Raw genomic sequence first — 57,671 nt, forward strand, 5'->3', positions numbered from 1 at the left:
CCGTGAAAATTTCTGCTCCGCATCGATACCGACCAGACCAGAAGCACCAATTCCGAAAAAGGCAATACGGTTGCTTTCACGCAGAACTTTTACAGCACGGGCTATTTCATTTTTGTCGATGACACTGAGGGTGTCTTCAATAGATTTACTATTATTGCGGGAAATATTAGAGATAATGACGGATAGATCGTCCCCTGGTTGTATATCGGTGTACTGGTCTTTCTCATCCTCATCCATAGATCCAATTGAAGCTGAGATACTTACAATAAAATTCCGGTAACCTTTATACCCCATCGTTTTACAGAAACGAAGAACGGATGCATCACTGGTTTTCGTCAGCCCAGCAAGGCTCTTAATAGAAAGATGCGGGATTTCCTCTAAATTCTCCAAAACGTACTCGGCTACCAACTTCTCTACAGGAGTTAGGCTGTCTTTCATATCACGAATCTTTATCAAAATATTATCATTAATTGACATATATTTTCTCTGTTCACCCTATTTTCTTTGAGCTAAAATTTTAATTTCATCATACGAATAAATGCTCAAAAAAACAAGATTAATATGAGAAATTGTAAACAATTTTGAATATTAAGTTAAGAAATTTATTTTCAAAACAAAACTATCAATATAAAATAAAATTCCAATTTATATTGCAGCGTTTCTGGATGCGATGCTATAATAGCAGCGAGATTGAGCTGAATAGGAAGGGTGAATACAGGGATGAATAAAAAATTGAAAATAGCGATTATTGGATCAGGAAGCACCTACACCCCAGAACTCATTGAAGGAATGATTAAGCGTAAAGACGTATTACCAATAGATGAACTAGTGCTTATGGATATTGATGCAAGAAAGCTGGATATTGTGGGCAAACTCTGTGAACGCATGATACAGGCAGCGAATGTTCCTTGTCGAGTGATCTTAACCGAAAACTTGGATGAAGCGCTGCAAAATGCGGATTTTGTCTTGTCACAAATTCGTGTGGGCAAGCTGCCTGCCCGCGTACTCGACGAGACCATTCCTCTCAAATACGATTTAATCGGGCAAGAAACTTGCGGAATCGGTGGATTTTTCAAAGCCATGCGCACGATTCCCGTTATGCTTCATATTGCCGGCCGTATGAAAGAACTGTGTCCGGATGCTTGGCTCATCAATTTCTCTAATCCAGCCGGCATCATTACAGAAGCATTGCTTAACCATTCCAACGTGAAAATGCTTGGTCTTTGCAATGTTCCATTCAACATGTTCAAGAGCATTCGTGAAACCTTGCAGTTAGACTATGCTAGCTTTACCTATGTTGGACTTAACCATTTAAGCTGGATTACGACAATTGAACAGGATGGTAAAGATTATGTGAAAACGGCACTTGATATGGGGCTTAACAGTGAAGCGATGAAAAATATTCCTTCAAGTGGATTCAGTAAAGAGGTCATTCAGATGGCGGGAGCTATTCCTTCTTCTTATATGGAGTATTATTACTTCAAAGAGAAGAAGTTGAAATTGCTGAAAGAAAGTGAAATGACACGCGGCGAGAAATGTATGCAGATCGAAGAGGAGCTGCTCAACATCTACTTGGATTCCGAGCTGCATTCAAAACCAGAACTGCTTTCTACTCGCGGCGGTGCCAACTATTCGGAAGTAGCCATTAGTTTAGTCGATGCCATCTATAACGATAAACAAGAGGTTCATGTGGTCAATCTGCTTAATAACGGAGCATTAGATTTCATGGAGGACTCCGATGCCGTTGAAGTTTGTGCCGTAATTGGTAAAGATGGCGCCATACCGATCCATGTAAAAGACTTCAACAATCAACATATCATCGATTATATGCGTATGGTTAAAGCCTATGAGCGTGAAACGGTAGCTGCTGCTGTGAACGGTAGTGAAGATGCCGCCATGCGCGCCCTATTAATGAATCCATTGGTTGGTGACTATGATGCCGCGCATAACTGCTTCAATGAGTTGAAGGAAGCACACAAGGCCTATCTCCCGCAGTTTTTCGCTAATGAGAAGTAGTCATGATTGATAAAAACTACATTATCGGCGTCGACGGCGGAAATAGTAAAACGGACTACTTTCTATTTGATATCCAGGGGAACTTTGTAGACCATATATACACAGGCACATGCAGTCACGAGCAGTTCCCTGACTCGTATATGAGCAGTTTTCGAATCATGAATGAAAATATTCAGCATCTGCTGACGCGCAATCAGTTAACCATGGATCATATTGCAGCAGGTGCTTTCGGATTAGCTGGTGCGGACATTCCATCCCAGAAGGAAAATTTATGTACAGTCATTGAGCGTATCGGTTTTACTCACTATGCCATGGACAACGACTCCTTCCTGGGTGTTAAAGCTGGCAGTGAAAAGGGCTTCGGCATTTGCTCCATTAATGGATCAGGCTCTTCAACGGGGGGCATTTCTCCAAGTGGAAAGCACCTTCAAGTAGGCGGGGTTGGCAGTGAGCTATCTGGTGATGAGGCTGGGGGGTTCTTTCTAGCCAGAAAAGTACTTCGGTCTGTCTATGACTTCTTCTACCGTATGGGGCCGGAAACCGAGATGACGGACCCCGTCATGAAGTTGCTGCAAATACCCAGTAAAGAATTGTTCATTGAATACACCTTGAACGCCATACAAAAGCGAACAAGTCCCACCACCAAGCTGGTGCAAATCTTGTTCTTCGCGGCAGATAACGGGGATTCCATAGCTCTGAATATTCTAGATAACACAGCCAAACAACTGGCCTTCTCCACGGTTGGCTGTATGCACAATCTGGATTTTGATCAGGAAGTCGATATCATTCTGGCAGGCTCTGTTTGGGTCAAAGCAGAAAGTCCTCTGCTGCTCCAAAACTTCAAAAATCATATGGCAAACTTGACCAATCACAGCTGCAATTACATCCTTCTGCAAGTCCCACCCGCAACTGGCGCAGTCCTATGGGCACTGGAGCTTGCGTATGGTCATCCGGTGAATTTAGATACTCGGCTGAAAGTGATTGAGGCCGTGGAACAACACGTTATTTCATCGTGTAAAAGAGTCTCTCAATAGAATCTAGAATAGGCTGAGGGAACGACGTAGCGCTATTTGGATGAAAACACCCGAAATCACGAGGAGGAGGAACGAGGAGGCGTTATATCGTGTTTTTTTGCCTCCTGCACGTTCCAATTGCTCAAATAGAGTCTTCTCGTTCCTCTAATTTGATTTTATACACAGAATTCCCGAAATAAAGGCTCTACGTTCCGCCCTTCATCCCTCATAAAGCCTCCAACAAACGTTGTCGCTCATTCGAACCCATCGCTAAGTGAATAAGGTGAGCCACCAATTTTTTCTGTTCTGGATTTAATCGGGCAAACACTCTTGGCTCTAGTTGACACATTTCCCTGATGACAGATTCCAGCTCTTCTTTTCTGGTAGTGTCCTCAGGTTCGTCATTAAAAGTTGGAAATGCCTTGGATTCCGCAAAGTCTTCAATCACATGATCTGCCAATAATCCTAAATAGGGCTTCCTTTTTTGCTTAATAAACGCGTTGATTTCTTCAAGTAAAAATTGAAATACCTCGCTTCTTCGGCTTGCCCCGAAAGATAATTCCAATTGTCCACCGTTGTCTTCACTATCAAAATCGAAATGATCAAATCCCTTACTTTGAATATAAACACTATGATAGAATGAATCACCTTTATTATTAAAAGTTGTCGGCTGCTTATGCTTCTCCGCTAACGTCGAATCGATAAAGTAAATTTTGGAATATTCATGATTGATTCTATCTTTCCAACGAACATATTTGATTTGAAACGCCGTTTGTGTATGCTCATGAACGATTGTAAAACATTCTCTTTCGGCTATCACACATGAGTAGTCTAAGGATTCGCCATCTATTCGGACATCGAAATGTTTCTCAGAATGAAGCTCCAAGAACCACCCAAATTCCTTACATAAAAAAGTCAACAAATCCTCATAGACAAAGTCTTTTATAATATTATGAAAAGTTACCATCGTCCCTGCATCTTCGTCTGTTAGGATGTTATTCGTAACCTCATAAGTATCCAAATTTTTAGAATGAATACGAATGGTATACGTATTTTTAAGAAGGCCGTCTACATAGGTCGTTTTCCATGTTGCATCGGAAGCAAAATGGTGGAAGGTTAATCGACCGATCCCATTCTTTCCATGCATGGCAGAAGTCGTTCTGCCTCGCTTTTCGGGATCAACTTGCTTCTCTGATTCAAAAAATGGCGTAAACTTCCGTTCCAATTCTTTCCTATTTATGCCATACCCGTTATCCGCAATGACAATTTGATCTATGCCGCCCAAAACATTCTTAGAAAGCTTAATATCTACAACAGTAGCCTGTGCATCGAATCCATTCCAAATATATTCAGAAATGGCTTGCAAATAATCAAACTTACGAAGAGTTTTTTCGATACCTTTTGAGGATATTTCTATTTTGCTTTTGCCCAAAACGATCAACCCCTTCAATGAGTAATCACGCCAATAACCACAAATCTATCATATTCCAAATCTATCATTCCGTATGTCGATTCATGCTTGCTTGATGCATATCTTTTCCGACAAAAAATCCTTCGATACTTTGTATCGGGGCGGCTTTTTGCTTTTGCCTATGAATAAAGGAGAGGGAAGACGTGTCAAGATTTGACCTAAAATATGAAGAATGGTTACAATCGAATATTGTGCATGAGACAAATCACAGAAGACTTGAGTTGCTTGAAAAGGGCTTAGGTCATGGCACCATGGAATTTTTGCGATCCATTTGGTTCCCAATGTTCAACAATTTCGATCACCTTTATCCCGAATGGGAGGTGCGTGATTTTAACAATGGATACCGTTATGTGGATCTTGCATATTTACCTGGAGGCGTGAAGGGTGGCATTGAAATTCAGGGCTACGGTTCTCACGCCAGGGATCTTGATGTAAAACGATTTAAAGATTTATGTTGGCGGCATTGTTTATTGGCGCTTGATGGCAGCGATGCCAGCAGCTGGCACTTTCCTTCATCGGAAAATTCATCTCAACAAATGTGCAGCCCGAATTAAATTTTCTCGAAGCGGAAACAGTACGATTTGCTCGGCGCTTGTTTCGTCCATTCACACCCATAGTGTTGGCTGACCATCTGCGAATTACCGACCGTCATGCCCGGCGGATTCTGCACAATTTGGTTGAAATGGAAATCTTATTTGTAACGAGCGGAAAAATGAGGTACCGCATGTATTGCTTACGGACTCAGTAGACGTTAATTGGATAAAATGGAGCACGTAAAAATTCTAACGGACTCTGTTGCTGCTATTCATTGAAACAGACAGAAAATTGATGTTTATTTGTCTAATAACGATTATGGAGTCCGTTAGATTAGAGGAAAGCTCAAATAACCGATAATAACGGCGATGAGGTCCGTTAAGGGGCAACCAGCAGGGAACTTTCCTTCAACCTGCAGCTATCACTTTTCTGACAATAGTGTTAGCTATTAATCCCAAAACATATAAATTCCTATCTGTAAAAAAAACGACACCCCTAAGGTGTCGTTAGTAATTACTTCTTAATTTCCTCTAGCGGAGAATGATGTCCATAAAACGTTTTTTCTCTTATAACCGGGGCTGTCCATTTTACAGCATTAGCGATCACGCGCTGAACATCTTTGTTGTGATAGGTAGGATAAGTCTCATGTCCTGGACGGAAATAGAAAATTCGGCCTTGACCCCGACGGTACGTGCAGCCGCTGCGGAACACCTCGCCCCCCTCAAACCAACTGACGAAGATTAATTCATCGGGTACGGGAATATCAAAATGCTCTCCGTACATCTCCTCCTCCGCCAAATCGATAAAGGGCCCAATTCCTTCTACAATTGGATGCGATGGATCAACAACCCATAGCCGCTCTTTCTCATCCGCTTCTCTCCAAAGCAGATTGCAGGATGTCCCCATTAGCTTGCGGAACATCTTGGAATGATGCCCTGAATGCAGGACGACCAACCCCATCCCTTTATGTACACGGTCACAAATGCGATCGACGACATCATCCTGAAAGCCCTTGTGATCGACGTGACCCCAATAAATTAGAACATCGGTAGCATCCAGCTTTTCTTGGGTTAGTCCGTGCTCAGGCTCATTAAAGGTTGCAAAGCTAATATCAACGCCATCCTGCCTAATACCATCAGCAATGGCTCCATGCATCCCTTTGGGATAGATACGGGCCACCTCTTGTTTTCTTTGCTCTTGCAGAAATTCATTCCATATCGTTACTTTAATCATACAACTCGCTCCTTTTTTTACAATGAATGCAGTTATATGAATCTCGTTACTCCGTCTTTACCTGAATCTATGATCGCTTGCAGCACTTGTTGATTACGGTATCCGTCTATGATTGTAGGGAGTAATGGAGAGTTAGCCTGTTCCAAATAATCCACAAAATCCTGCAGCATGGGCTTCATCGTTTTCTCGTCCAAATGTATTACTTTTTCAGTAAGCTCCAGCTTTTCGCCTTCTCTAACCGTCAAATGAACTTCATTCGGTTGTTCGACTGAAATCCTGACAGTGCCTAGATCGCCAAATAACGTAACATGAAATTGATTTTTTGTTCCAATTGCATTTTTATGGGTATAAAACGTACCCATTACCCCGCCTTCAAGTACACATTGGAATCCGGTAAAGTCATCCACGTCTACTTCAACCAGTTGATTCGTCCGCGGATCTCTTCGGTGATCGATAAACGTGCTCATCATACCCGCCACTTGCGTAAATTCTCCTACAAAAAAGCGTGCCGCATCCACCATATGAGAGCCTATGTCTGCTAATATACCTGACCCTGCCATCTCTTTGTTAAATCGCCAGGTGTATTCCTTGTTAAACATCGGCGCGTTTTCCTCTTGCAAGTAGTGAGCGGCAATATGCCGAATACGCCCTAAAACCCCTTGTTCTACAAGCTGTTTCACGTATTGAAAGCAAGGTCTGTAGCGGTAGGAAAATCCAATCATGCAGGGTATAGGATTTTTTTCATACAAGCCAAATAATTCATCCGCCTCTTCCATCGTTCGCGTGAAAGGCTTTTCTGAAAATATCGGTTTGCCGCATGCTATCGCATATTTTAAGATGTCATAATGGAATTTATTCGAGACACCGGAGATGATAAAGTCAACATCGGTATCCGCAATAATCGCTTTAAAGTCGCTATATCTCTTCTCCGCCGATAAGTTCAATCGATCACCGACTTCTTCAACGGCCTTCGCATTCACATCACAAATGGCCGTAACTCTAGTATTCGCAATTTTCGAAAGATGGATCATATGATAATCACCAATACCTCCAAGGCCAATAATGCCTACGTTCCATTCTTTATTGATCATCCTGCTACCCTCCCGAAATGGTCTCTTCAACGACTTACCCAATCGTCAAACAAGAATTTCTTTCCACAATCTTGCTTTCTATAATCAAATTTTCCGAGAAATTCCCTTGCAGAACATCTAATTGATGCATTAACAATCGGACAGATTGAGCCCCTAATTCCGAAGGCTGCAAATCCATGCTCGTCAATGACGGGTTCGATTGAACCATCATCGAGAGATCTCCACATATGACAAATAAAGATACATCTTCAGGTACCTTGAGATTCAGATCCTTGAGTGCATTAAGGACACTGAATGCCGTGCGGTCGTCATCTGCAATAATCGCGGTTACCTTTTTCTTTTGTTTACCAAGAATATCAATCGTCTCAGCATAGCCATAGTCCATGTATTCACTAGTATTTAGGGCAGGCTTATGATGAATCATGTGCTCTTCTACATCAAGCCGATGATCATTCATCGCCTTGATAAAGCCAGCTTTTCTATCGATGGACACGGTCATAAGCTCATTTGCATTTAAAAACATAATGTCTTTATGACCCTTATCGATCAAATACTTACATATGCTGTCAATTATCTTGAAATTGTCGTTATCCACGCTGAATGGTTTATGAATATTGGTATTCATGACTCTACCGACAGTAACAAAAGGGATTTGTTCACCATGCATGAGGGTGATACGATCATCATCGGTCGTTGGGCTCATCACAACAGCACCATCAATCGGATAACTCGACAGAAATGGTGTTTTCACCTTTTGCAAAGGAATCATATCCAGCAGAACCCTGTATCCATATAAGGAAGCTTCCAAAATAACACCATTGATAAACTGCGTATGAAATGCGCTAAAAAAGAAGTTACCATGCGGGATTGTCAACCCGATCGCCATGGTTTTCTTCGTTGCCAAGCTTCGCGCAATATGATTAGGCACATAATTTAATTGTCTAGATACCGACATGACTCTCTCTCTCACTTCGTCGCTTGTAGGTCTTTTTTGGCTAAAAACATTCGACACAGTCCCTTTTGAGACTTTCGCTAATTTTGCTACTTCATCAATTTTAGCCATAAATGATTAAACATCCCTTCAGAAACCATCCAGTTATCCTAATTCTTCATTTAGTTTTTCCACTAAGTCGATTAATTCCAGCGGATGGTTGATCGTATAGTCGGGTATTTCACTTTCGTCTGCGTGCAATTTTGGGTATCTGGGCGTCCAACTCAAGAAGATACTCGTAATCCCCATAGCATTGGCTCCTTTAACATCGCGGCTCAGGTTGTTGCCAACCATGACAATACGGGAGCAATCCTGCTCGCTGAGATCCAATGCACCAATCGCGGCTTTAAACATACGGGGACTTGGCTTAGAAGCTTTAATGGTCTCTGAATAAATCATCGTTGTAAAATAATCATACAACCCATTTTGCGTTAAAATATTTTTGAACGATTGCGCCCTACCGTCGGCTACGATGGCTAGTATATACCCACGTTCGGCTAGCGTCTTAACCATTATATCAGCACCTGGAATCACATTGGCCCTAATAACAATATCATGCTCATCTCTAATTTCGGTTCCCTCATCAATGATGGTATCTCCGCAATCCAGAAAAACAATAAGCTTCTTAGCATTAGGATCAATTGTTGTCGTATCACTCATGAGTTACACCTCTTAAGTTTAATTGACTCGCATAGTGGCATGCAGCAAAATGATTTTCGCCAACGGCCTGCAGCTCCGGTTCTTGCTGTATGCATTTATCGGTCTTATACGTACACCTTGGATGGAAATGACATCCGCTTGGAGGATTAGCTGGATTAGGAACTTCTCCTTCGAGAATAATTCGATCCTTCTTATAATTCGGATCTGGCTCAGGTACAGCCGATAATAGCGCCTCCGTGTAGGGATGCTTCGGATAATCAAATAACGAATCCACCGGCGCCAGTTCTACAATTTTCCCCAGGTGCATTACCGCTACTCTGTCGGAGATGTTTTGAACGATGGATAAATCATGAGAGATGAAAATATAAGTGATCTGCAGCTGCTCTTGCAGGTCCTTCAGCAGATTAATAATTTGGGCTTTAATTGACACGTCCAGCGCCGACACTGCTTCATCACAAACGATTAATCTCGGTTGAGAAATAAGTGATCTCGCAATAGCGATACGTTGTCTTTGCCCACCTGAAAAGGCATGAGGATACCGTTTGAGATAACTGACATTTAATCCGGTCTTCTCTGCGATTTGGGTAATTTTATCATTCAATTGTGACTTCGTCAGCTTAAAGTTAGCGAGCAGCGGCTCAGCTATAATATCGTATACGCTCATTCTCGGACTCAGTGATGAATAGGGATCCTGAAAAATCATCTGAATATCTTTTCTATATTTCTTGAATTCTTTGCCTCGCAGCCCTAAAAAATCAACTTGCTCTTCACCTTCAGGTCGATACATCACTTGCCCTGAAGTGGCATCCATCCCTCTGACAATACATCGTCCTAACGTCGTTTTTCCACAGCCGGATTCGCCGACAATGCTTAGGGTCTCCCCTTCCAACAGCTCAAAAGAGACGTTGTTCAATACACGAATGGATGAAGGCTTGCTAAACAGCTTATTCTTCGATTTTACTAGAAAATCCTTATTTAGATTATTTACTTTCAGTATAGGTTTAGACATCCTTATTCTCCTTCGCCCTCATCCTTATAAAGAAAACATCTAACCATATGGCTATCGGATATGCGAGTTTTCGGCACGACCTGTTTATTGCAGACACCATCAATCCTATCCTTACACCGTTCGTAAAATCCGCACATTGGAGGCATATTGAATGCCATCGGAACAGTTCCTTCAATCGATTCCAAACGTGTATGTCTATTTCCGCCTAATCTTGGCATTGATTTGAGCAAACCCTTGGTATATGGGTGTTTAGGATTATTGAAAATTTCTTCTACTGTCGATTGCTCAACAATTTTCCCCAAATACATGACGGCCACTTCGTCGCACATTTCTGCTATGATCCCAAGATCATGCGTTACCAGCAGAATGGCCATTCCAAATTCCTGTTGGAGTCCCTTCATAAGCTCTAACACTTGTGCTTGAATGGTTACATCCAGCGCAGTCGTCGGCTCATCGGCAATTAACAATTCTGGATTGCAGGACAAGGCCATGGAGATCATCGCGCGCTGGCGCATGCCGCCGGAAAACTCATGCGGAAATTGGTCAAACCGCTTCTCTTGATCGGAAATCCCAACTTTACTAAGCATTTCTAGCGCTATCTTCTTGGCCTCTTTTTTATTTTTGGTGCGGTGGATCAATATGGATTCCATGATCTGATTCCCGATCGTATACATCGGTGAAAATGCCGTCATGGGTTCTTGAAATATCATGGCAATTTTGCGACCGCGAATCGATCGAATCTGTTTACCTCGCGAATCTAGAGATAACAAGTCCAAATCGTTTAGCGCTTTCTCAGAGGTGGAGTGATAAACAATCTTACCTGAGGTTTCACATTCTTTGGGATTAATACTGATAATAGCTCGACTGGTCAGGCTTTTTCCGCAGCCAGATTCACCTACAAGGCCCAATGTTTTTCCTTTTTTTATTTCAAAATCAACGCCATCTACCGCTTTCATTTCCCCATTATCCATTTGAATTCGAATTTTGAGGTCTTGCACGGAAAGCAGGGGTTGTTCGGAATGTGAAACAGAAGCTTGAGATGTCATAATATCTCCTCGCCTTACACTAATATGGATTATTTCTTGTAGGGATCAGCAGCATCGCGCAATCCGTCGCCTAGAAAGTTAAAGGTTAATACGGTAACGATGACAAATCCTAAGGGGATTAGCTTCCATGGATACAACGCGACATTCTCGATCTGTTGAGCTTCCTGAAGCAGCACTCCCCAGCTGGTTGCAGGAGAGCGAATACCGAGTCCAAGAAAACTCATGGCCGTCTCACCGAGAATCATACCGGGAATAGCTAACGTTGTTGCCACAACCAAGTAGCTGATAAAGCCTGGCAACAGATGTTTAATAATGATTTTAGCATCGCTAACGCCGGCTATTTTGGCTGCTAACACATATTCTTCATTTTTCAATGAAATAAATTTGCCTCTTGCTACCCTAGCCAGCTCCGTCCAACCGATAAAGGCGAAGATAATAACGATATAGATGTACATCGTTACTACGGGGACACGCGGTGGTATAGCTGCCGAAAGTGCCATCCAAAGTGGAAGCGTCGGGAAGGAACGAATAATTTCAATGAAGCGCTGAATGACCGAATCGATCCATCCTCCGAAATACCCCGATACACCCCCAATAAACAAACCTAGGACAAAGCTGATCGTTACACCAATGAGCGGAATACTTAATGAAATCTGACTTCCCATCACAATACGTGATAATAAGTCTCTGCCCATCCCGTCCGTACCGAAAATAAATACACGACCAGGCTGATCCACACCAAATAGATGTCTATTCGTTGGAATCAAGCCAAGAAACTTATAGCTTTCACCCTTGACGAAAAAGTGGATCGAATGGCGAACCTTCTCATCCGGAACAAACACTTTACGAAGTGTAACCGGGTCTCTGGCCGACTTTAGGTCATAAACAAACGGTCTAAATTGAAATTTACCATCAGCATCAATGAAGCTCACTTTTGCTGGAGGCGCATTCACATATTTACTGTCGTAGCTCTCCAATCCGTAAGGCGCTATAAACTGAGCAAAGAGGGCGGCTATGTAAAAACAGGCTAGAATCACTAAGCTGATACGGGCTAATTTATGCTTCTTTAACCTGTGATACATAAGACGCCATTGTGAGCTGTAAAAGACATCGCTGTTTTTCTTCGGCTTGATCGCGTTTATTTTCTGTTTCCCTGCTATCGGAATTGTTTTCATAGGTTACGTACCTCTGAACTCTGTGCGAATTTTTGGATCGAGCCATGCCAATAAAATATCCGAAATCAATGTCCCTATAACCGTTAACACAGCCATAAACAATAACCAGGTACCTGCCAAATACATATCCTGGGCTAATAAAGCGTTATACATAACGGGGCCTTGAATGGGTAAATTCAATACGATCGCCGTAATTGTCGAACCTGTGAAAATGGAGGTTAGTGACCATCCAATGGTACTAACAATCGGATTCATAGCAGCACGCGTCGGATATTTAAGCAATATTTTCGTTTCCGATAAGCCCTTTGATCTTGCGGTCACCACATTCGGCTTATTCAATTCGTCCAGCATTTGGCCTCTCATAACTCGAATCAGCTCTGCCGTGTTTGCTAAACCAATCACAATAACAGGGATAATCATATGCTTCAGCAAATCAAGAACCTTGTCCATCGACCATCCTGCATTGACGAATTCACCAGAAAATAACCCTAGTAGGGGATCGCCAAAATATACATAAGAGAGGTACATTAAAATAATAGCCATCAAGAAATGAGGGGTAGCCATGCCAAGAAAGCCTATTGCTGAAAAAATATAATCACCTATCGAATATTGTCTTACCGCACAGTAAATACCGATTGGGATCGCTACCGCATAGGTAAAGGCCATCGTTACCAGAGAAACGATGATCGTTAACCCCATATATTGCGATATGACGGTCATAACTGGTTTGTTATAACTGAAGGAATACCCGAAGTCGAAATTAAAAACAATATTTTTCATCCACGCTAGGTATTGCATAAACCATGGTTGATCCAATCGTAAGCTTGCTCTCATTTCATCCATATCTTGTTGCGTCATGACATCGCCTGCCACAGACATCTTAGCCGCATAAGTCGATACATAGTCACCTGGCGGCAGTTGAATGATGTAAAAGACGATCATTGATATAAAAATAACGACGGGGATTACCAAAATGATTCTTCTTATCATATATTGGAGCATCTCATCCAATCCTCTCCGCTCAATTCGAAGATGCTAAAGGCAAAGGCAATAAGGGGGAAGTTAAGTTCCCCCTTATTGGTTACAGGTTTTACTTAGGGTTTGATATAAAATTGCGAAGGATGACCATGCCCTAAGCTGCGGAATTCATCCGAGAAAACCAAATCTTTCGGTATGTTACCCATTTTATTTGAAGCGACAACCAGCGTTGGAGTTGGACCGGCATAACCAATAATCCACTGATTCTTTTGATGAAGCTTAATAATCTCATTTCCCCATTTATTGATTTCCTCTTTACTTGTAGATGATTTCACTTTATTCCAGTAGTCCAGAATTAAGGCTACATCACCTTCTGGTTTGACGCCTTCTTTGCCATTGGATGAAGTAAACAATCCGTAATGTCCGAACCAAGGGGTCAGCACTCTCAGAGGAACAAGCGTATCAGGCCGGAAAGCTACATTGACTAATGAAATATTTTCAGTGCTCGCTGGGATCTTATTCGAGTACTTGAGTTCTTGCTGAGTTCCTGCATCTACAACCTTAACGTCCATCTTAATGCCGACTGCTTGATAATACTTTTTAACTAACTCTAGAAAAGTTGCCGAGTTCGTGCTGCCTTCAATAACCGTTATCGTTAAATCCGAGCCGTCTGTATTCAAACGGAAATTATTTTTATCCCGTTTAGTCAAACCTAACTCATCCAATAATTGATTGGCACGATTCACATCGAATTTGCTCCACTGGTCCGACCAGCCTTTTTGGAAACCGACTAAGCCCTCCGGAACCGATGCTTGCACAGGAGCACCTAAACCATTCGTAACGATCTCGGAAATTTCTTTACGATCAACGGCAACAGACAGTGCTTCTCTAAATTTAATATCCTGAAACAACTTGCGCAGGTTAGGGTCTGTCGTGGTCTGATTGAGTTGAATGCCAGCACTTGACCAAGTTGGCGATGTCCAAGGCATCACCCGGAACCCTGCTTTCTTCTCATTTTCTTTCAATACGGTGAAATCTTTAAAATCAAAGGTAAGAAGATTATAATCTCCCGCTAGTGAACCAAGAACTCTTTGAGCAGGGTCTTGAACTTTAGTAGCGACAATGCGGTCCATATAGGGTAGTTGGTTGCCTGCGCTATCCACTTTCCAATAGTATGGATTGCGTTCCATAATAAATTGATCACTATTCGGATCGTTCTTAGCGACCCAAGCTCTTAAAGTCGGGATTTGTGGGTTAACCCAATAATAATAGCCCGTTGCTACCAAGAAAGATTTTACATCTTCAAAGCCCCATTTTTTAGCAATCTCAAGTGCTTTATCTTGGCCTACAAATTCTGGCAGTATCGTTTTTTGGAAATGTGCCGGTGCAAAGAACCATTTGTTGTCTATCGCAACGCGCTCCAGGAACAGTACGCTTGGATACTTATGTACAACCTTAAAGCTATAATCATCTATTTTCGTAACTTTAGCTAAAGCTTTTTCCCCTGTCACGGGATCGACGGAGTAATAAGCATCATATATTTTTTTGCCAAAGGTTTCTTTGGTGAGCATGTGTTCCCAATAGAACAGGACATCATCGGCTGTGAATGGCATGCCGTCCGACCACTTCATGCCCTTCCTTAAATAAATGGTGAATTCGGTTGAATCTTTATTCACGTCAAAACCTTTGGCCACGTTAGGTTCAACAGCGCTTCCATCCTTGTTAAAACGGAAAAGCGCTTCCTCCGTAGGTTGACCGACCGTCCAACGATCATTAGGTCCGGTCCAAGGCAGCTTCCAATCGCCGCCGTATTTACCAATCTCATCGGTTACTTTTTCAACCATGATATCTTCCTTAACCGGCATACGCTCAGCCACAGGCTTCAGTGAACCTGCACCGACTAGCTTCGTTAGCATTGGGGCTTCTTTGTAGCCGTCTGCCTTCACTGGAGCTGATGCAACAGGCGCCTTAGTTGCCTGAACGGCTGAACTTGGCTTTGGATCACCGTTACTTTCACATGCTGCAATAACAACAGCAAAGATCAGAATCATGCCTACAAAAAACAAACTGTTCTTTTTCAAACCTATCCCCTCCATGATTAATCTGGTACTTCAATCTTCTTCATCAAGCTCTGAAAATTGTTTCCCTTCACCTCCTAGGTCGATCATGCATTAAACCGGTTTAATACAGATAATGAGCAGTACGTAGGTCGTAAACATATTAAGTATATATGGAGTTAAACCGGTTTAATGGAATTTACAAAAAAATAATTGTAAGCGGCTTAATACTTATAAATAAAGAGGGCATAGTCCACCTCATTAAACCGGTTTAATACAGGAGCGGCAATCGTGTAAGCGCTTTATCTTTTGTAATATCGTACATCGAATTTAAGTCTATTGCAACACTTTTTTTGGAAGAAATTAGGGTGTAATAAAAGGCAGGCTGTGATGTAACCGGAGTCAATAAAAAGAGCCCTGAGGGTACTAATCCCACAGAGATTCGGCCGACGCTCAAATTAAAGCTATGCAACCTTTGCTGGATTTTCAAGATCATTTCCTGTTCAATTGTATCTAGGCTGGTGAATGTCCATGCGTATCCGGTAAAATAACGGTGAACTCATCTCCACCCATACGGGTAATAATAACAGAATCGTAGAAAACTTCTTTCAATATATTCGCCGTATCCATTAAGGCCAAGTCCCCCATATGATGACCATAGGGTCTTTACCTCATCCCCTATCCCAGCAAAAAAACGCCAAGCCCTTCAACTTCGAAGGCTTAGCGCTTTAAGTAGTCTTTTTCATTCCCGTTTTGGTTCTCTTCATTTCGAGGAGTATCATTTCTTCAGCAATGGTTTATTAGGCAAATAGTGCAAAGTACGGATGTTGCGTATTGTTTTGGTTTTTGCTCGCATGACAATGGAATGTGTTTCAGCCCGCTGATCTGATAAATATCGGACACCTTCTAAGAACTCGCCAGGTGTTACTCCTGTTGCAGCGAAAATAACATCTTCGGTCCCAACCATATCATCCATCGTCAAGATTTTATTAGGATCCTCAATACCCATTTCAATGCAACGGTCGTATTCGCTGCTGTCCGCAGGCATCAAGCGACCTTGCAGCTCTCCACCTAGACATTTTAACGCTGCTGCAGCGAGCACGCCTTCTGGGGCCCCACCCGAACCAACATAAAGATCGATCCCCGCTTCAGGAAAAGCCGGAGCCATCGCGCCAGCAACGTCACCATCCGAAAGAAATTTAATCCTCACTCCAACTTTTCGCAAAGTTTGAATAAGCGATTCGTGACGCTCTCGGTCTAGAATCATAACCGTAAGATCAGAAACTTGCTTATTCAGCACCTCCGCAGCTTTCGCGAGTGTTATTTCCATAGGATCATCTAGGCTTAGTATACCAACTAATGCCGGGCCAACAGCTAACTTTTCCATATACATATCAGGCGCATGAAGCAAATTCCCTTTTCCTGCTACAGCAATAACCGAAAGCGCGTTATTCAAGCCTTTGGCCACAATATCGGTTCCTTCGAGGGGATCAACTGCTATGTCTACCTCCGGCCCGTTCATACTTCCAACTTGTTCACCTATATAGAGCATGGGGGCCTCATCCATTTCACCTTCTCCGATAACGACAGTCCCCCGAATCGATACAGAATCGAACATAGCGCGCATGGCTGAAGTTGCAGCACCATCCGCACTATTTTTATCTCCTCTACCCATCCAAGGTGCTGAAGCTAACGCAGCTAACTCTGTTACTCGAACAATTTCCAACGCAAGTTCCCGTTCCATGGTTTCTTCCCCTACCCTTACTAGTTTTTCCCGTATGACAGAAGGACATTCTAACCTTTAAATTTATTTATGCTACTATTTCTCTGCCTATGGTAAACCTTATCGCGAGTTCCTTTCTACTATTATTTCTATGCTTTCAAAATAAACAAATTCCGGGCGCTGGCGGTGAAATTATCTATTTTCGCAGCTTATTCCATCGTTAGAAAGAGAAGCAGGCTTTCGTTCAAATGGTGACATCGTCCATTATTCGACTACATAGGTACTATAAAGTACCTATGTACCTTGAAAGTCCCTATAGTACTTAAAAGTACGTACTTATCAAAAACGTCTTAATGGTTTTATAATAGCAATTGTGACGCGAAAGTAAAACTTACTGCCGCTCAAAATACATGTAATTAGGAGGCAAAACATGCACCAGTCCCTATCACAATCTGCATCACAACATAAAGTGAAGCAAAATACAGGCACATGGGCGCTTCTTGCCCTTGCCATTAGCGCCTTTGGAATCGGAACAACGGAGTTTGTTCCAGTAGGCCTGCTCGCGTCCATCGCGAATGACTTAAACATTGGCATTACGCTAGCTGGCCTTCTTATTTCTGGTTATGCGATTGGCGTCGCGGTTGGAGCCCCGATCCTCACCGCGCTTACTAATCGGATGAGCCGGAAATCCTTGCTCATGTCGTTGATGGTTGTTTTCATCATCGGTAACGCTGTTGCTGCACTTTCACCATCATTTGAAATTTTGCTTATTGCACGTTTCATCACCGCATTTTCTCATGGTGTCTTTTTCTCCATTGGAGCGACCATTGCTGTTCAGTTAGTATCGCCAGAGAAAAAAGGTAGTGCTATTGCTCTCATGTTCACTGGTCTTACCATCGCCATTGTTACCGGTGTTCCATTGGGGACATTTATCGGGCAAGCCTTCGGCTGGAGAGCAACTTTCTGGGGCGTTGCCTTACTAGGTGTAATTGCGTTCATTTCCAGTACCGCACTCATCCCTAAAAATCTCAAGCAATCTCCACCTGCTAAATTTTCAGATATGATCCGTCTGCTCACCAATGGCCGTTTGGTCCTGGGCTTTCTTATTACGGCCTTCGGTTATGGAGGAACATTTGTTGCTTTCACTTATTTAACTCCGCTCCTACACGATGTGACTGGCATAAGTTCAGGCCTGATTAACATTATCTTGATCGTTTATGGAGTAGCTGTTGCATTCGGTAACTCTGTTGGCGGCAAATTAGCCAATAAGAACCCTTTACGCGCATTATTTTGGATGTTTATTGTTCAAGCAGCCGTTCTCATTCTTTTAACATTCCTTGCTCCTTTTAAAGTGGCTGGCGTGATTGGTGTTATCTTAATGGGCATGCTTGCTTTCATGAATGTACCTGGTCTTCAATTATATGTCGTGGGGCTTGCTGAAAAGTATGTACCTTCAGCGGTCGATGTTGCATCAGCGATCAATATTGCGGCGTTCAACGTCGGTATTGCTATCGGCTCGATCGTCGGCGGGGTTGTTATCGACTCCATGGGACTTGTCCATACCCCCTGGGTAGGTGCTTTAATGGTTCTTGTTGCCATCTTACTCACAGGCCTTTCTGCAAAGCTAGAACAGAAAGGAATAAATTAATCATTTGGAGGATAATCAAATGAAACACTTACAAGATACAATTCAATTAAACCATGGTAAAGCTTTTCCTTGGCTAGGTCTAGGCGTCTTCCAGGTAGAGGATGGCGATACCGTCATTTCAGCGGTTGAAGAAGCCATTGTCGTTGGCTACCGTCATATTGATACGGCAGCTATTTATCAAAACGAAGAGGGCGTTGGAGAAGGTATTCGACGTGGCTTGAAACGCACTGGCCTTCAACGTGAAGACTTGTTTATCACCTCGAAATTATGGAATGCAGACCAAGGCTACGATAGCGCTATAGCAGCTTATGAGAAAAGCTTAAAGAATCTAGGTATAGAATCCCTTGATTTATACCTGATACACTGGCCTGTTCAAAATAAATATCTAGAAAGCTGGAGAGCGCTCGAGTTTCTGTATCAGGAAAGGTGTGTCGGGGCTATTGGCGTTAGCAACTTTAACATCCACCACCTTGAAAATCTGCTTAAACAAGCAACTGTGAAGCCAGCTATTAATCAAGTAGAGCGTCATCCGCGACTCGTTCAGAAGGAACTTAAAGCTTTTTTAGATAAAAATGGGATTCAAGCTGTCGCTTGGGCACCTCTGATGCAGGGAGAGATCTTGCATGAACCGGTCATCCAAGCCATCGCAGACCGCGTGGGGAAATCAGTTGCCCAAATCGTACTGCGTTGGCAGCTGCAAAGCGGCTGGGCAACGATTCCGAAGTCCATTCAAGCTAAACGCATTCAGTCCAATTCAGAAATCTTTGATTTCTCATTAAATGATACGGATATGGCAGCTATTACTGCCATTGATCAGCATCGCCGAGTGGGTCCTGACCCAGATAATTTTGATTTTTAAGTTTAAAATTAGGTTTAATAAACGAGGCTGTCCCTAAAGTTATTTGGGGACAGCCTCGTTCATAATAATATTTATTACCAAAAAGCATAAAAAAAACCCTCCGGTATCAATCTCTGCTATTTTCGGCGAACCAAGAAAGCCTTTCTCTTAAATGAACGACGTCTCCAACCAGTATGATAGCCGGGTTGGGCATATTTTGTTCCTGTAGTGTTTTCTCCAATTTATTTAACGAGCTAATTAGCGTCCTTTGATCCTCGGTTGTCCCCCAAGAAACAACTGCTACCGGCGTCTCAGGGTTCCTTCCATAATGAATAAGCTGGTTACACAAATAAGAGATATTTCCCATTCCCATGTAAAATGCAATAGTATCAATGCCGGTAGCAAGCGCCTTCCACTTGTCAGGTGACATCGTGTCGTCTTGACACAAATGCCCGGTTACCATGGCAAACGTTGAAGCCACTTTGCGATGTGTAACAGGTATGCCTGCATAAGCGGGCGCAGCGATTCCAGCAGTAATCCCGGGTACGATTTCAAATGCTACTCCGTGCTCAACTAATTTCTCCGCTTCTTCTCCGACACGTCCGAAAACACATGGATCTCCACCTTTTAGACGTGTAACTATCTTACCTTCTAAAGCTTTTAAGGCAATGATTTCATTGATTTGCTCTTGCTGAATCGAGTGATGGTTCGGCTGCTTCCCACAATAAATGAACTCAGCATCCTTACGGGCCATATTTAATAATTCAGGATTGGCAAGGCGGTCATACACGATCACATCAGAAGATTGAATACATTTTAAACCTTTGACAGTAATTAATTCGGGATCTCCCGGCCCAGCTCCAACAAAAAATACTTTGCCTTTATTATTTTCCATCTATTTGTCACCTCAATAACAAAAGTTATTATTCCATATCCTTCTGGAAGCCTCTTTGATCGTATCTAAACCAATGCGTTCCACCCACTGCGTAGTCCGTTCGTTGTATTTCCCTGTTTCGCGATAGTATTGCAATGTAATATTAGCAATTGCTCAATGCAGTTGACTCCAGGCATTTCATTTCCTACTAAAACAATTTTTTTCTTCATCGTGATTCACACTCCCAGTCCAGAAATAACGTGACATCAAATGTTACTTAATTGCTAAAATAAACAATTTTTCGATCAATCCAAATGATTTAAGTCATATTATCTGACATACGAATATTTATTACTAATGTACATCAAGACTTCGTATTTATCAACAATAATTTGTAATTCCCTCCGTGCAAATTACAAGAATGCGTATATTAATCGAACTATTTATTAATGTTTCCATTCGATCGTTCGGTTTATATTCCATTTTCATAGACGTTTCAAGTAATTATCCGAATGATCACGTTATATTTAATCACATGCATTTAATGATATATTTCCCAAATAAAAGAGGTTGTCCCCTCAGTCTTTGAAGACTAATGGGAACAACCTCTTTATTGCATACCCAGGCATGGATCAAATACATCCTTATGAGGCGAAACCCACGCGAGGCGCGCCAGGTGTTGACTCATAGCAGGTTGTGTCATAATCCGCCTTTTGACTGCTTCCGATACAGAACTATGTTTACCTCGTGAGTTGCGAAACGCAACCAAACCTAATCAGTTTAGCCTTTGCTGAACTGATTTACGAGCGAATATTGCCCAGGTGCCTTAGCAATCCATCATGATCCCGCACCTTTAACGCTATACAGCTGTTTGAAATCAGAAGGTGTCATGCCTGTATGCTTTTTAAACAGTTCACTGAAATGGGGCCTATCTTCGTATCCGAGTGATTGGGCAATTTCTTGAACTTGTTTTCCTTGGGCCAGCATAATCTTGGCCTGCTCCATCCGCTCTGTTGTCACAAACTGCACAACGGTCATACCCGTTACCTTCTTGAACAAATTGGCAAAATAACTGCCGCTCAAATAAACCAACTTGGCATAATCATTAACAGTCATATTAGAGGCCACATTTTGACGTATGTGCGCAATAACTTGTTCCACGACTTGATTCGCATCTTCCACATGACGTTTCTGAATCAACTCACAACCCATCCTGCACAGTTCCTTGATGTTTCCTTGGAGCTCCTTGAGCTTATAAGATGAAAGATTTTTGATGTACAAAAAATGACGTTCGATCTGGTTCATTTCTTCATGCGTCAGTTTCTCCGAGAAAACACGATTGATCAGAAAAGCGAGCTCATCACAGAACCCCTTAACCACCTCTGGAGCTGGAGGCACGGACGTAGTAATTGTTTCCTCGAATAGCTCGTCTACAATGGCATATACTTTTAGCAAGTTTCCAGACCTCAGGCAATAGAAAAGCTCTTTTTCCTTTTCTGGGGAGTATCGCGGCGCTGTCTGGTGGACCGGGCTCATCGTTCGATAACTGTACACGGTATTGCCGCCCGTATAAAAACTATAAGAAAGCGCAGCAAGCGCTTGAGCATAAGAGTACGATATTTGATGTATCGCCTGTACTTCTTCGCCGAGACCTATGGATACGGTATATCTGGAATATTTTTCAACATTTTCACGATACTGCTCCGAAATAGCTTCTGCACTTAGGGAATCCAGTGGATTGAATATAGCTACAAACCGGTTCGTGTTATCACGGAACACAAATCCTTTGGTGAACCGTCTTAGGCTTTCTTCCAAAATATTTTGTACGGTAAACCGAATAAGCTCAACCTCATGCACAGGCAGAGTCTCTATTTGTTCAGCGAACTGATCGATTTCCGTCAGCATAACAACAAAGCGCTCCCGCTCCAGTCCAATGTTTAAGAAGTCCCAACGTCTAGCCGCTTGTTCGGGGGTCGTTCGGAATTGCAGCAGAAGTTGAAAATATTCCTGTCTTAAATACGGCAAGCTTTCCCGCAGTTTTCTTTCCATCTCATGAAATCGTTGAGTTTCCCCCATTTCCTCTTCAATCGACTTTTTCGCCTTTAAGACCACTTCAATAATTTTTTGCGGCGTAAACGGTTTGACAATGTAATCGAACGCACCCAGCTGAACAGCCTGTTGAGCATACTGAAAATCTGTATACCCGCTTAAAAAAACAATTTTCGTGCGGGGAAACTTTTCCAATACTTGCTTCGTCATCTCCAAGCCGTCTATTTTCGGCATCCGAATATCGGTCAGAACGATATGGGGCTCCGTTTCGTGAATGAGCTCGATACCTTTCTCACCATTGCTCGCTGTGCCAACAATTCGGATGCCATGAGTCTCCCAATTAATTTGGTTCGAGATCCCTTGTACCACAGTCTTGATATCATCAATTACGCACATCCTAAGTTCTGTCGTCATCGTTATATCCCTCACCTGCTAGTGGTATTGTTAGTGTGACCGAGGTAGATACATGAGGTTCGCTGCTCAAGTCGATATCAGCTTCACTTCCGTAATGCAGCTGCAATCGTCCATAAACGTTACGGAGGGCATAGCTTTTTTTCAATGGATGTTCCGTCTTCATGTCCGCCATGACGGGTTGGACGTCCATGCCTGAACCGTTATCCTCAACCCGAAGCAGCAGACTTGTATCGAAACGTGTGATAGAGATTCGAATTATTCCCATTCCCTCCATTTCTTGAAAACCGTGGAGAATGGAGTTTTCCACCAAGGGCTGCAATATGATTTTCAATATTGGTTCCTCAAGCAGCGAATCATCCTCAAGCTCAACCGTGTAATCGAACAGACCCTCGTAGCATTTTTGCTGAAGATTTAAATACTGCCTGACGTGTTCGATTTCCTTAGCTAATGTTGTCATTTCATTCCCACCGTTGAGACCTAGCTGGAACAGTTGTGAAAGTGAGCTGATCATCTCCGTAACATCTTGGTTCTGAGACGCTTCCGACTTCCAGATAATTGTGTTTAATGTGTTATATAAAAAATGCGGATCAATTTGAGCCTGCAGCGCTTTGACCTCCATTTTACGCTTCTCAAACTCGGCTTCCTTGACATCCTCGATGAGCGAAGAGATTTCTTCCAGCATTCGATTAAACTTAAGTCCAACCTGGGTAACTTCATCCTCGTATTTGCTGGTAAATCGTACATCCAGATTATTTTGCTCAACCCTCTTCATCAGTCCCTGCAGTTTATGCAAAGGCTTCAGTAATAAGCTCGAAATAACATTGGACAGCACGAGCGCCAATGTGGCGCAGATCAACATGATCCATAGTGTGGTCGTTTTGATACGGTTCACCTGACGCAGCAAATCGGATTGCATTTGCACGCTGACAAGCGTCCAGTTGTCCGCCAGCGTTAGCCGCGAATAATTGACCAAATAAGGACTTCCGCCCATGTTATATTTGAAAAAGCCTCGCTGCTGCCTCTGCAAGAGCTTCATGAACTCCGGGTCCCGCTGGAATGAAGAGAAGCGTGATCCAAGCGGAAGCACGGCTTCACCGCTGCCGGTTACAAGAAAATAATGGTCTGCAGGAACGAGCAGGTCGTCGGTGATGGCACTCAGAATCGCATCTTCCTTTACATTGACAACGACATAAGCGTCATGGACATTCAAATCCGTGATCGGCTTCATGATCAGGGAGATGACCCGCTGATTCCCCAAAAATAGGGGATCCTCATGATCTTCCACCCAGATGACGCGATCGGTGCTATCCAAATAACGTGAAAACAGCGTATCCTTGAAGTTAGTTTGACTGTTACGATGATCGGTTGTCGCATAAAGATCTCCTGCAGGTGTATAAATCAAAACTGATTGGATGGAAGGTTCGATCAGCTTCATTTGCCCAAGAGGGATTTGCATCGAAGACAACCTTGTGTAGTAGGATCCCGAAGAATGCGAGTACACGTCCTCCATAGCCGACTTGAACGCATCGCTAAGCATCATAGTCGAGGTCGTCACAATGATGTGACGCAGCTTCTCATCCAGCACGCGCGCGGATTTATTGAGCGTATTCTGGCTGGAAATGAAAGCCTCTTTTTCTGTCGATCGAAAGGCAATCCAATAAGACATCAGGCCGGTTAGCGCGATGGAAAGGACGGTCAGCATCAGAAACGAGATCCATAACCGGCGGCGCAGCGAAAGCCGGTAATACCATTTTTTCAAGGGTGCCCCCTCCTTTCTAAAGAAGAGAAGAGACGCGCCGCTTTCAGCAGCACGCCCCTCCCCGTATGCGAATCCTCTTCAAATTCGACTGCCTTCCTACTTGGCCAGGCTGCCCTGCAGCTTATTCGGGTCAAAGTCCGGATTCGCTTTCATCTTCGTGTCACCGGCCGCCCGTGCTTTCTCCAATGCCGCATTATAGCGGGTTGTCAAATCGCTCAATAGTTTATCTACGTCTCCGCCACTCAACATATATTTAAGGACAGAGTCGCCCGTCTTCATTCCTTCCACTTTCGCCTCTGCAGCGCCAGTCGGTGTAGGAGCATACAGACCGTCAAATTTGCTTGGCAGGAAGCCTTCGATCCCCGGCATGGTCGGTTTTTTCGCAACTGCGTTGACATCTGTAACGATGGAGATTCCAAAGCCCTTCTCATGGTATTCCTTCTGGAAGTCCAGCGTATACAAATACTGCATAAACTTCCATGCCGCGTCTTTGTGCTGCGTGTTTTTGTTAATTCCAATGTAGTTGCCTGCAATTACCGAGACAGTCCCTTTCTGGTTGCCGTCGATCGTAGGAGGCAAAGCAGCGGACCAGTTCACTTTGGTCGGGAATTGCGATTGATACACGGCCGGCTCGCCGGAGTGGTTCAAGTACATGCCGATCTTTCCTGCCGCGAACTGTGCGCGCAGCGGATCGATATCGAGCGACTCGACGCCTGGCAGCATGCTGCCGTCCTGCTTCATCTGGCGCAGTGCTTCAACTATGGGCTTGTATACCGAGAAATCGTACTGCCCCGTCTTGTAATTGTAGCCGTCCACCTCGCTGGTTCCGCTCAGCGTTCCGATCGGATTCGCGATCCTGCCGAAGGCGGAACCGGCGTTTTTGAAATTTTCTGCGAAGCCGTAGGCACCAATATCTTTGCCGGCTTCCGTAATCTTCTTGGCATCCTCGACCATTTCCTTAACTGTTTTCGGCGGTTCTTTAATACCGGCCTTTTGGAACAGATCGACGTTATATATCAATCTCCAGTATTGCCCCGTATTCGGCAGCGAATATATTTTACCGTCGATCGTATTCATCTCTTCAACTTGCAGATTGCCGAAGCGCTTCTTCATATCGTCGGTCATCAGATCGTTGATCGGCAGCAAATATCCTTTTTTCACATAGTTGGGGAAATCGTTTGTCCGGAACACATCCGGCGCTTGATTGCTGGCAAAGGCGATATCGACCGACTGATTATAATTATCGGCAAGTACCGTCATTTCAACTTCAATATTATCCTTGTTTGTTTCGTTGAACTTTTTGATGGCATCTTTCATGTAATCGGCATCGTGACGGTCAATGGTCCAGTAAGACAGCTTTGTTTTAGCTCCTGCAGGTGCAGGGGTGCCCGTAGTACTGGAAGTGCCAGTTGCTTTAGGTTGTTCAGTTTGCGAGCTGCAAGCCGCGAGTGAAGCGACCAAAGTAACGCCAAGCAGCGTGTTCATGACAAGTTGTTTCTTCTTCATGTTGTGAAACCCTCCTAATTTTTATTTTACCTCAAAACAAAATGCTTCGTCACAAAATGTAACTGCTTTCATAATATAATCGCTTATCAAGCTAAACCGTGAAGGGCAAATCAACTTTCGATGAGGGGAAAAAACACTTTTTTAGGGTAGGGGATACAATTAACCTTTCAAGCTGCCTGCTGTCACCTGAACGAACGATTTGTTCGCAATGATGTACACGACCAGAATCGGAAGGAAGGATAGGCATGCTCCTGCCATCATGAGATGTGTCTCTGCGGCAGCGCCGATCCCGTAACGCAAGTTGGCAAGCCCCACCGTTAACGTTTGCAGCTTCGGATTCGTCATCGTGAAAACAAGCGGCAAGATGTATTCGTTCCATGCACCTCGGAAGGTGAACAAGGCGGTAACGCCGAGCGCAGGACGCAGCAGTGGAAGAATGATCCGCCAGTAAACCGTGTAGAAATTGCAGCCATCAATATAAGCGGCTTCATCCAGATCTTTGGGTATCGCTTTAAAAAAACCGATCAGCATAAAATAGACTGTGGCATGCGCGCTAATTAAGATAAGAACGACACCCCACAGCGATTTGTTCAGCCCAAGCTTGACCATCAGATCGAACTGAGGCCTAAGAACAACGGCTCCGATTGAGATGAACATCGTGCTGGCTTGCAAAATCACATATAGGCGTTTGCCTGGGAACCGCGTCCGGTCCACGGCATAGGCGGACATTGAAGCAACGAGTAATGTGCCAATCGTAACTGCCGTGCTGACAAATAAGCTGTTCCAAGTAAAGCGCGAGAAATTCGCTTGTTTCCATGCAGTAGTGTAGTTGGAAAACTTCCAGATCGAAGGCAACAAGGTAGCTCCCGTTGTCAATTCTGCATTTGTTTTGAATGATCCCAGAATCGCCATAACCATGGGAAATAACGTGAAGAAGGCTATCGCCAGCAAAAATATCCATTTCAAAATATGTCCCGCGACATGTCCGCTTCTAAGGACGCTCGATTTCGTTAGTGTATTCGTCATTGTTGGTAGCACCCCACTATCATTATTCCCGATTCAACCGTTTGGACATATAGAAATAAAGGACTGTGATCAAACCGACAATCAGAGCCGTTACAAACCCTACTGCGCTGCCGTAGCCGATCTGCTGTACGGTTGTACCCGCCGCTGAAACCGGGAAAAACAGCTTATATACGTAAAGGTACATGACATCGGTTTTGCCGAACGGTCCGCCCTCGGTCAGAACCATAATGCTTTCATAACCTTTCAAGGCAGTGATAATGGCTAGCATAATGATCATTTGTAGAACAGGACCCAGCATCGGAATCGTGATGTACCAAAATTTGTGAGCTGAATTCGCTCCATCAATCGATGCGCTCTCATACAGATCATCGGGAATACCTTGCAGCCCGGCGATGAATAGCAGCATATAGTTACCGATCGCACCCCAGATAGCCGTAATAATTACGGTCAACATGGCATAATTCGGTCCTAGCCACTCAATCGCTTTAGAAATCAATCCATATTTGATTAAAAATTGATTGAGCAATCCGTTATACGAATTGAATATGGTAAAGAACACGATCGACATGACCGATGTACTGATAATGGTTGGCATAAAATAAATGGCACGTAACAGACCCTTGGCTTTCAACCCCCGATTAAGTATGACCGCGAGTAAAAGGGAAATCGGCAAAACAATGATAATTTTACCGCTTGCGTAGATGAAGGTGTTATACACAGAGTGCCAGAACTCCTGATCACGCAGCAATCTCGAAAAATTGTCGAGTCCGATAAACTTCTCCTGCCCATACCCCTGATAATCGTAGAACATATAGCGAAGTGCCCAAACAATCGGATAGATTCCAAGCGCCAAAGTTAAAAATAGACTGGGAAAAATGAATACATAGGAATTGAAAAGAGAAATCCTTTTTCGCATCAAACATCTGCTCCTTTTAGTTTTTGTATTCCAAGCATAATACAACCTCGTTATGGTACGGGAGCGGCAATTCAACTGTGACCGTAGGACAAATCAACTGTTTTATAAATGATGAAATCGGAAAACTTTTCATCTTCAGCAAACAGAAACAAGCCGCATAGATATCTCTGCGGCTTGTTTCCAAGAATATCAACTTATTTCAAAAGAAGAGAAGGCATCCGTTCTGCACTAAGCTTCAGGACAGCACCATGTCTAGCGCCAGGCGGCAGCTGAACACTTTCGCTCACGTCCTCCCACTTTTTCAAGTCAAATGATCGGTAAGCACTGTAATATTGCTCTTGGAACCCGTCGACCAGCATGATCCATCCTTGTCTTAGCTAGTGAATATGAACGATAAACGTTCTGATCTCGTAAGGCTTCAGCTGAACATCAATCCATGATTCGTATTGACAATCACCAAGAGGCCTTTCGAGCAGGTCGCATTCCTGCCAGGACTTGACCTGCGCATCACTCGAAATTTGCGTTTGGCCACTAATGCCAGCAAACTCGTGAATACGTAAAATAATCGCGTCATGATCCTCCGCTTTTTTGACCGCATCAACCATAACATGCTCGCTGGATAGACGGAACAAGCTGAATGAGTCTTCGCCAGGCTTACCAAGCGCAAACGTTAACGGATTGTTGAGCGACCAAGCGGACTGCACTGTTCCTCCGTCATACCAATCGCTAGCATGAGGGAAGAGCGAATACGTAAATTCATGCTCTCCTTGATCAGCCGTTGGATCAGGAACCATAGCGGACTTGATGAGGGTGAGCCTCATCACATGATCTTTTACATCATAACCGTATTTACAATCGTTCAAGAGACTGACGCCGTAACCGCGTTCGGACAAATCGGCCCACTGATGACCCACCGTCTCAAATCGGGCATAGTCCCAGCTTGTATTCCAATGGGTCGGACGCTTCACGTTGCCGAATTGAATGTCGTATGTCGCCTCCGTTGCTCGGATTCGCAGCGGAAAGGCTGCTTTTAACAACTTACGCTGCTCGTTCCAATTAACATAGGTCTGAAAATCGATTCTGCGGCTATATGCATAGAGTACCATATTCTGCACCACGGTTGAATCCATGTATGTCCACTCGAAGCGGACTACCACTGCCAAAGGACCGATATCCGTCACTTCGACCCGAGTCAGAAGATTCACTTCCTGCTTTTTCTCTGTGTAGAAAATGTCAATATCCCACGCCTCGTGCCGGCCTTTCGGCTTATCTTCGAACACTTCGAACCGGTTGCCTGTTTCGCCCGCGGCAAGTATCTCCCGACGCTCAATTCGATCGTACAGGCGAACAATTTGACCGCTGGCATTCCATTCTAGTTCATAAAAAGGCGTCTGTAATCCGTTATCCAGCTTTTTGAACTTATTCTCAGCTATAGCCTGTACCGGCTGATCGCCTAATTCCTTACGATGAATGACGGCGAAACCCATCGGAGAGATCCGCTCCACGTTGACCCACCAATTTCCACCTACCAGCTGAGCCTCCAGCGGTCGATCCAAAGCATCGAACCACCCTATTCTTGCTTCCTCAGTTTGCTCTTTGGGGATACAAACGAGATCCGTCCGCTCCCAAGGAGAACTGTTGAACACTGACACTTCGCTTCCCTTTTCCCTACCCGCTGTCAAAAGCAAAGCTGACTGATCCCAAACCTTTTGACCAATGGCTAACGCCTCTTCGTATTCCGCTCTGCTGTCCTCATACACCTCGCGAATCGACGATCCAGGGATAATATCATGGAATTGGTTGCGCAAAATGATTTTCCAACCTTCGTGCAGGGCAAGGGAAGTTTCGGCCTCCATCGCATGGCCTTGGACATTCAATATACCGCTCATGGCCTGCATCCATTCCGTTTCCCGATACAACAGCTCCAGCTTGCGATTCATTCGTTTGTTGTAAGCCTGACTCGTGTAAGTCCCGCGGTGCAGCTCCAAATACAACTCGCCATCCCACGTGTGCACGTACGAATTAGTGTTGCTGATGCTCATCTGCAATTCGTCGAAATACTCGTCAGCACGCCCTGTCTTCACATGAGGAATGCCTGGAATTTCGTCCAGCCTGCGCCGCATCTCTAGCATTTCACGATTGACACCTCCGCCGCCGTCGCCGAACCCGTAAGCAAGCAGCAAATTCGTATTGAGCGTCTTATCACGGTAGCTTTCCCAAATCCCCTGTACCGATGATGGCGTCACTTTCCCGTTGTACGTATAATAAAAGGCCCCTTCACTCGAGCCGGGATCCGGCGTCGTAATAAAATGCGTCAGTACTTCCGTCCCGTCAATGCCCCGCCATTTAAAAGTGTCATGAGGCATCCGGTTATATTGGTTCCAGCTGATTTTGGTCGTCATGAACGATTCGATGCCAGATTTGCGTAAAATTTGCGGCAGCGCCCAGCTGTAGCCAAACACGTCAGGCAGCCATAAATACTTGCATTCCACACCGAATTCCTCACGGAAAAATCGGGTTCCGTATAATAGCTGCCGCACCAGTGATTCCCCGGAAGCTAAGTTGCAATCCGCCTCCAGCCACATCGCTCCACCGGCTTCCCAGCGTCCTTCCTTGATGCGTTCCTTCATACGTTCGTAAATTTGGGGATAATCAGACTTGATATATTCATAGAGCTGCGGCTGCGTTTGTAAAAAGATATACTCCGGGTACTGCTCCATCAAACGCAGCACAGTTGAAAACGATCTCGCCGCCTTTTCCCTCGTATGCTTCAGCTGCCATAACCATGCAACATCTATATGCGTATGTCCGATACACTGCACCACAACCGAGTGAAGCTTAGGCATTAACGACAAAGCCTGCCGGAGCTGTTCACGTGCCTTTTCGACTGAGTTGTAAAAGCCTTCGCTCCCCGGTCTGGACCAGTCGAGTATTAAGAAGGCCTGATCCAGCATAGATAGCAGTTGATGCCGCTCCGGACGATTTTCATCCAGTATACGTACTGTTTCCAGCAGCGCTTTGGCTGTATAATACATATCGTCGCACGCTTCATCCAGCCAGCACACAGAAGCTAACTCCATTCTACTTTCCATCTCGCGGGAGCTCTGATATCCCCCTAGTCCTGACCACAATCGGAAACGAAGCTGCACCTTGGAACCGATCGCCGCTTCAGGCATAAAAACCTCTTCATGATTCGAGTCTACTCCCTGATACGGCTCACCGTTCAGAAATAGAAGCGATTCGAATCCACTATTCGTTCCATCTCCGGTTTGTCCGAGGCGGAATCGGCCAAGTACTTTTCTTCCTTCCCACTCAGCGGGAATTGTCGCATCTGCAGCCAACCAGTAATATACATCACGGCCTTTCCACCGATCACCTATACGTATATCCTTCCACTCGCCGTCTTCCGAGGGATACGCTCCAATTGTGCCGCCCTCATCCAGTTTGATTCGAAATTTATCTATGAGCCTTTCATCGCGATAGCGGTATGACTCCAAGTCATTTATGCGTGCTTGTAATTTCTCCACGGTCCAAAACATCCAATTTTTCCTCCTTATTCATAGACAAAGCACAAGGGTCTCATCGACATGTCTATTGTAATGGATGCTAAACTCCTTAGGTGATAGGTAATCTGATGATACTGAGGGGGTAAAATCATTAAATTATTATTCATATTGTACCCAAGATAGACGTAAAAGGCGAAAAAGCAAAAGGCTGCCACCAGGCAGCCCTTTGGATATTAAGCTCTAATGAGGTTTTGTATTCACTTCAAAAATCCATACGTTTCCTTTTTTGTCGATGCCAAAATCGTAACCGAGCATTCCAATGCCAGGATAGCGGGATTCGAGCAGCATGGTGCATGTTCGGGCTACTCCGCACATCGTGTCAATTTTGGATTTGACTAGCGAAGCAGGGAAAGTCCGCCGCAGCGCATGAGAACCTTTAAGTTGCGTGCCGCCCCGGCATAGGTTTGTGACGAACAGTCCTGGGCGTGCCAATCGGCCGACAACGGCTCGGATGACCCATGATCGACCTGACTTTTTCAATTTGACGCGATAATCTACGGGCCTTCCGTCAATTGCAGCTAAATCAATGCCCTGCTGCAGCATAAACGGGCGCTTTTTGCGAATCCGGTTTAACTTGGAAAATAGCTCGCTCCAAGTGCGAAATGTTCTTATCGTCCCGGAGTCATGCAGCAAATAGCCGTTACCTGTTTTTTTGATTTTCACTACACTGCTTCCCCCGGTTCCAATGATCGGCTTTGCCACGACAAATCCATATTGTCGCAGCATGGCCTGCAGGTTCGAAGCGCTAAAGCGGCGCATGTTAGGAATATGCTTAGCAACGCCGGCATGCCCCAACAAAACGGTGAACTTCGACCATTTACTAGCAACTAGACGCATGAGGGATTCCTCCTTCCGTACAAGGCTTTCTCTATGCTAGAGTATTCCTCTTCCGTCAGAAGGGACAGGGACAAACAATGAATGAATAATTTATTTTTTCACCTTCTTCTTGAAATCCCAGCCGCTCGTATTTATCAGTTCGCTTTTTTCATTTGTCTGTACTGATTTGGCGAAAGGCCATGCTTTTTCTTAAAAACAGTAATAAAATAAGTGCTATTAAAAAAGCCAATTTGTTCGCCAATTTCCTTTACTCGTAGAGTCGTATTTAACAATAATCCTTCAGCTTCGGCTAACCGCAAATTCGTTACATAGGTCGAGAACGATACCCTCATATTCTCATTGAATAATTTACTGAAATATGGAATCGATATGTTAAGAGCTGTGGCAACTGAATCGGCGGACAGCTCTCCTTTCCGGTAATGCCGCTGAATATATTCACACGCTTGCTTGACGATTTCTTTACTATCCCGAAACCTATTTCCCTTTAACTCCTGGATGATAAAATGAACCAGTTCTTGATAATATTGTTTTAAACTATCGACTTTCGAAAAGCTAGAAATGACATTTGCTAAGGAATCATGCTGATAGCCCTCATACATAGGAGATAAATTTACGATACTATTAAATTCTTTATCGATGACGGTGCCAATTTGTTTGAGAGTGGCCTGTATATCCTTGATGGAACAGTTTTTAATCTCTTCAAACAAGTCATTAATATCCTCAAGAGCTGCGCCGCAGTCATTTAGTTTAAGATGGTTGAGCAGCACACTTTCGAGTTTTACTGGATAACTAAACTTACTTCTTACATTGCTTTGAATTTTATCATAATCATATACGCTTTCATTGTCGATCAAGAACGCATAATGCAGCGCCTCTTTGGCTGTCTCATAAGAATGCCATAGCTCCTTAGCTGTTTCTGCTCGCTCGCCAATACCGATTTTCAATTGAATGCTCATGATTTTCTCAACTTGATGTAAGAAACTGTTTAATTTATCGTCTAAGCCGCTTCCTTCCATACTATTCATTATCAAAACCATCGAATGGCTTCCCGTTTCAATTTTCTCAAGCCCTTCATTGTCAACAAATATACGGAGGGCAAGCTCATATACGGCATTCTTAACAAGAGACATTCGAATGTCTAGTTGGTTGGATCCGTTAACATATTCTCCCTCCATAACTAGCACGAATACACGCAAATTAGAAGTGTTTAATTGTATCTCTAGCTTATGGAAATTAGCGGCAATGTCATAATCATCACTGCTGCCCTCCTGATTCAACAACTCTTTGAGAAAGCCTTCTTTCAATTTATTGCGATCTTTCACGGCCAAATCTTCCAGCGACGTCACTTTATGAATCAGTCCTTTAAATACATCACTGACATATTCGACATCATCGTAATGCTCAGCAGACGTATCCAATGGTCGGCTAAATTTGATCATCTTAACGACTTTACCGAAGGGCATATAAATCTTATTGATCATCAGGACTGTCGCGGCAATGCTAACCAGCAGGACAATTAAGGAAATAAGAATGATATTTCTCAAAAGAATAAAACTATCCTTAGAAAGATATTCGTAACTAATCGTATTAATTAAATACCATTCAAGTTTCTCATTGTAAACATAGGTGATCAGATACTTCTTACGATCAATTGTATCGATAAAATGATTGGATTTGCCATCGGACTGTATCACTTTGCTAATAAATTCTTGATCGCTGCTATCATGCATAAAAAGATCCGGTTGTTTACTATTAATAATATTCAAACCTTTTTTATCCACAATCATAAAGTTCGAATAAGCTGAGTTTCCCATTTTGTTAAACAGATCGAGTACGGCGCGCAATTCCAAATTAATAAAAATAGCATTCTTGGTGCCTGAATAGGTGAAAATTAGTGAAAGAATATGATTATTGTAGGATTTAGAATCGTAGACGTAGCTTTGTAGATGAGGAAGGAACAGCATTTTCTTCATATTTTTTCTGACATCGATTAGTTCAGTAACTTGTTTATCAATGGTAGGAATGTCAACGTCTTTGTTAATCGTGTGAATATACCTTCCGGAATCGCCGTTGTAGAGATATACGGAATTTATATAAGGGTTCGCACTGACCACTTCGTCAATTCGATTCTCAACCTTCTTTGAATCTACGGGACTAAGTTCTTTCGAATAAAGCCCACTGATGATCTCATTATCATTAAGAAGTTGTTCCCCAATCTGAAAGACTCTCTCATATAACGTTTGGATATTGTAATCCGTCTGTGAAAGTAATTTTTGATAGATATCCGATGTGATCTTATCGTTGATTTTGGTATTATAGTAGTAAGTTATGATCGATATTAAAATAATTGAAAATACAAAAATGGTCACGATAGCAACCATTATTCGACTAAGGAAACTTCCTCTTGACTTGAAAAGCCCCAACATTGAATCATCCCCATTACCCATATTGAGAACGTTTTCACGTAATGTTAAAAGTAAAATTATAGAAACTGCCTATGTAGAATATACTGCTGTTTGCTGAATCACGTCAACAACTGAAATCTATCAGCACCTGGTCTTCGCAAGTTTCATAGGGCCAGGTGCTTTAGATTTCATCATACTTAGTTATTTCTCTAACAAATTGGCAATGACCTGTGCACTTTCAGCTCGGGTAGTGAGGCCCTGAGGCGCAAACTCGTTCTCCCCTCGTCCGCGAAGAAGTCCTAAACCAAGGGAAGCGTACACGATACTTTTGGCCCAATCGTTAATCAGGTTATCATCCGCATAATGACCTTGCCCCTGCGTAACGACCTTCTTGCCTGATTTAACTTCGTAGGCACGGATGATCATGACAGCCATTTCCTCACGTGTGATCGATTCCTCAGGAGCAAAATGGGTTTGGCTTCTTCCCGTTACAATCCCTGCACGATACGCCGCCACAATTGCCCAATTATACGGATCGTCATTATTTACATCGCTAAATGTGGTAGTACCAGTGGATTTCAACCCGAGAGCTCGAGCCAGCATGGTGACGAATTCCGCACGAGTCACTTTATTTTGCGGCGCAAATTCAGCATCGCTTACTCCCGAGACGATTCCTTGCGCAGCCATTCTTTTAATGACTTGGGAAGCCCAATGGGATGACGGAACATCGTTAAACGTCTTGTCATACGTTAGTACACCGTATTGGCTGAAATGATAGATCGGCGCTTCAATCACTCCGTCCAACTGATGTCCGCCCACGTACTCAAGCCCTCCATTATCCTGGATAAAATAGATACCGGTCATTTCCTTACTTGCACTTTGACCGACTTTCAACCTTAAGGTCAATGGCTGCGAAAACGAGGATATGGTCTTCACTTTCGTCCCATCGCGGTCACTTACTTGCAGAGATAGCTCAAATACCTCTCCCGCTAATGTAATCTTAGCATGAGCTTCGTTCGTCGCATGGTTCAAGAGCTTCTCGACTTCCGGTTTATCTACTTTCTTAAATTTGAAAGATAAATACGCTGCGTTCGAGTCGTTAAGTAATGCAGCCCACTCAGCAATTAAACCGCTTGGTATTTCTAAGCTTAGGTCGTCTCGCTGGAAGATAAGTTTGCCAATATCATGAATCGCCTTATCCTGAAGTGGGACAAGTACTTCCGTAATACCTGGATCAACAGCCACAACCGCATTCCCGTTAGTAACGTTTAACTCTTTGACAATTTGTTTCTCCTTCGCTGATGGCGTTTCAGGTAGAATGCTGCCCAATCCTGGGCCTGGACCCGATGGTTCCGATTTCACAACTGTGAAATTGATCTTGTAYGTKWTCACGGWTTTACCRTCTTCCGCCGTCACTTCGATCGTTGCTGTTCCCGGCAAAGCTACCGCTTGGGTCAGTTTGACAACAGCCTTGGCATCAGTGGCGGATGCTGTWACCASCGGGGCTGCACTCGAGCCAGCTGGCAAGACCACATCATAGGTCAATGTATTCATGTCAAATGAAAGCAGGTCTTTACCGTTCAATGCAATTTTACTTAATGTCGCATCCGTGCTTGGCACGACATCAACTGTGAAATTGATCTTGTACGTGATCACGGWTTTWCCRTCTTCCGCCGTCACTTCGATCGTTGCCATTCCCGGTAAAGCTGCCGCTTGGCTTACCTTTAGGACAGCCTTGGCATAGGTGGTGGTAGCTGTTACCAGCGGGRCYGTTTTCGTGCCTGCYGGCAAAGCCACATCATATGACAATGTGTTCTTGTCAAATGAAACAAGGGCTTGATCGTTAATTTCAATTGTTCTTAATGTGGCGTCCGAGCTTGGAATCACAACAACAGTCACAACAACAGCCGGCTTTATTAATTTAGCATCCGCCCAATCTGCATGATCACTGCCGTTGCCATTTCCTCCGTCTGTAACGATTAGTTTTAACTGGCGTTTGTCCGCAATGTTCACACTAACCTTTTTAGCGGCTGTACGGATGCCTATATTATCGCTATCAAACAGCTTCTCGCCATCTGCCCAAATTTGGAAAGTTACTTTGCCTTCTGTGCTTTCCTGATCTACACCGACATCCGCTTCGAATTTTTCGTATCCTTTTCCAGAAATATCGTACACAATTTCAGAATTGGCATGCGTACCGATTCCTTTGGCATACGATTTGCTGCCCATACCGTCAAATAAGGTCAGTACATTGTCTTGAACGCTGGAATCCTTTCTCACCGTGCCCCAACCTGCCGTTGCGGTAACCCAATTCAGATCGCTCAAATAGGTCGGAACATCGGAATAACTCACGGTATAATGGTCTGCATCAGCGAGTCTCATATTAACCGTATTTGTGTATTTGGAAGCTAGCGTTATCGGTTTACTAATCGAATTCGCTTCCAGCCAGCCCGGAAATGCTGCAGGATGCGACCAAATATTATTAATTTGGAAGCGTATCGACCCATCTCCATTGACTGAGCTCTTGACGGAGCCATTTCCGTCTCCTTCAGCTGTAAGCCTTTTCCCAGACTCACCAAGTATTAAAGATGCATAGTTGTAATTGTTCTTGGAGGCGACGAAATCAGAGGTTCCTCTTAGTCCTTTATCGTCCTTACCATACTTGTGAAAATCCTTCTCGTCTTGCGACCATGCCCAAGTTGGTTTTACTCCGTACACTTCATCTCCTTCGCTCTTGCTCTTAAAGGCAATTCCCGCGTTCCTTCCAACTTGATCGCCAGGATAGTAAGACCAGAGACCCTTACGATCCCATGACATTCTGTCTGCTTTCGAAGAGACATCAAAGGCTACACCGATCGCATCATAGACAGTCGGAAGGTCGTTTACGGCGTAAGTCGTTGAAATTAGCCCCGTCCCGTCAACATGGATGGTAAATATGACGCCTGTTTTCCCGTAAGAGCCCGCTATGTTGACAATCGCCTCGCTATCTGTATTCGAGCTGTTTATACTGGACAGATTCCATGGGTCTAGCTTGGAAGTGAAACCCGGATTTAGATAGGGGCCTCCGATAAGAATCGTTTCTCCTTTATAAATCCCTTCTTTTATCAAGCCTGTTGCTTTGTCAAAAACGATTTTAAAATCTTGGCCCGAAAGGGTGATGTGTGCGTCATCCGTCTTAATTGTAGGGGCTTTACCTTGCGATTCGGCAAAATGTACGGTCTTCTCCCCGATCATCAGACTGTATTCATCCACCAGTCGAGATGACTGAAACCGGTCGCTTTGGTAAAACTTGAGGTGAACGATATCCCCCAGTTTCCAATTGTTAGCAGGGATAACCAATTCTCCTGCATGCATCGGCTCGATCGAAGGTCCCGTTAAGCTTTCCGTATGCTCTCCAAGACTCCATTCGACCTTAATTTCATTCAGATTCGTATGATTATAACGATTCTCAATCGGAATCGCCAAGGGATTGCCCGCGCCCGGATTCGGCAAGGAATTGGCATTAATTCTTATCGGCGAGTAGGCCTTTTTGACGTTCCAATACTCCGGTTTCTCCCTATTCCATGAATCCAAAATCCCCCACTTCACACGGAAACCGCATATTTCGTCTTTACAATAGGTGTTCAAATCCCGTGAATGCCAGATCGCCCCGCCTAAAGTGCCTTCGGTAGCATACATTTCATCCCAATAGCGTTTGATGGCTTCGCCATAAAAATCCTCGAAGGCCGGGTCATTATTAAACCAATCTTCATAATACACATATAAGTGTGCGTACTCATCATCAATTTCGGGTTTATCCCGCCCTCCGATCTTTTGTCCGTTGCCAATATAATGCACACTGAACAAATCATTATAGTTGCTAGGGGCATTATAGCCGAAGCTCGATTTAACCGGTCGGGTTGGATCAATTTTTTTCACATAGTCATGAATAGCGGCGATATTGGAGCCCCACGCGCTCTCATTTTCCAGCGACCAAATGACGATACTGGGGTGACTGCGGTCCTTTTCAATCGTTTCCGAAAATTGACCTATAAAATAACTCAAATAATTAGAATCGTTTAAGCGCTGCTCATCGCTTACGAACATAACCGAATTTTCCTGCTCCACATATAAGCCGATTTCATCCGCGTAATCCAGCACATATTCATACTGCGGCCAATGGGAAGTTCGGATGTAATTGATGTTGCCATCTTTCAATTTGGCTAAGGATTCCAGATCATGCTGCCGATCTGCTGCGACTCCGACAAAGGGAGAGGATTGGTGCCAATTCACACCATGGAGCTTGATCTCTTTCCCATTGACCAGCATTTTGTTGCCCGAGATTTTAATCTCTCTGAAACCTATCTTACGGACGACCGTCTGCACGGTTTCCCCATTCACCTTGACGCTTGCCGTTAACTTATACAAGTTGGGGTGCTCCGCATCCCATTTGAGAGGACTCTTGACCGGGATGTTGATGGTTTGCTCTAAATTTTGTTCTGATATCGGCATACTGCTCGGTTCAATGGCTACTGGCTTGCCACCTGGGTCTACGAGACTGTATTCCACAACGGAATTGGCTGTGCCTTCGCTGCCTAGCATCATACCCGCAGTAAGCTTCAATATCGCATCCTTATACGTCACATCAAACGTTGTCTCGGTCTGCAATCTTGCCAAATAATCAACGGGTAAAGCAACAAGCTTTACTTCTCCTACCAAACCTCTGACATGCTGATATTCCACAAAGTTTTTCTCAGCGGTAATCCCTACTGTAACCCACGCGTCTGCGCCTGGTGTCACGTAGTCTGTAATATCGCAATCAAAGGTTGTAAAGCCGCCTCGGTGCGTACGAACCAAATGCCCGTTTACCCAGATTCTAGCGACGTCAAAGGCGGCTTCAAAGCGCAGCAGCACTTTCTTCCCTTGATAATCCTGCGGAATCGAAATCGATTTTTTATACACATTCTCAATATTGCGATCCGGGAACCAATCGCCTCCCTGCTTGCCGCGAATGTCAAATCCGAGCACTTCTAAATTAGCCGGAACCTTGGCATCAGACCATCCTGATGGCTCTGCGCTATTTTTCCAGAATCCTTGGACAGGAGTTTGCGTGAATTTCCAAGTACCGCTCAAATCGATGATTGGTTTCTGGACACCTGTGACCGAATTGGGTAACGGGGCAATGACAGGTCTTGGCCAGCCATTCGTATCTGGTCCTACCGGCACAGTTGGCATCGGGTCACTCGCATAACCGAGCACTTTGAATTCCGCAATTCCTGCTTTGCTGCCCAGCTCGAAATCGGTTACGGTTATTCGTACATACCTTCTGGCCGCATCCAGAAAACGATCCGTATTCACTGTTGTGCGTTCGGTTTGATTGCTCTTATCGACTGCAGGATACCAGTTCATTGCATCCGAGGAGACTTCGATTGTATACTTAACGTTTTTCTCCGCTTCTTTCCAGGTCACCTCCGTGCCTGTCAACTCATAATCCTTGCCCAAATCCACTTGCAGCCAGTGCCCTTTTCCTGTATCCTTGGCCGCCCAAGCTGTTTCCAACTTCCCATCCACCGCATTCGCCGCTAAATTCGATGGGTCTTCGGAAGATGACTTCACGCTTTTCCCAAGCGCTATATTCGTCTCATCTCCTCTTGCAATCGAATAAGAAAATGTGATGGCCGTACTTTCTTGCGACCCCTTAGCCGCATATGCTCGAATTGCCGCATCTTGCATAATCGTAATCGGCTTCACATATGGCTGTTTGCTTCCAGAATTTTTGGGATCTGTTCCGTCGGTCGTGTAATAGATTGTTGCGCCGCTGACTGAACTGGATAACGCAACGTCCGTCTTCTCACTAACAATTCCCGAGGCCGGATTTGCAGAAATGGCCACAACTTGATAGGCAAAAGATGTTACTTCGTTATCCACTTTACCTGCCGCTTTCGCGTAAGCTTTTAGCGTAACTGTTGAATCAACGGAATCACCCTTAAGCGGTATCCGCCCCGTATACAATCGACTAGTGCCCGATGTTTTGGGATCGGTGCCGTCTGTCGTGTAATACATTTGCGCATTAGGCTCTTGCGTTGACAATCCCACTAAAGTTCCTTCGGCAACCACCATAGGCAGCATATCGGCAACCACCGGCAAGGCAACGGATGTATTGTAAAGATTAAACTCATAAACGGCAGCCGGGGATCCCACGGTGGCGATCTGGTGCAATCTTACATAACGTGCATTCGTTACAGGGAATTGATAGACTTGATCATCCAAATCCGTATTACTATTCTCCGTAACGACAGCAGACCAGTTATTCCCATCGTCGGATGTATCTATCGTAAATTGGGTGATGTAATTTTGATGATTTGGACTTTTACGCAATAACGCGTAATTGATGGACTGCTTCTTCCCCAATTCTAGGATAAGATCCCAAAGGCCCGATTTCGCTGGTTGCGCATATGTCGAACTATTGCCATCAATCGCATTGCTTGCAACATTGCCATATCCCGCTTCAACCGTCATTGTTGCAGTGGCTCCAAGCGCGAGATTCGTATATTGGGATAAGTCATCCGTAGGTATTGTATAAGTGAACGTCTGAGTTTCTCCAATGCCTCCACCTACATCGTCGATGGCAACTGCGTAAATGCTGATGTCGCGATTAATGGTCAGCGGTTCGGTATAGACAATTTTGCTTGGCGATGTCTTCGGATCGCTTCCGTCGACTGTGTAATAGATCGATGCCGAAGGCAAAGTACTGCTAAGTGTTACGGTTCTCCCCTTGCTCACGGTACCAGAATCCGGCGAAGCCATGACTTGAGGAATAATCGCCGCTTCCGAATACAGTTCGAACTCGCCAACCCTTACTGCCGGCCAGTCAGAGCCTTCCGCAGCCTTCTTTGTCACATGAAGCCGGACATATCTAGCGTTAATGGCATGTGGAAGCAATCTGTCCGTTACCTTGTTCATGTTGCCGGTTACTGCGTCCGCCGTTTGCCAAGGGCCATTCCCATCGTTCGTACTATATTCCAACTGAAAATCCTTCGTTGCCAAGTCATTTTCGGCGGCATGCTTAACGATCCACCTGGCAATATCGAAGGTATCTCCAAGATCCACAACCGCCCATTCATCCGTAATCGGACTAGTTCGCCAACCCGTATCGCTCGTAGACCACATGGTATCCATGGAGCCATCGACCAGATAGCTAGGTTGATGCTGCGATAGCGAGCTGCTTGCTGTCACGCTCTTTCCTAACGTCAAATTCCCAGTGACCGGAACCTTCGAAAGCGTATACGTTAAAATTTGTATCTGGCTTGTTCCGCCTTTCACTGGATCGACCGCAACAGCTTTCAAGACGATATCCCGATCAATCGCAATCGGTGCGGTGTAAAGCTGCTTACTCGCTGAAGTTGTCGGATCACTGCCATCCGACGTGTAATATATGGCCGCCGTGGCAAGTGAACTGCTTAACGTCACTTTCGTCCCTTTCTTCACGGTGCCAGAACCCAGATCAGCCGTCAGCACAGGAACGATCACTTCATTCCCATACAACTCCAACTCGCCGATTCTTACGGCCGGCCAATCGACCCCGTCCGACGTTTTCTTCGTCACATGAAGTCTTACATACCTAGTATGAATGGATTGAGTTAATATACGATCTGTTACCTTGTACGTATTGCCAGTGACTGTATCCGCCGTTTGCCAAGGTCCTCCGATATCCGTGCTGATCTCAAGTTGGAAATCACTGGTAACTAACGCGTCGGAAGCGGCATGCTTAACGACCCATCTGGAAATTTCGTAATTGTTCCCTAGGTCGACAACCGCCCATTCATCCGTAACGGGACTTGTTCGCCAGCCCGTATCGCTCGTCGACCACATAGTATCCATAGAACCATCGACCAGATAGCTTGGTTGATGCTGCGGTAGCGAGCTGCTCGCGGTCACGCTTTTTCCTAATGCCAAATTCACTGTGACTGGAACTTTAGCTCCATACAACTCCAACTCGCCAATTCTTACAGCCGGCCAATCGCCCCCAGACGTTTTCTTCGTCACATGAAGCCGTACATACCTCGTTTGGATAGATTGGGTTAAGATGCGATCTGTTACTGTGTACGTATTGCTTGTGACCGTGTCCGCCGTAAGCCACGGTCCTTCGGTACCTGAACTGTACTCCATTTGGAAATCACTGGTAATTAAAACGCCGGAAGCGGCATGTTTAACAACCCATCTGGAAATATCGTAATTGCCCCCTAGATCGACAACTGCCCATTCGTCCGTAACGGGACTTGTTTGCCAGCCTGTATCGCTTGTCGACCACATGGTATCCATGGAGCCATCGACCAGATAGCTAGGTTGGTGCTGTGATAATGAACTGCTCGCAGTCACTGTCTTTCCTAACGCAATATTCTCGCTATCCGCAGCAGCGGAAGCGCGGTTTGCATCTGGATACAGCATCAAGAAATTGCTGCTAGCGATAACCAGACACAATAGAATGTGAAGGAACATCTTGCCATTCCGCATGTAAACTTACCTCCTTCGTTATAGTTGAGGTCAAGCGGTTTCCACTTATTTCGAAGCCTTTTTTGCCATAAATTCGTTCAGTTGTTTCTGAATTTCAGCAATCACCTTGTCGATCCCGGCTGCTTTCAATTTACTTTTAAACTCAGGATAGAAAGCGTCATAGTCGGTATATCCATTGTTAGCTGGACCCACGTATACTTGGCCTACCGCATCAATTTGTGCGATTTCCGACTTTACGGGATCAGCATTGAATCGAAAGCCAAGCATTGGCGCCACAATAGAATCTTTATCCCATACTTTCAGCTTTTCTATGTAGGCAGGGTTAACATTCTTGCTGAACCGTTTCATCCGAATATCATCCCACGCCCAGTTAACCTGATTATAGGTAGCACGATCGGCAATTCCCTGCGTAGAAATCGCCTCGCCATCCAGCTTATAGTTGACATTGTTAACGCCATAGGAGAACAAATCATAATTTTCTTTACTGCTTCTAAACCAGTTGACAAAGGCCATGGCGGCTTGGCTGTTCTTGCTTGTTGAGAAGATCGACAATAAGTTAGAAGCAGCGTCGAAGACGTATTTCGGCTTTTCCGGATTTAAAAATACATCTTCAAGCGTACCATTGGGAAGTGTTGTCTTAAAGGCGTCAATCCGCTCCGATGTCTTCAGCACATTGGACCAGGTAGCAGCGATTTTCCCATTGTTCAAAGCGGCTTCCGAGTCTTTAATTTCTTGGGCATCTTTAGGAAACCATCCGTTCAGATACCACTTTCTTTTGGTTTTTACAATATTTTTGAAAATATCAGACTCGAAAAAGTTTTTAACTTCAAGGTTTTTATCGGCCGGATCAATGTAAGCCGGTCCTGCGCCATAATCGCCTATTGGCAAATAAATATCACCAAATTCTCGCAAGAGACCGCGTGTATTGTCATTGGCGATCGGTACCATATTCGGCTCATTCTTTTTAATTGTATCGAGGTAGTTTTCGAAATCGGCTAATGTCTTAATCGGAGCAAGCTTGTATTTCTCCCTTAAATCGCCCCGAATGGCGAAAAAGTTATTATTTTCAGCGGAAGGAACCAAAGTAGGAATGCCATAAATCTTCTTATCAATAGAAGCGCTCATGATACTCGCAGCCGGAATATTAGCTTTGAGCTGCGGGCCCTGCTCCTCAATTAAATCATTCAGAGGCATGATGACATTTTTAGCCGCGATTTGGGATAACCAGCTGACATGCGTCCAAGCAAGATCGTAATTCTCTCCGGAAGCTGCAATGAGATTGAGCTTATTCGTGTATTGGTCCCATGGAAAATAAGTGAACTCCAATTTGATATTTAAGCCGTCTGCCTTGAGTTTTTCTTCCATCGCCTTCTGAACGCCTGCCAAATCTTTGGGAGCATCGCCAGGTAAAACAAATTTCACTGTTCCTTCAACTATCGGCTTTGCTGAAGCCGATACCGGCGATGTTGTCGCATTCGCATTACCCGTCGCTTGCGGATTAATCCCCTCATTTTTCGAACAAGCAACCATCAAACTCATCATCATCGTGAGCACCAAAGTAGCACTCGCAGCTTTAACATGTAATTTCTTCAATGTTCTTCCTCCCGTTTCATTGAGGATCCTAGGATCCTGCATATGTTCAACTTGTAATCAAGCTCTAACTAACCTTTGACGGCCCCAATCATGATTCCCTTAATAAAGTACTTCTGAACGAAAGGATACATCAGGATGATCGGTCCGATCGTTACCAAAACCATCGCCATTTGTGCGGTGACAGATGGCAGCGTCGTGCTGCCTACGCCATAATTGCCGCCTGAACTCATATAATTAATCATGGATTGAATCTTGAACAGCATGAACTGCAGAGGATATAATTCTCGTTCGTCAATTAACCAGAGCGCCAAGTTCCAGTCATTCCAATAAGCCAAGGAGTAGAATAAAGCAATGGTCGCCGTAATGGGCGTGGAAAGTGGAAGGATAATTTTGACGAAAATATACAGCGGATTTGCCCCTTCAATTTCTGCCGATTCCACCAAAGCCGGGGGTAATGATTTGAAGTAATTTCGAACCAGAAATACATTAAACGGGCTTACTAGCATCGGTAAAATCAAAGCAAAGATGGAATTTTTTAGATGCAAGTACTTCGTAATAAATATATACCAAGGGACAAGCCCTGCGTTAAAAATCATGGGAATAAAAATGAAAAGTGCAATCACATTTCTATATTTCACTTTGGGTACTGCGATCGCATAGGCTAGCGTTGTGGTTACAAGTAAACTCAACCCTGTGCCTAGTAGTGTAACGATTAAAGATACACCGTAGGCGTTATAGATCTCGCTTGATGCGAAAATCAACCTAAAAGCGTCTAGCGAGAAGTGATCCGGAATGAATCGATAGCCATTATTCACAACTGACTTCTCGTCCGTCACCGACACGATTATCGTAAGAATAAAGGGAATTGTCGTAAATAAACAAAATACGATAAAGATGATATGGAATAGAATTTGCGAAGCTCTTCCTTGGTTGTTCACTACTCCACCCCTGACTAAAACAACGAGTGTTCATTGTTATATTTTTTGACTGCCCAATTGCAAAAGATAACGGTGATAAACCCGCAAGCGGATTGATATAATCCCACTGCAGCAGGCATACTGATATCCCCCAACTTTTTGACAGCCCTAAATACATAGGTGTCAATGACATCCGTTGTTGCAAATAACATTCCATTTTCATCGCCTACGATGGAATAAATGGTTTGAAAATCCCCAAAGAACATTTTGCCAATGGATAAAAGAGTAAGTATGATGATGGTCGGGAACAACAACGGCAAAGTGATGTAGCGAGTCTTCTGCCATCTGCCAGCCCCGTCAAGTGCGGCCGCTTCATAAAGCTCATCGTCAATGCCTACGATGGTGGCCAAGTACATCACAACCGCATAGCCTGTATTCTTCCAGATGAATACACCCACTAAGATGGAAACCCAATATTGTGCGCTAGAGTACCAATCAATCGGAGTTCTATTAGTAAGCTCCAGCAATTGATTCGCAACGCCAAATTTTGTGCTGAAGATTAAATAAACAAAATCACCGACTACAATCGCAGAGAAGAAATAAGGCAGAAACATGAAGCTTTGATATAACCTTTTTAAAAGGCCATTTTTAACTTCATTTAAAAGAAGCGCAAATGCAACGGCAAAAAGTGTTCCAAAGATGATATAGTTCGCATTAATGAACAACGTGTTGAAAGTCGTTCTCCATGCGTACTCGCCGTTGAAGAAAAATTTAAAGTTATCAAACCACACCCACTTGCTTCCGAAAATGCCGTCTGCGAATCTGTAATCTTTGAATGCAATGATAATCCCTGGCAAAGGCAAGTAACTAAAGATAATAAAAAATAGTAAGCCCGGTAATGCCATCATGTAGTACCAGCCGTTTTTCCAAAGCTCATGAATAAAACCTTTTCTTGATTTCTTTGCTTGATATCCAGTTCTCGATGTAAGGGTTGTTACCTGACTCAATGGACTCGCTCCTTTCCGACATTATGTAAACGCTTTACATTGCATGATGATCATAAGATTTTAAACTGAAATTGCCTATTTCGCATTCTGCTTAAAGTATTAAAATCTTATGATTTAGGGCTTAAAATTTTTAATATGATATGAATTTCTTAATGCCTTCACGGGAGGGTGATAAACATGCTGTTCTCGGCAGATTCCTTGGCGCTCAAACACATCACAGCACTTAGCAATCCTGCTTCCAAAGGGGCAACAGACCTTGCCGTGCCCTTCATAACATGAATGAAATTCAGCGCCAACACTTCATCTCCGCCACCATGGCCGTCTTCCGTACTTATCTCGTACTTCTCCACTCGTGAGGTGTGGTGCATGAATACCTTTAATTGCTGTGTATACCAATCAAATTCCAAAGTGCCTTTGTATCCGAGCAGTCTTGCTCCCCGGGCTGCTGCTTTTTTCCGCGCGAAGAAATTCTGCGAATAGGAGACGTGCATCCCTGTCTCATACTGAATGATAGCGCTGCCTGAATCCTCATTGCCGGTATCTACGCCAAAGCAGCATAGGCTGTTCTCAACTGATGCTTCACCGCGAAAGTGCTTTTTTGCATAGGGCCCCTCTGGGCATGTATGATATTCTTCGCAATTCACGCATAACAGACCTTCCGCATGATGGCCTTTAAAAATTTGTTTGGATTTCATAGCGCAGATTCGGACCGGCCGGATGTCAAGCAGATGGTTGATATAATCGAAATCATGCGTTGCTTTTTGTAGAAACAACCCGCCGGTTTCTTCTTCATCCCGATACCAGGTGTGATAATAATCATAGCCGTACGGAACATTATTAATCGCTTGAACATGCTCCACAGTGCCGAGTTTGCCCGATTGAACAATCTCCTTCGCCATCGTAACCATCGCAGAGACACGCAGTGGAAAGGATACGACAACTTCACTTTTTGATTGCTCTCTCGCCTGCTTCAATCGCTGCCAATCCGCCATCGATGTCGAAACCGGCTTTTCAAGAAACAACGGTAACCCACGCTTTAACACCTTGATCGCCATCGTCGTATGCAGCGAGCATCGCGTCCCAATGATGATGCCATCCAGCTTCTCGCTGTCGAGCATTTGGTCCGCATCGGTATAGAATTTCACATGCTGCGTATCGATTCCCCGAGTTTCAGCTCTTAATTTGGCCCGCTGTAGATCCACATCCGTTATGGCCTGAATCTGAATGCCTTGTTCGTATTGCAAAAGCAATTTAACGATCCAGCTTGCCCGTTCCCCCAAACCGATAATCCCCACATTCGCCATGACACACACTCCCGTTCACATTACTCTTTAACAGATCCCAACATAATACCGTGAATAAAATACTTTTGTAGAAATGGATAAATCAATAGAATTGGCACCATCGATATGACGATCTTGGATGCGTTCAACGTTTTGTTCGACATTTTGGATAAAAGATCAAGTTGATTCGGATCGCTGGACATTTGCTGCATATTCACTTGCACGACGAGCTGTTGAATGTAGGCCTGAAGCGGATATTTGTCAAAGCTGCGCATATAGATCATGCCGTCGAAGAACGCATTCCAATGGCTGACGATGCTGAATAAACTTATTGTAGCAAGAGCTGGTATAGATAAGGGTAGGGACACCTTGACCAACATATACCAAGGGCCCGCCCCGTCCATTTCGCCCGCTTCATTCAGCTCCTTCGGAATACTCCGAAAAAAATTCAGCAGCAGCATGACATTGAATACCTGTACGGCAGTTGGCAGCACCAGGGACCAAATGGAATTAAAGAGTCCAAGTTCCTTCACGACGATATAGAGCGGAATGGTTCCTCCGCTAAACAGCATGGTGAATACGAGAAACCACATATACAAATGCCGAGAACGGAATTCGCTTGTTTCCTTGGACAACGGATAAGCCATGAGAACTGTCAATAGAAAGTTAATCGAGCCTCCTAGCAGAACCCGCTTAACGGAAGTTATAAATGCTCTCAAAAAAGCCGAATCGCCTAATAACGTCTTGTAAGAAAATACATTGAATCCGATCGGCCAGAACGTGACGCTTCCTGCTGCCGCCGCCGCTTTGTCACTAAATGAAATGGCGACCGTATACCAAATCGGAGCGAGCGAAAGCAGTGCTACACCGCCCATCAGCACATAGAGTAGGAAGGCCGAAATTTTGTACCCGATTGTTTGGCTTCGCACCACAGTCCCCATCTCCTCTGTTAAAAAATACGGTAATTCGCAAATCTGCTGGCCAGCTTATACGATGTCATAATGAGAATAAAACCTATCACAGATTTAAGCAGTCCGACCGCTGTGGCTAAGCCATATTGACCATCTAGTATCCCAGCCCTGTAGACGTACGTATCGATGATGTCACCCGATTCATAAACGAGCGGATTATAGAGATTCAAGATTTGATCGAATCCGGCATTGCCGGCATTAAGTATGCTGCCCAAGCTTAATGTCGCCAGCAGAACAATCGTCGGTCTGAGTGACGGAATTGTCACATGCCAAATCTGCTTCATCCGATTTGCTCCATCCATCTCAGCCGCTTCGAATAAGGAAGGATTGATTCCGGCTAACGCAGCCAAATAAATAACTGCGTTAAAGCCGAAATCTTTCCATACGTCAGATGTAATCACAATGCTGGGAAACCAGCTGTTGCTAATCATAAACAGGATCGGTTTGAAACCGAATACTTGGAGCAGCTCGTTCACTGGGCCCTTGATCTGGAGAATATCGGTAATCACACTCGATAAAATAACCCAAGACAAGAAGTGTGGCAAGTAGACGATCGTTTGTACCCACCGTTTGAACGTTCTTCTTCTCAACTCGTTCAACGAAATAGCGAATAGTAAGGGGATGCATAGATTCGCTATGATTTTCATAATCGAGAGGAACAAGGTGTTCGTGAGTATCCTTTTGCTGTCGGGCAGTTGAAACAGATACTGAAAGTTCTCGAATCCTACCCATTGAGATTTCCAGATACCCAGACCGATTTTAAAATCCTGAAAGGCAATAAGCGCTCCGAACATCGGGACAATGCTGAAAATAAAGAGCAGGATAACCCCGGGAAGCAGCATGGCGTGATAATGTTTCTGTATGGATCGATACCTCATTAAGTTCTCTCCTCCTCACTGGAGTACCCTCTTCAGCATCATAGCCGCTTCTGCACGGGTAGCTACACGGTTCGGGACAAACTTGTTGTGCTCCACGCCGTCTATAAGTTGAAGTGCTGCGGCCTCCCTTACAGATTCAAGAGCCCATGGGGCTACATCGGATTCATCCGTAAAAGAAGAAGCCTTATTCCCGTTTGCCTGATTTGGCTTGGTTAGCTTATAACCCCGCATCATCATGGCAACCATCTCTTGTCTTGTAATTTGAGCGTTCGGATCAAATAGGCTCTCGCTTTTCCCTGTCACAATACCCGAGTGATAAGCGATAGCAACCGCATCGGAGTACCATGCGTCGCTTGCGACATCGCTAAATAGGCGCTCTCCTTTTGCCGAAAGCTTCAGCCCTCTAACGAGCATACTAGTAAATTCTGCGCGGGTGACGGCTCGATTCGGCTCGAAGGAGTCCTCTGTGACACCGTTCAATACTCCTTTGTTAACCAGTTCTTGAATCACGCTTAACGCCCAGTGGGAAGAAGGCACATCCAAGAACGACTTCTTCACTTCAAGTACTGCGTATTTGCTGAAATGCGGGATCGCTGCAACGATTTCACCATTGTCATACGTCCCATCGACATATTCGAGCGATCCATTTTCAGCAATAAAATAGACACCTGATAAATTCGGGTTAGCGGTTTTGTCAACTTTTAACCGAACCATAACGGGTTGGTTGAATTTGGGAACACTAGTGGTTAGCCCATCTTTTCTAATCATAACCAAGCTAAGATCGACTAGATCTCCGACCAGTGTCACTTTCGTCTGGCCTGTTACATGTGCCTTGGCCAGTAGGACATTTGCCTCGGAGCGCGGCAATTGATTGAGATTCAGCGCAATATGGCTGTCTTTTTGTTCATCTGCAGGTATCTTATCGACTAACTGCTTTAGAACTTCAACCGGCACAGTAATCGATAGCTGATCCGTCTGAAAGACTAGTTGATTAGCTGCCAGAAGTTCAACAACATTGGACGGCAGCACGACTTGTTTGATATCGGCGCCTATCGCAATCGTCACTTTCCCGGCTCCGGCAGACGTAGTGAATTCCTCCGGCTTGACGAGATACTTATCGGTAGGTTCCTTCACGGGATCACTCGAATAAGACACTCCGCCACCGGTACCACTAGCTTTGAAAGTGACATTGATCGTGTGACTGGAGGTCACTTTATCAAACGAGTAAACATTCTCAGTGATAGTCACCTCCTTGCTATCAACTGTCAACTTATCGATTTGATATCCGGTATTAGGCAAGAACGTGAAAGCTTTATTATCGCCTGCATTCACAACGATATCACCGCTAGGGTTTATCGTTCCGTTAGGACCTGCGCTAGCATGAATTAGGTTAGTATTACCAGTGCTGGTACCACTCGGTTTGAAAGTGACATTAATCGTGTGGCTTGAGGTCACTTTATCAAACGTGTAAACATTGCTAGATACAGTCACCTCCGTATTGTCAACTTTCACTTTATCGACTTGATATCCGGTATTAGGCAAGAACGTGAAAGCTTTATTATCACCTACATTCACAACGACATCACCGCTCGGGTTTATCGTTCCATTAGGACCTGCACTTGCCTGAATTTTGTTGCTACCGGTGCCATCCGCTTTGAAAGTGACATTGATCGTGTGACTGGAGGTCACTTTATCAAACGTGTAGACATTGCCGGTGACTGTCACCTCTATGCTGTCAACTGTCACTTTATCTACGGAATATCCGGTGTTAGGCACAAACGTGAACGATTTATTATCGCCATCGTTAACAGTTACTTTACCGCTAGGGCTAATCGTTCCGTTAGGACCCGCACTCGCTTGAATCTGATTACCTAAGCCTTCGAAAGCAACTTCATTCTCCGGTAGGTTGTATAGCTCAAGTTCATAAACGGCATACATCCGCCACGTAGCGTTGTAAGCATTATTGATCTGGATTTTCAGCTTCGTGACATCTGAAACTGCCGGGATATTTGCGAAAGTGAGCTCCATAACCCCATCATCTTTGTTGCTCGTCCAGGTGATCGGAACTCGCTGAGCGACCGTTTGATAGTTGACGCCATCTTTTGAGACCAAGACATCAATATCATTGATTCCCTGAATAAGACCAGATGGTGTCGCCATGACAATGGTATTGAATGACTGCTTATTGTCCCATGAAATGACGAACTCATGCGGGAATGGATGATCGTCGTAGTATCCCTGCCAACTGGCAAACATCGTGCCGTAGCTGCCATCAACCATCTTAGCTGGGCCGTAGGTATCCCCGCCCTGATCGAGCGGACGCGTCAGAGTGGCGGTAATATCCGAATAGCTACGTGCGATATTGGTGCCAGGCTCATTCTTAACCCCCTTCACAAAAGATAGTGTGTACGATTTCGTCGTGACGCCATCGCTTGCGGTGGATTGGAGTGTGATGGTGCTTTTTCCTGTTGGAATGTTGGCAATAACAGTCGCACCTCTAACCATACGCTTACCGTTAATGAGTAAACTGCCTGCTTCATCTGTTTGCTTCGGCGTTAGGGAGAGAGTGTTGACACTATCTGGAAGCATGATCCGATAATTGGTGATGTTATTGTTAAATTCAAACTTAGGGGCATTGGTCAGTTCCAAGCTTTTCAGAGAGGCGTCATAGATTTGCTGTCCTGTGTATCTATGTACCCGGAAGGCGTCGAAGCTTATTTCTTTTCCCTCTAGATTGGTAATCTTGATGATATGACGGTCCCCTTCAGAAAGATTCTGCTTGCTATATATCGTAAAATAGTCGTGCTGGACTTTCTCGTACAGATCCACGATAACTGGACTCGCATTGTCTACGGAGATGTTCACTTTCCCAGATGCCTGGTTTTTCTCCACAATGACGTCGATTCCTGAACCGACAAAATCATACTCCAGCGAATCATTTTTACTCGCAGTCGCTTGAACGCTTTTTGAATAGGCATATTGACTGCTCTTGGAGAACCACTCACCGGCATAGCGAATATCGCCATTAGCACTGTCTACCATGTACGTCATCGGGATATCTTGACCTTCATAAGGACTAGTGGACGATGGAATCTCACCTATAGCTGCGCCCGCCGCTGCTTTAACCAAATATTGATGAAGCGTCATAATATAAGCCGGATCAAGCGTGTACTTCCTCGGATCATCCGGGCTCACAGCACTGTCGGCTATCTTCTTGGCCAAACCCGGATTCGTTTGCTTAATTTTGTACATCAGCTCATAGTCCTCAAGACCGTCTCTTTGGGCTTCGTAGCGAAGCGAGCTTTTTACCGTCTGCCGGTTTTTATCTGGATACACAATCGTAGAATCCCCGTGCCAGTTGCCTACGTACCAGGCATTCCATGCCCAATGCAAGTGACCTGTCACACCATCTTGGCTGAGATTCCAGAATAACAGCCTTCCGGTTAATGTGGGCTGTGTCCAGAATCGATTAAGCCAAGGGGGCGTGTTGACTTCGCACGTGTATTCCCACAATGTTTTGCCAGCGGCCTGCTCCGCTTGATACAGGCTCTTCTTCTCTTGAAAGGCTGGCGTTAAGGGTACCCACACGTCAACATAGGGTTTCGTTCCATCAGCCAACAAGACCCCGTTAGGGTCAGCATCCATGGTCTTGAACTTAGGAGCGACTTGTTTTACTTTTCTGGCAACATAGGTCCAGTAATTCCGATCCTTATCGGTTGTAGGCTCATCCCGGATATGCTGATACCAGGTAAAACCGCCGTCAAGCCAGCCTTTCGCTTTCAGGTGATCGCTTAACGCTGTCAGATAATGCTCCAAAAAGGCATCCGTCTTCGGAAGAGCGTCCGGCAAATCCGTCTTCCATGCATCTTGCTTCTCTTCGCTTGGCATGATTTGGTTTAATGCGCCAATTAAGTGAATATTTGCGAAATTGGTGATGCCCCTGTCGATAAAGCTTTGGACATACCGATCAAATAACGACCAATCGATATGCTGAGGAATCCCGTCATTGAAGTCCGAATACTTGGTCCCTGTCGCATTCAAAAAGAGGTCGGTTCTGATCCATACCATGTTCTGGCGATGATCTGCCATTACCTTGGCGAAATTGTCCATTAATTTGAACCATTCATCGCTATAGGTCTCTAAACCATAGTAATATTTCCCTACATCATAGTTATCCCAGGTAAAGCCGTTCGTCATGGTCCATTGATAATTCACAAAATTAGCATTTGTGATTTTGGGAATTTCAACATTTTCCACATCAACTTGAATCGGTACGCTGTAGTCACCCAAGGTCGTCTTTACCTTAATGGAACCGTTATAAACACCTGGCACAGCTGAGGAAGGCACATAGTTAGTTACAAAAATAGGTTGTGTTGAATTCGCAGCTACGTGGATAGATATTTCATTGGATAATGGATCAGGGATGTCCGATGGCGGATAGATGAGGTTGCCCACGCGCTCCGGATAAAATACATTCGGTTGAACCGTATCTTTAAGCTCGTATTCCTCAAAATGATAGCTCAAGTTGTCCTTAGAGAGCGTGTCCTTCCCGGATGACACTAGATCCGAGAATTCAACCTTCGTGATATCGAATTCCGCATCGTTTCTTACGACGATTTGCGAGCTTTCATACTCATTTTTGGCAGACACAATGCTTATATTATCTTGTGGGTCACTAGGAAGCGTGCTCGTTCGATATACGGTTTTCAAGGGGTTTACGACCCACATGTCAATTCCGCCGCTCTCGGCATGTGCGAGAGGCGCAGCGACAGGGACCATCGAAAAAAGAAGACTTGCAACTAACACGAAAGCTGCTTTTATCTTATGCACGGTTATTCCCTCTCTTCCTGAGTTTACTTTTGGAGCTCTGCCTCGATTTCTTTCGTAATTTGTTCCCCACCCTGATCTTTCCAGTCGGAGACGAATTGATCGAACGCTTCGATCGGTTTTTTACCCAAAACGATATTGAAGAATGTCTCGTCCTCTAACTTCTGCAAGTTGGACCATTTCTTATCCATTGTAGGCGTAGTCCCTGTATACGCTGGGTAGACTTTGTTCTGAGCCTCTTCCTTAGGAAATGCCCCAATGCCGTACAAATACGCATAAGGTGCAGACCAATCTGCTGGATCTGGCTTGCCAGAGGATGCGAGTACTCGCTGCCAGCGTTCATAATGACCCTTCATTTCCGGGGTTAATTGATCTGGCGAAAGATTCCCTTCGTTTGCTTGTACAAGCATGTCATGCTTCTTCGTTGCTGTGTCCTCGTAATCAATATTGAGCGTGAGAGGCAGTATGGATACATACTGAACATGGTCGATTTTGAGATCATTCGCGGTTGGCGATTTGAAAAAACGAGTGACAAAGTTCAAATACTTCATGAGTGCTTCCGGCTGTTTATAGCCTTTTTTCACAACAAGGAAAGAACTGCTTGTCGCAACCATCGACACATTGTATTTGCTATTAACACCGGTAATTGCATAAGCTATCCAGTCAGCTTTAGGATCGCGCTTAATCGCGTCTCCAAGCGAGAACGGCTCCCACCAAGCCTGAAAAAATAGGCCCGTTTGACCGCTTACAACCAATTCATTTGGATCCTTGCGTGTGGCAAACTCTTTATCGTACAGCCCTTTCGCATAAAATTCACGGGCTTTTGCCAAGGCTTGCTTCGCTTCTGGCGTCGTCGAGCCATACACAACTTTATCGGATGAATCTTTATACCAAATGCCAGGGTGCGAGTTAAAAACATTGAAAATTGCCCTGAAATCATGCCCATACCACTGCGTTATTGTTGAATTGTTGCCGGTAATTCCGACCGTATCCGCTTTGCCGTTGCCGTCAGGATCTCCTTTGATAAAAGCTTCCGTGATCTTCTCAACGTCTTCGAGCGTCTTCGGCTCAGGCAATCCCAGCTTGTCGAGCCAGTCCTTACGAACCCAAGTCAACACATAGGCATCTGCTTGCGGAATGATATTCGGCAAGGCCATTAGCTTCTTGTTGAATGTAGCTTGCTTTAGCGCTCTTCCCTTGGTTGAATCGTAATACTTCTTGACTTCGTCCGAAGCATATTTGTTATACACATCGGTCAGATCTTCGATTTGACCTCCCTCGGCCATGGCGCGGAATTGCTTCTCATCCACAATCATAGCGTCCGGAAGATCATTGCTTGCGATCGCAAGCTTCGCTTTTTGTTCGTAGTCGGTATTGGAGGCGTACCATTGCAGCTTGAAATTAATATTCGTCTGCTCAGAGATATAACGAGTAAACAGATTGTTGTCCATTGTGTCGCCTTGCGGCAGCTTTAAATCAGGGTTAACCCTCAATATAAAAGAGGTATTGACAGGCTCCGCCATTTTATACAAGTCCGTCTTCGCTGCAGCAATACTTGGAGTCGCAGTGCTCGGCTCGGCGTTTGTTGTTACTTTCGTTGAATTAGCTTCCTTTTCATCGTTTCCCTTGGAACAAGCCGAGAGTATAACCATGCACGCTAGCAGTCCAAACATCCAACCTTTTCCATTTTTCATGCGCAATCCCCGCTTTCTTTAATATGAAAGTGATTCCCGTTGGAATCTCGAGCTAAAGTTATCTTGAAGAGATAGATGAACACTCTGAATATTTTTTATAACTCCCCCTTCTTCCTACATGCAGACGTAAGCATGAATGACATTTTACATAGCGTTTACATTTCGATCATAGAAGCTTTGACCCGCAACTGGATATATCTCATTTCTCATAAAGTATTAAAAATTTATTGAAGCACATTATAATTTCTTAAGAACATATAGATTTCTTATGCTTTCGTATGTAAAGTGGGACTCGCTTTGAATGATTTTTTACAAGCAGTCCAACTTAATTAGGATTATAATGATTAAAAAAGAGAGAAAAGAGAGAATGCTATGTTTACGAATAAGAACAATCAGCTTTGGCTAATCACAGCCGTCGGCCTTGGAGTGCTATTAAATCCGCTGAATACGTCGATGATTTCAGTTGCATTCTCTCGGCTGCAAGCTGAGTTTCATGTCACTTATAGTGCTATCTCTTGGCTGATCGCGACTTATTATGTAGCCAGCGCTATTGCTCAACCCATTATGGGTAAAATAAGCGATATCTTCGGTCGCAAGCGTATCTTCTTAGTTGGACTTGCTCTCGTTACGGTATCATCCATGCTAGCTCCGCTGGCACCGAGCATTGGCTGGCTTATTGGTTTTCGTGTCATTCAAGCGATAGGCACATCTTCGCTGTACCCAGCCGGTATGGGGATAATTCGCAGCAGTATCACGGATAATCAAGCGCGGGCACTAAGCGTGATGTCGATTTTTTCTTCCACGTCGGCGGCCCTTGGTCCGTCTATTGGCGGGTTTTTGATCCAATATGGGGATTGGCCAGCTATTTTCATTGTTAACTTTCCGGTTATCCTCATTGCTTTTTTGCTTTCTATCCGAATTCTTCCGAAAGACGGTCCGCGCCAGCCATTCGCCAAAGGCGTACTGGACTTGTGGGGAATTGCCTTTTTCGCAGCGCTTATCATCAGTTGGCTATTTTTCTTTCTTTCCTTCGAAAAGGGGGTCAACTTCTGGTTTCTTTTAACCAGTGTTGTACTGAGTTATTTATTCTATAAATTTGAATTAAAGCGCGACCAGCCGTTTATTGATGTGATCTTTTTGAAAAAAAATCTCAACGTTTGTTTGGTCTATATC

37 protein-coding genes and 1 pseudogene (2 of these 38 cut by a window edge) are annotated in these 57,671 nt (G+C 44.3%); 6 read left to right on the top strand and 32 right to left on the bottom strand.

Going from position 1 to position 57,671, the window contains the following annotated elements; genetic code table 11:
• Window positions 1–477 carry the 5' portion of a MurR/RpiR family transcriptional regulator gene (locus tag ASG93_RS32655; RefSeq protein ID WP_056839186.1) on the bottom strand. Its footprint begins 390 nt before the window's first position, so 477 of the gene's 867 nt are visible here — the first part of the coding sequence; the start codon lies at window positions 475–477; its stop codon lies off the left edge, out of view.
• Between the two features lie 243 nt (window positions 478–720).
• On the opposite strand from ASG93_RS32655, the gene ASG93_RS32660 reads away from it, so the two are divergent.
• Both ASG93_RS32660 and ASG93_RS32665 read left to right on the top strand, forming a co-directional pair.
• A complete protein-coding gene (locus ASG93_RS32660; RefSeq protein ID WP_056839190.1) occupies window positions 721–2,016 on the top strand; it encodes a 6-phospho-beta-glucosidase in 1,296 nt (431 codons plus the stop codon).
• Between the two features lie 2 nt (window positions 2,017–2,018).
• Entirely contained in the window at window positions 2,019–3,050 is a 1,032-nt protein-coding gene (locus ASG93_RS32665) for a BadF/BadG/BcrA/BcrD ATPase family protein (RefSeq protein ID WP_056839192.1), read from the top strand.
• 205 nt (window positions 3,051–3,255) lie between these two features.
• Here ASG93_RS32665 and ASG93_RS32670 read toward each other — a convergent pair whose 3' ends face one another.
• Window positions 3,256–4,461 carry an ATP-binding protein gene (locus ASG93_RS32670; protein WP_056839194.1) on the bottom strand — a complete coding sequence of 402 codons (1,206 nt, stop codon included), beginning with the start codon at window positions 4,459–4,461 and terminating at the stop codon, window positions 3,256–3,258.
• Window positions 4,462–4,643: 182 nt separating this feature from the next.
• Between ASG93_RS32670 and ASG93_RS32675 the strand changes: the two are divergent.
• A pseudogene (locus ASG93_RS32675) lies at window positions 4,644–5,248 on the top strand (transcriptional regulator).
• 299 nt (window positions 5,249–5,547) lie between these two features.
• Here ASG93_RS32675 and ASG93_RS32680 read toward each other — a convergent pair.
• The 11 genes from ASG93_RS32680 to glpX all read right to left on the bottom strand — a co-directional run bounded on the left by ASG93_RS32680 (window position 5,548) and on the right by glpX (window position 17,018).
• Complete coding sequence (locus ASG93_RS32680) at window positions 5,548–6,267, bottom strand: ThuA domain-containing protein (protein WP_056839197.1); 720 nt, start codon at window positions 6,265–6,267, stop codon at window positions 5,548–5,550.
• 32 nt (window positions 6,268–6,299) lie between these two features.
• Window positions 6,300–7,358 (bottom strand): Gfo/Idh/MocA family protein, encoded by a 1,059-nt coding sequence (locus ASG93_RS32685; RefSeq protein WP_056839199.1) that lies wholly within the window; start codon window positions 7,356–7,358, stop codon window positions 6,300–6,302.
• Between the two features lie 34 nt (window positions 7,359–7,392).
• Complete coding sequence (locus tag ASG93_RS32690; RefSeq protein ID WP_056839201.1) at window positions 7,393–8,421, bottom strand: LacI family DNA-binding transcriptional regulator; 1,029 nt, start codon at window positions 8,419–8,421, stop codon at window positions 7,393–7,395.
• 33 nt (window positions 8,422–8,454) lie between these two features.
• Window positions 8,455–9,009 carry an HAD family hydrolase gene (locus tag ASG93_RS32695; RefSeq protein WP_056839203.1) on the bottom strand — a complete coding sequence of 185 codons (555 nt, stop codon included), beginning with the start codon at window positions 9,007–9,009 and terminating at the stop codon, window positions 8,455–8,457.
• A complete protein-coding gene (locus ASG93_RS32700; RefSeq protein WP_056839205.1) occupies window positions 9,002–10,018 on the bottom strand; it encodes an ABC transporter ATP-binding protein in 1,017 nt (338 codons plus the stop codon). The genes ASG93_RS32695 and ASG93_RS32700 overlap by 8 nt, the downstream gene beginning before the upstream one ends.
• 2 nt (window positions 10,019–10,020) lie before the next feature.
• The gene (locus tag ASG93_RS32705) at window positions 10,021–11,064 is read right to left on the bottom strand and encodes an ABC transporter ATP-binding protein (protein WP_056839207.1); all 1,044 of its coding nucleotides are present in this window, start codon (window positions 11,062–11,064) and stop codon (window positions 10,021–10,023) included.
• Between the two features lie 29 nt (window positions 11,065–11,093).
• Entirely contained in the window at window positions 11,094–12,239 is a 1,146-nt protein-coding gene (locus tag ASG93_RS32710; RefSeq protein ID WP_056839209.1) for an ABC transporter permease, read from the bottom strand.
• A 3-nt stretch (window positions 12,240–12,242) separates the two neighbouring features.
• Window positions 12,243–13,229, bottom strand: coding sequence for an ABC transporter permease (locus tag ASG93_RS32715; protein ID WP_235551043.1), 987 nt, complete (start codon window positions 13,227–13,229; stop codon window positions 12,243–12,245).
• Between the two features lie 104 nt (window positions 13,230–13,333).
• A complete protein-coding gene (locus tag ASG93_RS32720; protein WP_235551044.1) occupies window positions 13,334–15,298 on the bottom strand; it encodes an ABC transporter substrate-binding protein in 1,965 nt (654 codons plus the stop codon).
• Between the two features lie 489 nt (window positions 15,299–15,787).
• Window positions 15,788–15,922 (bottom strand): diguanylate cyclase domain-containing protein, encoded by a 135-nt coding sequence (locus ASG93_RS34680; RefSeq protein WP_082615234.1) that lies wholly within the window; start codon window positions 15,920–15,922, stop codon window positions 15,788–15,790.
• A gap of 130 nt (window positions 15,923–16,052) precedes the next feature.
• Window positions 16,053–17,018, bottom strand: a complete 966-nt coding sequence (glpX, locus tag ASG93_RS32725) for a class II fructose-bisphosphatase (protein ID WP_056839216.1) — start codon at window positions 17,016–17,018, stop codon at window positions 16,053–16,055.
• A gap of 409 nt (window positions 17,019–17,427) precedes the next feature.
• Here glpX and ASG93_RS32730 point away from each other — a divergent pair, with 409 nt between their 5' ends.
• Both ASG93_RS32730 and ASG93_RS32735 read left to right on the top strand, forming a co-directional pair.
• Window positions 17,428–18,645: an MFS transporter gene (locus ASG93_RS32730; protein ID WP_056839218.1), complete on the top strand. Its 1,218-nt coding sequence runs from the start codon at window positions 17,428–17,430 to the stop codon at window positions 18,643–18,645.
• Window positions 18,646–18,664: 19 nt separating this feature from the next.
• The gene (locus tag ASG93_RS32735) at window positions 18,665–19,504 is read left to right on the top strand and encodes an aldo/keto reductase (protein ID WP_056839220.1); all 840 of its coding nucleotides are present in this window, start codon (window positions 18,665–18,667) and stop codon (window positions 19,502–19,504) included.
• Window positions 19,505–19,610: 106 nt separating this feature from the next.
• On the opposite strand, the gene cobA is transcribed toward ASG93_RS32735, so the two are convergent.
• From cobA to ASG93_RS32825, 19 genes are all read right to left on the bottom strand, one after another.
• Window positions 19,611–20,378 (bottom strand): uroporphyrinogen-III C-methyltransferase, encoded by a 768-nt coding sequence (cobA, locus tag ASG93_RS32740; RefSeq protein ID WP_056839223.1) that lies wholly within the window; start codon window positions 20,376–20,378, stop codon window positions 19,611–19,613.
• Between the two features lie 816 nt (window positions 20,379–21,194).
• Complete coding sequence (locus ASG93_RS32745) at window positions 21,195–22,820, bottom strand: response regulator (RefSeq protein ID WP_056839226.1); 1,626 nt, start codon at window positions 22,818–22,820, stop codon at window positions 21,195–21,197.
• Window positions 22,804–24,579: a sensor histidine kinase gene (locus ASG93_RS32750; RefSeq protein ID WP_056839229.1), complete on the bottom strand. Its 1,776-nt coding sequence runs from the start codon at window positions 24,577–24,579 to the stop codon at window positions 22,804–22,806. The genes ASG93_RS32745 and ASG93_RS32750 overlap by 17 nt, the downstream gene beginning before the upstream one ends.
• 96 nt (window positions 24,580–24,675) lie before the next feature.
• Window positions 24,676–26,085, bottom strand: a complete 1,410-nt coding sequence (locus ASG93_RS32755) for an ABC transporter substrate-binding protein (protein ID WP_056839230.1) — start codon at window positions 26,083–26,085, stop codon at window positions 24,676–24,678.
• 159 nt (window positions 26,086–26,244) lie between these two features.
• Entirely contained in the window at window positions 26,245–27,111 is an 867-nt protein-coding gene (locus tag ASG93_RS32760) for a carbohydrate ABC transporter permease (RefSeq protein WP_056839232.1), read from the bottom strand.
• Between the two features lie 22 nt (window positions 27,112–27,133).
• Window positions 27,134–28,027, bottom strand: a complete 894-nt coding sequence (locus ASG93_RS32765; protein WP_056839234.1) for a carbohydrate ABC transporter permease — start codon at window positions 28,025–28,027, stop codon at window positions 27,134–27,136.
• A gap of 194 nt (window positions 28,028–28,221) precedes the next feature.
• Window positions 28,222–28,386 carry an arabinosidase gene (locus tag ASG93_RS35630; protein WP_156411123.1) on the bottom strand — a complete coding sequence of 55 codons (165 nt, stop codon included), beginning with the start codon at window positions 28,384–28,386 and terminating at the stop codon, window positions 28,222–28,224.
• 18 nt (window positions 28,387–28,404) lie between these two features.
• On the bottom strand, window positions 28,405–31,566 hold the full coding sequence (locus tag ASG93_RS32770) for an alpha-mannosidase (protein WP_056839236.1): 3,162 nt from the start codon (window positions 31,564–31,566) through the stop codon (window positions 28,405–28,407).
• Window positions 31,567–31,773: 207 nt separating this feature from the next.
• A complete protein-coding gene (locus ASG93_RS32775) occupies window positions 31,774–32,430 on the bottom strand; it encodes a YheC/YheD family protein (protein ID WP_056839238.1) in 657 nt (218 codons plus the stop codon).
• Between the two features lie 134 nt (window positions 32,431–32,564).
• Complete coding sequence (locus tag ASG93_RS32780) at window positions 32,565–34,856, bottom strand: helix-turn-helix domain-containing protein (protein WP_162262898.1); 2,292 nt, start codon at window positions 34,854–34,856, stop codon at window positions 32,565–32,567.
• Window positions 34,857–35,036: 180 nt separating this feature from the next.
• Window positions 35,037–43,328, bottom strand: a complete 8,292-nt coding sequence (locus ASG93_RS32785; RefSeq protein WP_056839242.1) for a glycoside hydrolase family 2 — start codon at window positions 43,326–43,328, stop codon at window positions 35,037–35,039.
• A 45-nt stretch (window positions 43,329–43,373) separates the two neighbouring features.
• The gene (locus ASG93_RS32790; RefSeq protein WP_056839244.1) at window positions 43,374–44,921 is read right to left on the bottom strand and encodes an extracellular solute-binding protein; all 1,548 of its coding nucleotides are present in this window, start codon (window positions 44,919–44,921) and stop codon (window positions 43,374–43,376) included.
• A gap of 68 nt (window positions 44,922–44,989) precedes the next feature.
• On the bottom strand, window positions 44,990–45,859 hold the full coding sequence (locus ASG93_RS32795; protein ID WP_056839246.1) for a carbohydrate ABC transporter permease: 870 nt from the start codon (window positions 45,857–45,859) through the stop codon (window positions 44,990–44,992).
• A gap of 14 nt (window positions 45,860–45,873) precedes the next feature.
• A complete protein-coding gene (locus ASG93_RS32800) occupies window positions 45,874–46,845 on the bottom strand; it encodes an ABC transporter permease (protein WP_235551045.1) in 972 nt (323 codons plus the stop codon).
• A gap of 158 nt (window positions 46,846–47,003) precedes the next feature.
• Entirely contained in the window at window positions 47,004–48,149 is a 1,146-nt protein-coding gene (locus tag ASG93_RS32805) for a Gfo/Idh/MocA family protein (protein ID WP_056839248.1), read from the bottom strand.
• Between the two features lie 20 nt (window positions 48,150–48,169).
• The gene (locus ASG93_RS32810) at window positions 48,170–49,060 is read right to left on the bottom strand and encodes a carbohydrate ABC transporter permease (RefSeq protein ID WP_056839249.1); all 891 of its coding nucleotides are present in this window, start codon (window positions 49,058–49,060) and stop codon (window positions 48,170–48,172) included.
• A 17-nt stretch (window positions 49,061–49,077) separates the two neighbouring features.
• Window positions 49,078–49,977: an ABC transporter permease gene (locus tag ASG93_RS32815; protein WP_056839252.1), complete on the bottom strand. Its 900-nt coding sequence runs from the start codon at window positions 49,975–49,977 to the stop codon at window positions 49,078–49,080.
• Between the two features lie 15 nt (window positions 49,978–49,992).
• Entirely contained in the window at window positions 49,993–54,807 is a 4,815-nt protein-coding gene (locus ASG93_RS32820) for a glycoside hydrolase domain-containing protein (RefSeq protein WP_056839254.1), read from the bottom strand.
• A gap of 23 nt (window positions 54,808–54,830) precedes the next feature.
• Window positions 54,831–56,498, bottom strand: coding sequence for an extracellular solute-binding protein (locus ASG93_RS32825; protein WP_056839256.1), 1,668 nt, complete (start codon window positions 56,496–56,498; stop codon window positions 54,831–54,833).
• Window positions 56,499–56,870: 372 nt separating this feature from the next.
• Between ASG93_RS32825 and ASG93_RS32830 the strand changes: the two genes are divergently transcribed.
• Window positions 56,871–57,671: the 5' portion of an MFS transporter gene (locus ASG93_RS32830; protein ID WP_056839258.1), read on the top strand. It continues 567 nt past the right edge of the window; only the first 801 of its 1,368 coding nucleotides appear in the window; it begins with the start codon at window positions 56,871–56,873; its stop codon lies beyond the right edge, outside the window.

The organism is Paenibacillus sp. Soil787, assembly GCF_001429545.1.
Classification (GTDB): Bacteria; Bacillota; Bacilli; order Paenibacillales; family NBRC-103111; genus Paenibacillus_E.

Bases quoted from the DNA above. Each gene is read 5' to 3' on its own strand.
- ASG93_RS32660 (WP_056839190.1), top strand. From the start codon at position 721: ATGAATAAAAAATTGAAAATAGCGATTATTGGATCAGGAAGCACCTAC.
- ASG93_RS32665 (WP_056839192.1), top strand. From the start codon at position 2,019: ATGATTGATAAAAACTACATTATCGGCGTCGACGGCGGAAATAGTAAA.
- ASG93_RS32680 (WP_056839197.1), bottom strand. From the start codon at position 6,267: ATGATTAAAGTAACGATATGGAATGAATTTCTGCAAGAGCAAAGAAAA.
- ASG93_RS32685 (WP_056839199.1), bottom strand. From the start codon at position 7,358: ATGATCAATAAAGAATGGAACGTAGGCATTATTGGCCTTGGAGGTATT.
- ASG93_RS32690 (WP_056839201.1), bottom strand. From the start codon at position 8,421: ATGGCTAAAATTGATGAAGTAGCAAAATTAGCGAAAGTCTCAAAAGGG.
- ASG93_RS32695 (WP_056839203.1), bottom strand. From the start codon at position 9,009: ATGAGTGATACGACAACAATTGATCCTAATGCTAAGAAGCTTATTGTT.
- ASG93_RS32700 (WP_056839205.1), bottom strand. From the start codon at position 10,018: ATGTCTAAACCTATACTGAAAGTAAATAATCTAAATAAGGATTTTCTA.
- ASG93_RS32705 (WP_056839207.1), bottom strand. From the start codon at position 11,064: ATGACATCTCAAGCTTCTGTTTCACATTCCGAACAACCCCTGCTTTCC.
- ASG93_RS32710 (WP_056839209.1), bottom strand. From the start codon at position 12,239: ATGAAAACAATTCCGATAGCAGGGAAACAGAAAATAAACGCGATCAAG.
- ASG93_RS32715 (WP_235551043.1), bottom strand. From the start codon at position 13,229: ATGATAAGAAGAATCATTTTGGTAATCCCCGTCGTTATTTTTATATCA.
- ASG93_RS34680 (WP_082615234.1), bottom strand. From the start codon at position 15,922: ATGGGGGACTTGGCCTTAATGGATACGGCGAATATATTGAAAGAAGTT.
- glpX (WP_056839216.1), bottom strand. From the start codon at position 17,018: ATGGAACGGGAACTTGCGTTGGAAATTGTTCGAGTAACAGAGTTAGCT.
- ASG93_RS32730 (WP_056839218.1), top strand. From the start codon at position 17,428: ATGCACCAGTCCCTATCACAATCTGCATCACAACATAAAGTGAAGCAA.
- ASG93_RS32735 (WP_056839220.1), top strand. From the start codon at position 18,665: ATGAAACACTTACAAGATACAATTCAATTAAACCATGGTAAAGCTTTT.
- cobA (WP_056839223.1), bottom strand. From the start codon at position 20,378: ATGGAAAATAATAAAGGCAAAGTATTTTTTGTTGGAGCTGGGCCGGGA.
- ASG93_RS32745 (WP_056839226.1), bottom strand. From the start codon at position 22,820: ATGACGACAGAACTTAGGATGTGCGTAATTGATGATATCAAGACTGTG.
- ASG93_RS32755 (WP_056839230.1), bottom strand. From the start codon at position 26,085: ATGAAGAAGAAACAACTTGTCATGAACACGCTGCTTGGCGTTACTTTG.
- ASG93_RS32760 (WP_056839232.1), bottom strand. From the start codon at position 27,111: ATGACGAATACACTAACGAAATCGAGCGTCCTTAGAAGCGGACATGTC.
- ASG93_RS32765 (WP_056839234.1), bottom strand. From the start codon at position 28,027: ATGCGAAAAAGGATTTCTCTTTTCAATTCCTATGTATTCATTTTTCCC.
- ASG93_RS35630 (WP_156411123.1), bottom strand. From the start codon at position 28,386: ATGCTGGTCGACGGGTTCCAAGAGCAATATTACAGTGCTTACCGATCA.
- ASG93_RS32770 (WP_056839236.1), bottom strand. From the start codon at position 31,566: ATGTTTTGGACCGTGGAGAAATTACAAGCACGCATAAATGACTTGGAG.
- ASG93_RS32775 (WP_056839238.1), bottom strand. From the start codon at position 32,430: ATGCGTCTAGTTGCTAGTAAATGGTCGAAGTTCACCGTTTTGTTGGGG.
- ASG93_RS32780 (WP_162262898.1), bottom strand. From the start codon at position 34,856: ATGTTGGGGCTTTTCAAGTCAAGAGGAAGTTTCCTTAGTCGAATAATG.
- ASG93_RS32805 (WP_056839248.1), bottom strand. From the start codon at position 48,149: ATGGCGAATGTGGGGATTATCGGTTTGGGGGAACGGGCAAGCTGGATC.
- ASG93_RS32815 (WP_056839252.1), bottom strand. From the start codon at position 49,977: ATGAGGTATCGATCCATACAGAAACATTATCACGCCATGCTGCTTCCC.
- ASG93_RS32825 (WP_056839256.1), bottom strand. From the start codon at position 56,498: ATGAAAAATGGAAAAGGTTGGATGTTTGGACTGCTAGCGTGCATGGTT.